The following is a 56,034-nucleotide window of genomic DNA, read 5'->3' as shown; positions in this document are numbered from 1 at the left end:
GGCCGAGGGCGTAGAGGCTGAAGGCTATACGAGAGCCGTCAGACGCGGTCATGAGACCGGACAGGGTGAAGACGTTGTCGATCCAACCGGTCTTGGCGGTGACCTGGCCGGCGGCGGAAGAGTTGGCCCCGCCAAAGCGGGTGCGCAGGGTGCCCGACTGCCCGGCGACCGGCAGCGATCGGGTGATGACCTGGAGTTCGGGGCTTCGCTCGATCACCGTGAATAGCTGCGCGAGGTAGGCCGGCGGGATCTGGTTCAGGTTCGACAGGCCTGACGCGTCGCGCACGACGAGCCGCTCGGTGGGAATGCCATAGGCGCCGAGCGCCTGAACAAACGCCGGCGTGAGGCTCGCCGCGGTGCCGCCGAGACCGTAGTGGCGAGAGATGACGCGGCCAATCGAGTCGGCGAGCGAGTTGTCGCTGTCAAGCACCATCCGCTCCATCAGCTGCGCCATCGGCTGAGACCGCACGGCTGCGAGCTGGCCCCCGCCGCCTGCCGCACCACGCTCAAAGGCGGGAGCACCCCCCGGGTTGCCGGCCCCAGCGAGCGCATGCGCGAACGCCTGTCCCGCTCTGCCCACCGGGTCAGTGCTACGCGGGCTCTCTTGCGCGCGCGGGTTCGACCGGTCGGCATCGACCTGGAGGGCCGTCACCTCGGAGGCGTAGCCGATGGTCTGCAGGCTGCGGTTCCAACTGGAATCCCAGCGGTCCTCGTCGGGGAAATATGCCGTGTCGAGCAGCACCCGCGTGATGGCCGGTTCGTCGGGGTTGGCGGCGGCGTACGCCGCAACGGTCTGCGCGGCGAGGTCGGCGAGCTTCGGCGCACCGGGGTAGAAGCTTTCCTCCCCGGGCGGCAGCGCGCTCAGCGTGACGTCGCCGCCGCCGATGAGGACGACCGTTCCTGGTTCGTCGCCAGCGACGACCCGCGTCGTCAGGCGGTAGTCGGGCCCGAGCGCCGCGAGCGCGGCGGCCGCGGTCAGCACCTTCATGTTGCTTGCCGCGGGCTGCGCCACGTCGCCGTTCCGGTCGAACAGCGTGTCGCCGGTGGCGATGTCGATGACGTGCGCCTGGAACTGGCCGAGCCGGGGGTCGGCCGCTTGGCTCGCGATCGTGCAGGTGCGCAGCGGGCTCGGCGGGACGAGTTCGTCGGGGACGGGGCGCGGGTCGGGTTCGGGCTCCGGGTCGGGTTCGGACTCCGCCTCCGGCTCGACCTCCTGCTCGAGGGCGACGGCTGCGAAGGCCCGCTCCTCACCGACCGCGACGCCCACGACGACGGCACCGGCCGCGAGCAGCGCGAAGACGAGCGACAGCCCGGTGGCCGTCACGGCCACGGTGTGGCGACGCACCCAGACGGCGAAACCGTCACGCTCGGGGCGGGCCGCCCGTCGCGTACGAGGCTGCTCCCGGTCAGTCACCCGGTCATGATACCGAGCCAGTCTGCGCGGCCTCGGCCGGGTAGACGAGCCCAATCTGCGATCTCACCTCGTCAAGCAGACCCATGATGGCGACCGATTCGTCGAACGGCAGCACGGTCGGGGCAGCGCCTGCGACCCGCGACTCCAGCTCGGCGGCCTGAAAGTGCATCCCGCGCGTCGTCACGGGCTGCTCGAAACGCTCGACGACCGACCACGAGCGGTCGTAATGCGTAAAGGATGTGGGCGTGTAGAACACGCGGTCGATCTCGATTGCGCCTTTCGTGCCGATGATCGCCGCCCGGTTGGGGCCGGCTGTGTCGAGCGCGGTGTGCAGCACCGCCTGGCGGCCGTCGGCATAGTCGAAGATCATCGCGGTCTGGCGGTCGACGCCGGTCGCGGTCATTGAGGCGTGCGCACGAATACCCTGCGGCAGGCCGAGTACGTCGACGGCAAAAGAGACGGGGTAGATGCCGAGGTCGAGCAGCGCGCCACCCCCGAGGTCGAGGTTCTGCAGTCGATGCTCGGGGTTCGTCGGCAGCGCCTGCGTGTGGTCGGCGATGACCGTGCGCACCTCGCCGAGCACGCCGCTCGCGAGCAGTTCGCGAATGCGCACCATGTGCGGCAGGAATCGCGTCCACATCGCCTCCATGACGACGACGCCGCGATGGGATGCACGCTCGTGAATGCGCTGCGCTTCGCGCGTATTCAGCGTGACCGGCTTCTCGATCAGCACGTGCTTGCCGGCGTCGATCGCGAGCAGCGCGTTCTCGACGTGCATCGGGTGCGGTGTGGCCACGTATACGACGTCGACGCTGTCGTCGGCGACGAGCGCCTCGTAGCTGGCGTGAGCGTTCGGGATGCCGAATTCCGTCGCGAACGCGCGCGCCGCATCCTCTCGCCGTGATCCGACCGCCGCGATGCGGAAACCCTCGCGGGTGAGGTCGGATGCGAAGGCGTGGGCGATGCCGCCCGTCGCGAGAATGCCCCAGCCGAGGGTGGTGTGCGCCATTGCTGCCTCCATTTCGCGGGGCAAACGACAAAAGACCCGCGCGCCCAGCCTACGGCGCGCGGTCGAATGTCGTCAGTCGACTAGCAGTTCACCCAGCGGGCGGCGGCGCGCGTGAAGCTGTAGGGCTCGTTCGGCACACCACCGTGGCTCATCGCGAACAGGATGCACACCCCCTGCACGCTCGTACCCGGCTTGTACAGGGAGGCACGGTGACCGCCCGAATCCCACCAACGCTGGGCGGCAGCGGCGCCCGTGACACCGGAGCCGCCGGCGAGGTTGCCGTCGCAGCCCGTGTCGGGCACGCCGTCGCTGCGCTGCGCCTGACCCTTGTGCCCCCACGCGCTCATGGGGTCGGGGCTCGGGTCTTCGGCCATCCAGAACAGGCGGTCCTCCATGCAGGAGTCGTAGCGGATGTTCGACGGCGGCACCGGCGGCAGGCAGTTCGCGACGCGGATCGCGTTGAAGCGCTGCGCGAAGTCGTTCAGGTCGTCACTCGTCGTGCCACCCACGCCCTGCGCGGATGTGCGCCCGGGCGCGCCCGGAGTCGACCCACCGATCGGGCCGGGGCACGGCGGTGGGGTCGGAGCGGGCGGCGGAGCAGGTGCGGGCGGAGCGGGCGCCGCCGGAGCGGGAGCGGCCGCACCGCCGCCGGAAGCGGCGTTCGACGCACCGGAGGCGCTGGAGCCGCCAGAGCTGTTGGCGCCGTTCGCACCGTTCGCGCCGGTGGACGCGGTCGAGTCGGAGGCGGGCGATTCAGCCTCGGCCTCGTCAGCAGCAGACTCGTCCGACTCAGCGTCGTCGACTTCGGCAGCGGCTTGGTTGTCGACGACGTCGGAGCGGTCAGCATCGCTTCCGAGTCGGCGCTCTACGAGGTCGCTGATGGACATGCGCGACACGTCGTCGGGATCGACCGAAGCGGTCGAGATGACGGGCATCGGCGCTCCCCCCGAAGCGCCAGCCAGTGCCGGTGAATCGCTCGGCGGAGCGCCGACGAACGGCATCACTACCAAGATGACGGTCGCAAGCGCCGTCCCCGCGAAAAAGGATCGCAACATAGAAGGCTCCCCCCAGAACCTGTGTGTGTCCGATCCCCCCGACCGGACATTCATCACGCTAGAGAGCCTTCTGGGATCTGCCAAGTGCTTCTAGTCGAAAATCGAACAGAACCCCCCTTTATTGGGGGCGTGTCGCGAAATTTTTCACCCCCTCTTGGGGGTATTGCCTATTCGACACGCGCCGGGGGGAGGTTTGGTACACGCGAGATGCAGGTGTGCTGAGAGCCGACTGCGGGCGTGACGCATCGCGTCACGCTGGGCTCAACTCGCTCCTTCTCATGACACGGGGGCCGCGAGCGAGCGAGACAGAACAGAGCCGACTGCGGGACTCGAACCCCGCATCGCGTACCAGCGATGCGACACAGAGCCGACTGGGGGACTCGAACCCCCAACCGCCCGATTACAAGTCGGGTGCGCTACCAATTGCGCCAAGCCGGCCAGGCACCCGAAGGTGCCGTTTTCAGGGTACCGCCGCCCGAGCATCCCGTGGGGCGGCGATGAGGCGATGACTACTCGTCGCCCTCTTCACCCCCGCCGCCGTCGGCGCCCTCCTCGGGCTCGGGGGTCGGGTTGAGGGTGAAGTCTTCGCCGGCGGCCTTCAGCACGAACTGCTGGAACTCGGTCGAATCACCGATGTTCGCCGGCAGGTACTGGTCACCGTTCACGAGTACGGTCGGCGTGCCCTGGACCGATTCCAGATCGGTGCCCTCGAGCGGCAGCGGGCCGGCGAGCGCGCGGTTGGTCGCGGCGGTGACCCACGACGAGAACTCGCCCGAGGTGATGCACTCGGCGACGGCGGACGAACCGGCCCCCGCGCTCGCCGCGAAGTCGATGAGCTGCTCGTCGCTCCACCCGGTGCCGTCGCCCGGCTGACTCGTGAGCAGCAGCTCGTTGTAGTCGAAGAAGCTGTTGGGTGAGCGGTCGGCGACGCAGGCGGCGGCGTTCGCGGCGCGTTGGCTCGCACCCTGGTTGCTGAGAATCGCGATGGGGTGGATCGTGACTGTCGCGGTGCCGGTGTCGATGAGTGCACGCAGCGTCTCCGCGTTGGCCTGCTCGAAGGCTCCACACGCCGGGCAGAGGTAGTCAACCCAGATGTTCACGGCGACGACACCCGGCGCGTTTTCGGGCAGCGGTTGCGGCGTCGCGTCGGGAGCGAGCCCCGGGGTCGTGACCGCCACATAGTCGGAACCGATCGTGATTCCGTCGCTCGCCATGTTGCGCGGCCCGGGAGCCGCGGGCTGGGTCGAGTTGAGGATCAGCACGGCAACAATGCCGATCGCGGCGATGACGCCGAGACCGATGCCGCCCTGCAGCAGCAGCGTGGTGCGCCTCTCCTTTTTGCGCTGCTGCTCACGCAACTGGCGCGCCTTCTCGCGGGCTTCCGCGCGGCGCGCATTCTTCGTCTGGCGCTCGTCGGCGCCGTCAGCCTTCGGCATGGATGCTCGTGCTCCTTATATTCCGCGGCGCACCGCGGCGGGTCGTCGGCGCCCGTAGCGCCCCACCGATGGTACGACCGGACCCGTAGCCCGCGCCAACTGACGAGAGGTGGCATACTGTCCCGAACGGGCGACGGCGCCCGTGGGCTCGTTCGCGCGGGCCCCATCCATTCACTACGGATCGTCCGGCACGTACCTGCCGGTGAAGGAGAAAATCAGTCATGGCAACTGTTAAGTACGACAAGGCCACGCGTCTGTACCCGGGCAGCACGGTTCCCGCGGTCGACGCCCTCGACCTTGACATCGCAGACGGCGAGTTCCTCGTCCTCGTCGGCCCGTCGGGCTGCGGCAAGTCGACGTCGCTGCGTATGCTCGCCGGCCTCGAAGAGGTCAACGCCGGCGACATCTACATCGGCGACCGCAATGTCACCGACGTTCCGCCGAAGGATCGTGACATCGCGATGGTGTTCCAGAACTACGCGCTGTACCCGCACATGTCGGTCGCCGAGAACATGGGCTTCGCCCTGAAGATCGCCGGCGTCAACAAGGACGAGCGCGCGAACCGCGTGCTTGAGGCCGCGAAGCTGCTCGACCTCGAGCCCTACCTCGACCGCAAGCCGAAGGCGCTCTCGGGCGGTCAGCGTCAGCGCGTCGCCATGGGCCGCGCCATCGTGCGTCAGCCCCAGGTGTTCCTCATGGACGAGCCGCTGTCGAACCTCGACGCGAAGCTGCGCGTGCAGACCCGCACCCAGATCGCCTCGCTGCAGCGCCGACTCGGTGTCACCACCGTGTACGTGACGCACGACCAGACGGAGGCGCTCACGATGGGTGACCGCATCTGCGTGCTCAAGGACGGCGTCCTGCAGCAGGTCGGCACCCCGCGAGACCTGTATGAGACGCCCAACAACGTCTTCGTTGCCGGCTTCATCGGCTCGCCCGCGATGAACCTGTTCCCGGCAGAGCTCGCCGACGGCGGTGTGAAGTTCGGAAGCGCCGTCACCCCTGTCGAGCGCTCGGTCATCGACGCCGCCGGCGGCAAGGTCGTGACCGTGGGTGTGCGCCCCGAAGACCTCATCGTGTCGACGAGCGGCAACGGCCTGCCCGTCGAGGTCGACATCGTCGAAGAGCTCGGCGCTGACGGCTACCTCTACGGCCACGCCGATGTCGTCGGCCAGCGGGTTGACATCGTCGCCCGCGTCGACGGACGCGTTCACCCGCACAGCGGCGAGACCGTGTACATCACGCCGGAGCCGAAGCACATCCACGTGTTCAACGCCGAGTCGGGCGAACGCCTGAACGCGGCGGTCGTGGCCTAGCGGCTCACTGCTCCACGGCGGGGGCGTTCGTGTCACGTGCGACACGGACGCCCCCGCTTTTCTTTAGACCAGGATGGACACCGTGAGCGCTTCGTTGAACATCACCTCCGCCGTCGTCGATCCGGCGCTGCTCGACCTGCCGTGGAACCTGCCGCTCGACACATGGCCCGACGACGCGATCGCATCCCTGCCGAAGGGCATCTCGCGCCACCTCGTGCGCTTTGTGCACCTGAGCGGCTACGTCGTGGCCATCAAGGAGACGACAGAGGAGATGGCGCGGCGCGAATACGACATGCTGCGCACGCTGCAGCGTCTCGACGTTCCCTGTGTCGAACCGGTCGCTGTCATCACCGGCCGCGAGTCCGACGACGGCGACCCGCTCCTGCCCGTGCTCGTCACGAGGCACCTGCGCTTCTCGTTGCCGTACCGCGCGCTCTACTCGCAGACGCTGCGCCCCTCGACCGCGACCCGCCTCGTTGACGCCCTCGCAGTTCTGCTCGTGCGGCTGCACCTCGCCGGCTTCTTCTGGGGCGACGTGTCGCTGTCGAACACGCTGTTCCGCCGTGACGCCGGAGCTTTCGCCGCGTACCTCGTCGACGCCGAGACCGGGCAACTCTACGAGGGGGGTCTGTCGAACGGGCAGCGCGAGAACGACCTTGAGATCGGCCGGGTCAACATCGCGGGCGAGCTGCTCGACCTGGAGGCGGGCGGCCGGCTCGACGAAAACATCGACGCGATCGACGTGTCGAACGGCATCGTTGATGCCTACCGCTCGCTGTGGAGCGAACTGACCGGCTGGGAGGCCTTTGACAAGACCGAGCGCTGGCGCATTACCCAGCGCGTCGAGCGGCTCAACGACCTCGGCTTCGACATCGAAGAACTCGCCATCACGACGGCGGGCGACTCCACGCAGGTGCGCATCAAGCCCAAGGTCGTGGATGCGGGACACCATTCGCGCCGGCTGCTTCGCCTCACCGGCATCGACGCCGGCGAAAACCAGGCGCGTCGCCTGTTGAACGACCTCGACTCGTACTCGGCTGCCACATACCCCGGCGCCGATGTCGACGAGGAGCAGGTCGCCCACGAGTGGCTGAGCCGCGTCTTCGAGCCGGTGATCCGTGCGATCCCTCGCGACCTGCGCGGCAAGCTCGAAGAGCCCGAGGTCTTCCACCAGTTGCTTGAGCACCGCTGGTTTCTCTCGCAGAACGAGTCGCGCGCCATCTCGCTCGCCGAAGCGCTCAGCTCGTACATCGACACCGTGCTCCGCCACCGGCGCGACGAGGCGACGGTCATCGCGCCGACGACGGAGTCGATCGGCGTGCCCACGCTCGACACCGCCGCGGTGCCCGTCATCGACGATGCCGACGCGGGGGCGCCCGGAAGCTGGCGCGACAAGGTCTAGCCAGCCCCGGGCATCCCGCGCGGACGCCCGCCGCTGCTAGAGGTTCTTGACGGCGCCGAGCACCTTCGTGAGCGACTCTTTGGCGTCGCCGAACAGCAGCGTCGTCTTCTGGTCGAACAGCAGGTCGTTCTCGATGCCGGCGAACCCCGGACGCATGGAACGCTTCAGGAAGACCACCTGTCGCGCGTCTTGCACGTCGAGAATCGGCATGCCGTAGATGGGTGAGCCGGGCGTCGTCTTCGCAGCCGGGTTCACGACGTCGTTCGCCCCGACGACGAGCGCGACGTCGGCTGTCTTGAACTGCGGGTTCACCTCGTCCATTTCGGCGAGCGCCTCATACGGCACGTTCGCCTCGGCCAAGAGCACGTTCATGTGCCCAGGCATGCGGCCGGCGACGGGGTGAATGCCGAACACGACCTCGATGCCCTTCGCTTCGAGCGTCTGCGCGAGCTCGGCCATCGTGTGCTGAGCCTGGGCGACGGCGAGCCCGTACCCGGGCACCACGACCACCCGATTGGCGTAGCCGAGCAGGATCGCCACGTCGTCGGCGCTCGAGGAGCGCACCGGCCGGTCGCTGGTCGCGGTCGACCCGGCGCTCGAGGCGCCGCGGAACGCCCCGAACAGGATGCCCGTGACGCTTCTGCCCATCGCCTTCGCCATCTCGCGGGTCAGGATCGACCCGGAGGCACCGACCAGGGTGCCGGCGACGAGCAGCAGGGTGTTGTTGAGCACGAGACCGGAAGCCGCGACCGCGAGCCCGGTGCCGGCGTTCAGCAGCGAGATGACGATCGGCACGTCGGCGCCGCCAACGGGGAGCACGAGCAGGACGCCGAGCACCGAGCCGACGCCGAGGCCGGCGACGGCGGCGCTCCACTTCAGCCCGCCGAGCCCGACGCCGGCAAGCCAGGCCTCGGGCAGCACGATGATCGCTGCAGCGGCGAGGCCAACGACGGCGAGCACGACGATGACGGCCGCGTGGCCGATGAACACGATCGGGCGGGTCGGCATCAGCTCTTGCAGTTTGAGGAAGGTGATGACCGAGCCCGAGAACGCGATCGAGCCGACGAGCACCGTGAAGGCGACGGCGAGGTACGCGCCGAACGAGACAGAGTGCTCGAGCTCGAGCAGCGCGACGAGAGCGGCAGCGCCACCACCGACGCCGTTGAACAGGGCGACGAGCTGCGGCATCTGCGTCATCTTGACCATGCGCGAGGCGGGCACGGCGATGATCGTGCCGACCGCGATAACGCCGAGGATCAGGGCGAGGTTGTCCAGCTCGGTCGAGAGGAACACCACGACCATGGCGATGACGGCGCCGAGCGCGCCGATGAGGTTGCCGCGCCGGGCCGTGCGGGGGCTACCGAGGCCCTTCAAGGCCAGGATGAAGCAGACCGCGGCGACCAGGTAGAGGAAGGCCGTCCATTCGGGGGTGAGCACGGCCATCAGGCGTCGCTCCCCTCGCGAGCGGCCGGGGCGGAGCCGCGGCCGCGGAACATTTCGAGCATCCGGTCGGTGACGACGAAGCCGCCGACGAGGTTGATCGTCGCCATGAGTACGGCGATGAGGGCGATGACGAGCGTGAGCGGGTCATCGGCGCTGCCCGCGACGATGACCGCGCCGACGAGGATGATGCCGTGGATCGCGTTCGCGCCCGACATCAAGGGAGTGTGCAGGGTGCTCGACACCTTCGACACGACCTCGAAGCCGATGAATACGGCGAGGACGAAGAAGGTGAGCAGGGTGATGGCCTCCATCATCGGGCTCCGTTCCGCTCGGCGACCGCCTGCGCGGTCGGCTCGTGACGGACCGCGCCGTCGTGGGTGAGGCACGCTCCGGCGACGACCTCGTCGTCGAAGTCGGGCGTGAGTGCGCCGGCGACCGTCATCAGGCCGATCAGCTGGGCGATGTTCTGCGCGAGCAGGCGCGACGCGTCAAACGCCATGGTTGATGCCGGGTCTTTCATGCCGACGAGGGTGATCACGCCGCCGTCGACGGCGACCGCCGTGTCAACGCCGGCGACCGAGCCCTCGACATTCCCGCCCGACTCGGCCGCAAGGTCGACGATGACGCTGCCCGGTGTCATGCCGGTGAGCATGTCGGCCGTGATAAGGCGAGGTGCGGGCCGGCCGGGGATCGCCGCCGTCGTGATGATGATGTCGGCCGCCTGCACGTGCGGGGTGAGCAGCTCGCGCTGGCGGGCCGCGCGGTCGGCGGCGAGTTCCTTCGCGTAGCCGCCCGCGGCATCCGCGTCCTCGTCGAGGTCGAGGTGGATGAACGTGCCGCCCATCGACCGCACCTCATCGGCGGAGGCGCTGCGAACGTCGTACGCGGACACCTTCGCTCCCAGGCGCTTGGCCGTCGCGATGGCCTGCAGGCCGGCGACCCCCGCGCCCAGCACGAGCACGCTCGCGGGGGGAATCGTTCCCGCGGCGGTCATGTAGAGCGGCAGAAAGCGCGGGAAGCGCGTGGCAGCCTCGAGCACGCAGCGGTAGCCGGCGATGAGCGCCTGCGAGGTGAGCGCATCCATCGACTGGGCGCGCGAGATGCGCGGCACGAGCTCAAGCGAGAACGCGGTGACGCCGCGGTCGGCGAGCTCCGCGACGGCGTCCAGCTCGCCGGCGGGCGCCGCGAACCCGACCGTCACCGCGCCGGGCTTCAGCGCGGCAATGGTGGCGGGCTCGAGGGGCCGCACGTGGGCGAGCACGTCGACAGCGGTCAGGTCGACCGCGTCAACGAGGGTCGCGCCGGCGTCGAAATAGGCCGCGTCAGGGTAGCCGGATGCGGCACCCGCGTCGCGCTGGACGACGACCTGGTACCCCTCCCGCACGTAGGTCGCGACCGTCGCGGGGGTGGCGGCGACGCGCCGCTCCCCCTCGATCGGCTCGCGCCGGATGGCAATCTGCATGGGTCACCACTCACCTTTGAGTTGACGAACACGGCACCGGGTCAGTGCGAATCTACCGCGGCAAGAGCAAGCGATCGGGGACCGCCGCTACCACCCAGCGACGGGCCCCGATCGGGTCTGGTGTGACGCCCCCTACGCGAGGATCGTCAGCGGGTTCTCAATGCGTGCCTGGAACGCGGCGAGCCAGCGTGCGGCGAGCGCCCCATCCCACGCGCGGTGATCGGCCGACAGGGTGACCGCCATGACGGTGCCCACCTCGAGCGCACCGTCGACGACGACCGGCGCCTGCCGGGCCGCCCCCACCGCGAGGATTCCCGCCTGCGGCGGGTTGATGATCGCGCTGAACGAGTTCGTGCCGAACATGCCGAGATTCGACACCGAGAAGCTGCCGCCCTGCATCTCGTCGGGCTTCAGGCCGCCCTCGCGAGCGCGGCCAGCGAGGTCGGCGATCGACCGGCCGAGCGCGCTGACGCTGAGCGCCTCGACGCCGCGCACGACCGGCACGACGAGCCCGTCGTCGAGCGAGACGGCGATGCCGATGTCGACGCTGGCGTGGCGCACCATGCCCTCATCGGTCCAGGTGCGGTTCGCCTCGGGTACGTCGAGGAACGCCCCGGCGACCGCCTTCACGACGAGGTCGTTGACGCTGATCTTCGCTGCCGCGCCCTCGTTGAGCCTCTTACGCAGGTCGAGCAGTGCGTCGACCCGGCACTCGGCCTCGAGGTAGAAGTGCGGCACCTGGTTCTTGCTCTCGGTGAGCCGCCGCGCGATGGTCGCACGCATGCGGCTGTGCGGCACCAGCTCGGCACCCTCGGGCAGCGCGGCCGGCGCGGCGCTCGCGGCCGGAGCCGACGAAGCGGGCGCGGATGCGCGGGGCGCGTCGTCCGCGCCCGTCGCGGCGGCAGGCTGGCTGCCCCCGCTGGCGATGAGCGCCTCGAGGTCTTTGCGCACGATGCGACCATCGGGGCCGGAGCCCTGAACACCGTCGAGGCTGATGCCCTTCTCGCGGGCGAGCCGCCGCACGAGGGGGCTGATGAACTGCCGTCCTCCGCTGGCGGCTGACGCCGGGGCGCTCGGCACCTCGGCGGGGGCGCTCGGAGCATCCGGGGTCGCGGGCACGCTCGCGGCCGGTGCCGACGCGGCTGGCGCCGCGGGTGCCTCCTCGACCATCGGGGTCTCCCCCGCCTCACCGACCACCGCGATCGGTGCCCCGACGTCGACCGAGTCGCCCTCGGCGACAACGAGTTCCAGCACGGTGCCCGCCGTCTCGGCCGTGTACTCGACGACGGCCTTCTCGGTCTCGATCTCGGCGAACGGTTGGCCCACCTCGATCGTGTCGCCCGGGGCGACGAGCCATTTCTGCACGGCGGCCTCGGTGACGTTCGCGAGCACCTCCGGCATGCGAATGGTGGTCGACATCAGCGCGCTCCCCCCGCGTGGCGGCGCACGGTCTCGAGGCCGGCGACGACCTCTTCGGTGCGCGCGATGGCGGCCCGCTCAAGCACCTTCGAGATGGACGGCGACGACTCGGCGCCGGTGACGCGCTGCACGGGCTGGTCGAGCCAGTCAAACAGGCGTCGCTGGATCTCGTCGGCAAGCCAGCCGCCGTACGACGTGCCGACCGCACCCTGCTCGACAATGAGCACCGCATTCGTCTTCTTGACGCTCTTTTCGATCGTGTCCCAGTCGAGGGATGCACGGTCGAGCCAGCGCAGGTCGATCAATTCAGCATCGACGCCCGTCTGCTCAATCGCCTCGAGGCTGTGCTTCACCATCGACAGGTAGCTGATGACGGTCACCTCGCTGCCCCCGCGGCGAACGGCGGCCTTGCCGGGCGGGATGATGTAGTCCATGTCTCCGTCGATGACGGTGTCTTTTTCGCCGTACAGGTCGACGTGTTCGATGACGAGAACCGGGTCCTGCAGGGCGAGGGCGGCGTTCATCAGGCCGACGTAGTCTTCGGCGCACGACGGGGCGACGATGCGCCAGCCGGGGCTGGTGGCAAAGATGCCGGCCGGGTCCATGAGGTGCTGCGAGCCGTAGCCCGAGCCCATGGCGACCTTCGTGCGCAACACGAGCGGAACGGGATTCTCGCCCCCGAACATGTGGCGCGCCTTGCCGATCTGGTTGAAGACCTGGTCGGCGGCGACCCACATGAAGTCGGGGTACATGAACTCGACGACCGGGCGGTAGCGCCCGTCGAGGGCGAGCCCTCCCCCGAGGCCAGCGAACGCGTTCTCACTGATGGGTGTGCCAAGCGTGCGGTCGGGGAACGCCGTCGACAGGCCCTTGGTGGCGCCGTTCGTGCCGCCCTTGAGTCGGTGGACGTCTTCGCCGAGCACAATGATGCGCTCATCCTGACCCATGCGGCGCTCCATGACGCCGGCGACGGCGTCGACGAACTTGAGGTCCTTGCGGGGGCGGGTGTCGGCGGTCGGCTCGAGGGCGGTCAGCGCGTCCAGCTCGCTGCCGTCGCCGCGCACTCCGATGTTGACGAACGCGGGGTCAGGCCACAAGTCGGGGCGAATGCGGCGGCGCCCCTCCTTCGCGGGGTCGGCCTCCAGCAGTTCGGCGGTGGCCGCATCCATCGCCGCGATTGCCTGCTGGCGCACCTGCTCGACGCCGTCCTCGTCGATGAGGCCGAGCTTCTGCATCTCGCTCGCGACCGTGAGAAGCGGGTCGCGCTTCTTCCACGCTTCCTCCTCTTCCTTGGTGCGGTAGCCGAAAGCGCTGCCCGGGTACGGCCCGTTCTGGTGGAAGAAGCGATAGACCTCGGCCTCGATGACGACGGGTCCGCTGCCGGCACGCAGGTGAGCGGCGGCCTCCTCCATCGCGAGGTGCACGGCGAGCGGGTCCATGCCGTCGACGCGCCACGACGGAATTCCGAAGCCCTGGCCGCGCACCGACAGTCGGGTGTCGGCGACCGCCTCTTCGATGTGGGTGGCGACCGCGTAGAGGTTGTTCTCGACGAAGAAGGCGACCGGCAGCTTCCAGGCCGCGGCGAGGTTCATCGATTCGAGCACCGAGCCGATCTGCGCGGCGCCGTCGCCGAAGTAGTTGATGGTGAGGTCGTCAGTGCCCGAGCGCTTCTGGGCCCACGCGTTGCCGGTCGCCATCGGCGCGCCGCCGCCGACGATGGCGTTCGTGCCGAGCGCGCCGGCCTCGAACCACTGCAGGTGCATCGAGCCGCCGCGACCCCGGCAGTAGCCCTGGGCGAGCCCGAGAATCTCGGCCAGGGTTTTCTGCAGTACCTCCTGGATGCGCGGGGTGACGAGCGCGGACGGGTTCAGCCCGTCGGGCGCGACGTGCGTCAGCGCCTTGGCGAGAAACTGGTGGTGGCCGCGGTGCGAGCCGTTGACGGCGTCGGAGGATCGCAGTGCCACGATCGAGCCGACCGCGCCGCCCTCTTGACCGATCGACGAGTGGGCGGGGCCGTGCACGAGTCCTTCACCGGCGAGCTCGAGGACCCGCTCTTCGAACGTGCGGATGAGCTGCAGCTGGCCGAGCATGGTGGCCAACAGGCGGGGGTCGGCCTTCTTCCAGTCGGCAGCGGTCGTCGAGATCTCGACCCACTCGACCCCGGTTTCCAAACGACGTCGTTTCGGCATGTCGGCTCCTCGCGTCAAGAATCAGCGCGCATCGTCGCAGCGCGTTCCGTCACGATACGACACGATTGCATCCAATCGCAACACTTTTCCGTGCTTGCACTGGATAATTACGCCGTCAATCCCTAAGATTGCATCCACACGTGCAGCAGCGGTGCTGCAGGAGGGGAATGAAATGGCGCTTCCCGGATTGCGCGGAACCGAGCACATCGGGTTCACGGTCCCCAGCATCACCGAGGCGCACGATTTCTTCGTGAACGTCATCGGCTGCGAGTACGTCTACACGCTCGGCCCGTTCGAGCGCGACGATGACTGGATGCGGGAGCATCTGAACGTGCACCCGCGGTCGGTCATGCGGGAGCTTCGCTTCTACCGCTGCGGCTTCGGCCCCAACTTCGAGATCTTTGAGTGGGAACCGGCCGATAGTCAGCACGCGCAGCCGCGCAACAGCGACATCGGCGGCCACCACCTCGCCTTCTACGTCGACGACATTGACGAGGCGGCCGAGTACCTGCGCGGGCACGGCGTGCGCCTCCTGGGTGAGCCCACCGCCAGCCGCAACGCGAGCGAAGGCCAGCGCTGGCTGTACTTCCTCACCCCCTGGGGGATGCAGCTCGAACTGGTGAGCTTCCCGAATGGGAAGGCCTACGAACGCTCATGCGACATCACGCTGTGGGATCCCAGAAACCCGTCGGCATGACCGCGCTCTCCGCCTCCAGCGGCACCCGCGACGGCAATGCGAGCGTGCGCGTCGCCGACGCACTCCGCGACGCGATCGTGGCGGGTGACTTCCCACCGGGAAGCCGCATTCGTCAGGAAGAAATCGCCGAGCGCTTTGGCGCGAGTCGCGTGCCCGTGCGCGAGGCGCTCAAGATGCTCGAGGCTGACGGGCTCGTGACGCTGCGCGCCAATGCCGGCGCCTGGGTCTCGCGACTCAGCCTCGACGAGTGCGACGAGGTCTACCAAACCCGCGAACGCGTCGAACCACTGCTGTTGCGACTGTCTGCCCCCCATTTGGATGCCGAGGCGCTCGACCGCCTCGAGCGGCTCGCCGAGCAAATGGCGCAGACGACAGAGATTGAAGAATTCTTGCGCCTCGACCGCGACTTCCACTGGAGCTCGTACGCCGGTGCCGACACCCTCGTGCTGGGCGACCTGGTGCGGCGACTGTGGAACACCACGCAGCCGTATCGCCGTGCCTACACCCGGCTCATCGACGCACACAGTCAGCGCATCGTGCACGACGAGCACCACATGATCGTCACCGCCCTGCGCGACGGTGACATCGAGGCCGGCGAGCGCGTCGTCGAGGGGCACATCCGGCGCACCCGGCGACTGCTCGCCCAGCATCCCGAAGTCTTTACCGCCGCCAGCACGACCCCCTAGCCGCACACCAGAAGAGGACCCTATGGCCATCGCGACCATCAACCCCACAACCGGCGTCACCGAGCGTGAATTTGACCCTCACACCGATGCCGAAATCGACGAGCGCATCGCTCACGCACACGCGGCATACCGGTCGATGCGGGCGACGAGCTACGCCGACCGAGCCGATTGGATGCGCGCGGCAGCCGACATTCTCGAGAGCGAACTCGACGAGGCGGCCCGCATGCTCACGACCGAGATGGGCAAGACCATCGCCCAGGCGCGCGCCGAAGTGCTGAAGTCGGCGAAGGCGATGCGGTTCTACGCCGACAACGCTGAGGAGTTCCTCACCGGGCGGGATCTCGCGGACCCGTCTGCCGTCAACGCCTCTGCCGCCTACACCCGCTACGAGCCGCTCGGCGTGGTGCTCGCGATCATGCCGTGGAACTACCCGCTGTGGCAGGTCATCCGATTCGCCGCACCGGCCCTGATGGCCGGTAACGCCGGGCTGCTGAAGCACGCCTCGAACGTGCCCCAGGCCGCCCTGTACCTCGACACCCTGTTTGAGCGCGGCGGCTTTCCCACGGGCGCCTTCCGCTCGCTGCTCATTCCCGCGCGCGCGGTCGAAGCCGTGCTGCGCGACCGACGGGTGGCAGCGGCAACGCTGACCGGCTCGGAGCCCGCCGGTCGCTCGGTCGCCTCCATCGCCGGCAGCGAGGTGAAGCATGTCGTGCTCGAGCTGGGCGGGTCCGACCCGTTCATCGTCATGCCGAGCGCCGACATCGACGGCGCCGTGGCCACCGCCGTCACCTCGCGCACCGTCAACAACGGCCAGGCCTGCATCAACGCGAAGCGGTTCATCGTTCACCGCGATGTCTACGACGAGTTCGTCGGGAAGTTCACGGCTGCCATGGCCGCTCTCCGCGTGGGTGACCCGATGGACGACGCCACCGATGTCGGGCCGCTGGCCACCGCATCCGGGCGCGACGACATCGTGGAGCTGGTCGAGGACGCGCTCACCAAGGGCGCCGTGGCGACCACCGGAGGCGCAGTTCCCGAAGGCGCCGGCTGGTTCTACCCGCCGACCGTGCTGAGCGGCATCACCCCCGAGATGCGCCTGTACGCCGAAGAAGCCTTCGGTCCGGTCGCCTCCGTGTACCGCGTCGACAGCGCCGCCGAGGCCGTGGAGATCGCGAACGACACGACGTTCGGACTGAGCTCCGCAGTCTGGACGCGTGATGAGGACGAGGAGGCCTACCTCGTGCGCAGCATCGACGCGGGCGCCGTGTTCATCAACGGCATGTCGATCTCCTACCCCGAGCTCCCCTTCGGTGGGATCAAGGACTCGGGCGTGGGGCGCGAACTGTCGGTCGAGGGAATCCGGGAGTTCTGCAACCTGAAAAGCGTGTGGAAGGCCTGACGCGAGGGACAACACAGGGGGCGGTGATTCCGAGAATCACCGCCCCCTGTGCGTGATGTACCGCGCGGGAATCGTCCCCTTTAGTAGTGGTTCGCGACGAAGAGATCCTGCGCGGGGAACTTCGTCAGCACCTCAATGCCGTAGTCGGTGACGACGACCTCTTCCTCGATACGGGCCGCCGAAATGCCGTCGGATGCAGGGCAGTAGGTCTCCATGGCGAACACCATTCCCGCCTTGAGTTCGACCGGATCCTTCATCGAGTTCAGCCGCGAAATGATCGGCCTCTCGTGCAGGCCGAGCCCGAGCCCGTGGGCAAACTGCAGACCGAAGGCAGCCAGCTCGTTGTCAAAACCGAAGTCTTGTGCCTTCGGCAAGACAGCCGCGACCTCGTCAGTACCCACCCCGGGACGGAGTGCGTCGAGCGCGTCATCCATCCACTCGCGAGCCTGCTTGTACGCATCCTTCTGACTCTCCGTCGCCCAACCGACACCGAACGTGCGGTAGTAGCAGGTGCGATATCCGTTGAACGAGTGAATGATGTCGAAGAACGCCTGGTCTCCCGGGCGAATGATGCGGTCGGTGAAGTTGTGCGGGTGGGGGTTGCAGCGTTCGCCCGAGATCGCGTTGATCGCCTCCACCTGGTCGCTGCCGTACTCATACAGCTTCTTGTTTGCGAGAGCGACAATTTCGTTCTCGCGCACCCCCGGCTTCAACGCCTCCGCGATGTCCTGATACACACCGTCCACCATCGCGGCGGCCTGATTCAGGAGCATGATTTCGTCCTGATTCTTGATGACCCGAGCATCCAACATCGCCTGCTGGGCGTCGGCCACCCGAATGCCCTGACGCTCTAGTTCGAACAGGAACGGCGGCTCCACGATGTCGAGCCCGAGCGGAGCGTCGGCGAGACCCTCCGCCACCAACAGCGACTTGATCTCCGACACCGCATCCTTCATGAGGTCGGATCCGCCTTCCGGGGCAACCGCACCGCGGAAGCCCAAGAAGCCAGCCCGGTAGTTCTCCTCCGGAACCCAGTCGGAGTAGAGCTTGTGGTGACGCACCGCTGACCCGAAATCCCACAGGATGGGCTCGCGGCCCCGCATGAGCAGGGCGTACCGGATCATCTTGTCGCCGAGGGCGCCGCCAATCCAGGTTTGTGTCGTGTAGCGGATGTTGTAGAAGTCAAACAGGAGAAAGGCCCCACACTCGCTCGCCTCGAGTGCCGCCTTGGCCCGGCCGAGCCGGTACTGGCGGAGCCGCTCAAAGTCGACCCGGTGCTCATAGTCGACCGCGACCTGGCCCGGCGCGCCCAGCGGGCGCACCCCCGCCGGCCGAGGCGACGGCCGCTCGAAGCGCCGATCGCCGCTGTGGTTGTGGACGTGGGCGCTCACGACGCCTCGAGACCGTCGCTCACGTCAGCGTTCTCGCTCTCCAGCTGCAGACCCGAGCCAGCCGCCACGGTGAGGATCAGCGACGCGAAGTCCTGCTCAACGTTTCCCGTGCCCACCTCCTGAGCAACAAGGTTGCGCGTCACGCTCGCGACCGGCATCACCACGCCCATCTCCTTCGCCGCGGCAAGGCCGAGGTCGAAGTCCTTCTGCAGAAGCACGTTGGTGAACGTCGGGGTGAAGTCGAGGTTCACGAGAGCGGGGGTTTTGTACTGCGTGAAGACCGAGCCCATGACCGAGTCGTTGAGGAAGCTCAGGAACGCTTCGCGGGTGACGCCCGCCTTCTCGGCGAGGACGGTGATCTCAGCCATCGACTGAATTACGACCCCGAGGAACACGTTGTGGGCGATCTTCACGATGCGCGCCACTTCGCCCTCACCGACGTAGGTCACGCCGCGGCCGAAGTGCTGCAGAACCTCCGCGACCTCGTCGTAGGTTTCGCGGGGGCCGGAGACGGCAACGGTCAGTTTGCCGGCGGCGATAACCGCCGGGTTGCCGCTGACCGGGGTCGCAAGGAACGCCGTACCGCGGCTGTCTGCGACAGCGCGGATCTTCTCCGAGGCCTCCACGGACACCGTGGAGGAGTCAGCGATGATCCGGGGGGCCACGTCGGCCGTCAGCAGGCCACCCTCGCCCAGCATGACCTGCTCAAGGTCCTTGGGTGCGGACACCATGCTGAAGACGAGGTCGCGATCGGCCAGCTCGGCGGGCGAGTCGACGATCGTCGCGCCCTTTTCGGCGAGCGGCTCGGCCTTCGCACGAGTGCGGTTATAGACAGCAACGTCGTAGCCCGCGTCCAGCAGGCGCGTAGCCAGCTGGAAGCCCATGCGTCCGACGCCGATCCAGCCGATGGTGAGGTTCTGGTGAGCCATGAGAAGAATCCTTAGGGGTTGAGAGTGACAAGAAGGGGATGAGGGTGGATCAGGCTGTCTTCTTCGAGACAGCACCGCCGAAGTAGAGGTCTGCGATCTCCGGGTTGGCCAAGATCTCGCTTGCCGGGCCGTCGAGCAGCACGCGGCCGCTCTCCATGACAATTCCTTGGTCCGCCATGCGCAGGCCGAAGCGAACGTTCTGCTCGACCATGAGCACGGCTTTGCCGTTCTCCCGCATGACGTTTACGGCCTCGTTGATGACGCCGAGCGACTTCGGGTCGAGTCCCAGACTCGGCTCATCGAGGAGTACGAGCGCCGGGTCAAGCATGAGCGAACGCGCAAACTCCACCATGCGTCGCTGGCCACCCGAGAGGTTGCCGCAACTCGTGTTGGTGCGCGACGCCACGAGCGGGAACATCTCGAGCACCTTGTCGTAGCGCTCCTGCACGAGCGACTTCTGGCGTCGAATGACGTACGCCCCCATCAAGATGTTGTCGCGGACTGTCAGGTTCGGAAAGAGACCGTTCGACTGCGGGACTTGAGCGACACCGCGCTCAAGGATCTCCGTCGGGGACAGTCCGCCGATCTCTTCACCGTCCAGCTCGATGCTGCCCTCGCTCGGCTTGAGCAGGCCGCTGATCGCGCGGAGCACGGTCGATTTTCCGGCACCGTTCGGGCCGACGATGCAGCCCAGCTGACCGGGCTGCACCGAGAGCGTCACCCCCTGCAGCACGTTTCCGCCGCCGTAGCCGGCAACAACATCACGCAGAACGATCATCGTCCTTCTCCCTTCGCCGCGGCGCCATCGCCGGACCGGTTCTCGAGCATGTAGTCGTCGCCCAGGTAGGCGTCGAGCACCAGCGGGTCCTTCTGAATTTCCGCCGGGCTGCCCTCGGCGATCACCTGACCGCGCGCGAGCACGCGAACGGGGTTACACAGCCCCAACACGAACGGCATGTTGTGCTCGACGAGCAGGAAGGTCTTGCCCTGGTCGTTGAGTTCGCGGATGAGACCACCCATGCGCTCGATCAGTGTCGGGTTGATGCCACCCGCGGGTTCGTCGAGCATGATCAGCTTTGGGTCAAGAACCAGGATCTGGGCAAGCTCTACCAGCTTCTGCTGCCCGTACGAGAGCGATCCCGCCCGAGCGTCACGATAGGCCTGCATGCCCACGAACTCGAGGAATTCCTCGGCCTTCTCTGCCTCGCTACCGCTCACGGCACCCAACCCGAGCTGTCGGAACTGGAAATCGCGCAGCGGAGCCACGACATTCTCGAGCACCGTCATCTCGCGGAACAGCCGGGTCATCTGGAAGGTGCGGCCGATTCCCCGGTGCGCGCGACCCCAGGGCGCCAGGCCCTCAATCCGCTCACCGTCGAGCACGATCTCGCCGGCGTCCGGCGTCATGAGCCCGGAGATCAGGTTGAACACCGTTGTCTTGCCGGAACCGTTCGGACCGATGAGTGCCGTAATCGATCCCTCAGGAACCCCGAACGTGCATCCGTCAACCGCCTTCAGCGCACCAAAGCTCTTCTCGAGGCCCGTCACCTGCAGCAGCATCGTGTCGCCGACCGGTGCAAGCTTCTCGCGCGGGGGAGGCAAGGGTCGATCAGCGAGAGCCGTAATCGAGCCGGTCAGCCCGACCGTGCCCTTCGTGCGACGCTTCTCGAGCAGCAGCTGCACGGTCGGGATGATGCCCTTCGGCAGCAGCACGACAAGAAGCACCAGAAGCCCACCGAAGACGAGTAAACGGATGTTTCCGCCGCCCAGGTAGTTGTTCGCGAACGCGTCGACCGGAACCAGGATGAATGCGCCGAGGACCGGGCCGAGAAGCGTGCCGCGGCCACCGAGGATGATCGCGAGCACGATGATCACGCTGTTCAGGATGGAGAACATGCCGATCGGGTCAACAAACGACAGGTAGTAGCCGTAGACGGTGCCCGCCATACCGACGAACAGAGCGCTGAGCCCGAAGGCGAGCAGCTTGTAGATCGGCGCGTTGATGCCCACCGAGCCCGCCTTGCCCTCATCCTCACGAATCGCGATGAGGCCGGTACCGAACTTGGTGCGGCGAATCCACCAGGAAACGAGAATCGACAGGGCGAGGAGGCCAACCAGAACGAGGTGGAAGGGCCAGTTTCCCCAGACCGCGTTGCTCCACGTCGGGAGCGGGAACGTGATGCCCGCCGTGCCGTTGGTGACGGGCACCCACTGCGTGGCGACGAACTGGACGAGGAACAGGAACGCGATCGTGATGATCACAAAGGATGCGCCCCTCGACCGGTAGGTCACCAGGCCCAGCAGCATGGCCAGGAGCGCCGCGGTGAGACCCGCCACCGGCATCCAGACGAAAGGAGAGATGTCCGGCATGCTTCGGCCGAGGATCGCGGCGACGTATGCGCCGATTCCGAGGAAGGCGCCCTGGCTGAGCGAGAGGTAACCGGTGTAACCGGTGATGATGTTCAGACCGCTCGCACCGATCGCGAAGATCAGCGCGAGGATCATCGTGTTCTCCATCGACGCATCCCCGATCAGGGGGAATAGCACGACGATGAGGGCGAGAACTGCCAGGACGCCGTTGCGGATCAGGCGGGATCGACGTTCGTCCTGTACGGACTTGGCTGCAGCGTCGCTCATGAGACGAGATCCTCTCGGAGTCGAGCGCCCATGATGCCCTGGGGGCGAACGATGAGCACGATGAAGATGATGAGGAAGGGAACCGCGACCGGCCACGCGGAGCCCACATACGTGGTTGCGAGCATCTCGGTGACGCCGATGATCATGGCTCCGATGACCGCGCCGGGCAGGCTGCCGAAACCGCCGAGCACAATGATCGCGAGCAGTCGCGCAATCCACTGATAGTGGGTGCCCGGGACAATCGGTTGGATCGCGCCGAGCATCGCGCCACCCGCCCCCAGGGTGGCGATGCCGATGGCGAACGTGAGGGCAGCAACAGCAGCGACGCTGACGCCCACGAGCAACGCGCCGCTCTCATTGACAGACGCCGCCCGGATCGCCCGGCCGAGCCAGGTCTTGTTGAGCAGGAAGTACAGGGCGATCAGCACCACGACAGCGATCGCCGCTGCCAGGAGCTGAACCTGGGGGAAGAAGAAGGGACCGACCTCAACCGAGGCGTCGGTGTAGTCGGTGCGAATCGACGCCGACCGGTTGCCCCAAATGATGCCCATCACGCCCTCGAGCACGAGAGCAATACCGAAGGTGACCAGCACCGTCATGCTCACGTGTGACCCTCGCGAGTGACGAACAGCTCCCTGGTACACGACCCAGCCGATGCCGAACATCACAACCATGATGAACGGAATGGCAAGAAGCGGATCGAGGCCGAAAGCTGACCACAGCGAGTACGTCAAGAAGGCGGCAAGTACGGCGAACGCGCCATGGGCGATGTTGATCACACGCATGACTCCGAAGATCAGCGTGAGGCCGGATGCCATGAGCGCGTACACCGCGCCCGCCAAGACACCGAGAATCAGTGTCTGCGTGAGGGCAATCATTTGGGGCTCCTAGTCGTCGTTACGGGCTACTCGAAAGCGGCGCCGCGCCAGCGGAAGATGGTCTCCGAGGTTGCGGCCTCGGCGGGCAACACGATCTGCGCTGAACCGTCCTGCCACTGGCCCACGAGGAAGTCACCCTTCGGGCTGCCGTTCTCGTTCCAGCTGAGCGTTCCGAGAATCGTTTGCACCTCGTTGGCGCGGATCCAGTCCGCAAGAGCACGCTGGTCGTCGATACCGCCGACCGCCTCGGCGGCAGCCTTGAGCACCTCGCCGGCGGCAAACCCGTCTGCCGCGTCCTCCGGCGGGATGCCGCCGAACATCTCCTCGTACTTCGCCAGGAACTCGGCATTGCCAGGAGTCGACGCCACGGAGCTGTAGCTCGTGGAGAAGAAGACGCCCTGCGTGTTGTCTTCGCCAACACCGTCGAAGTACTGCTGGCCATACGTCGGTGACGACGACTGGTACAGGATGTCAGGCTCATAACCCGCACGGTTCATCGAGCGGACGAAGTTGACGCCGTCTTCGAACTGCGCACCCTGAACCACCATCTCAGCACCCGACGCGGCGATCGCCGCCACAATCGAGTCGAAGTTCTTCGTGGTTGCGGGGTAAATGTCCTTGTACACCGTTTCGATGCCGGCCGCGGAGAGGATCGCCTCAGCGCCGTCGACGACCGGGCCCGCGAAGGGGTCGTCGAGCGACGGGTAGGCAGCCGTCTTCGGTCGCTGATCTTCGGGAAGAGCGGCAATCCACTCCGCGAAGACACGCGCCTGGTCGGTCGCGACAGCCTGCTGCGAGAAGAAGATGAACTCGAAGCCGCGGTTGAACATGTCGGGCGACCCGCACGACGGACACACGAAGACCATCTCGTTGCGCTCAGCAACCGCTGATGCGGGAATGTTCAGAAGCGAGCTCTGACTTCCCAGCAACAGGTCAACGTCGTCGACGCTGATCAGGTTGTTGTAGTTCGTGACGACGGTGTTCTGGTTGGTTGCGTCGTCGCGAATAACGATCTCGACGTCACGACCCAGGATGCCGCCGGCCTCGTTGGTCATTTCGACCCAGACCTCGTAGCCCTGCTGAGTGTCGAGGCCGCCCTGGCTGAACTCGCCGGTGAGGGGAAGCGATGCGCCGATAACGATCGGATCGTCAGTGGTGCCACCGGAGTCGGTGGCGCATGCGGAGACGCCGACCAGCAGGGACAGCCCTGCGGTCAACGCAGCTATGCGTGTAGCTCGTGATGCTGCCATGGGTAACTAACCTCCTTGTTAGCTGGAACACCTCGTCTGCGAGGGTGCTCCGATTTTGCAATCGGTTGCAGGGCAAACCTAGAACTGCCCAGGCCGGAATGTCAAGTGACAACGATGACCCGTATCGCCATTACGCGAGCATTACTGCTCGCTCGGTGTGTATCGGTTGCGGGCAACCGCGGAACCGACCGCGAAGGCCGCGGCGGCGAACGCTGAAATCGCAAAGAGCAGAAGAAACTGGCCGCCCGGCACTGCCGCGTTCCCGACAGCGGCACCCAGCGAGCCACCACCAAACAACGCGACCGCGAACAGTGACATCCCCACGGGTCGCGCAGCGGCCGCCGCGTCAGTCATCCAGGTCTGCATTTGGGTGTGGGCGAACGCCCAACCGAGACCCAGGAGCACCGCGGCGATCGACACGGTCCAGAACTCCAACAGGATGGCGACGAGCGCATAGCCGATTGCGGTGGACAGGCCGCCTATCAACAGGATTCGGGCGGGATTCCAGCGACGCAAGATCGGCTTAAGCAGTTGACTGCAGGCGATGACAGCCAGCCCGAAGACACTGGTGGCGACACCCGCAACGATCACGGGTGCGCCGTCCTCCACCAACGCGGTGGGCAAGAACGCCAGCACGCCGACGAGCAGAGCTCCCTCCAGCGCCGTGAGCGCGAGAATACCGAGAACCCACGGTTTGCGAGCCAGAACGCGAAGTGAGGCGAAGAAGGCTGGGGACGGGGCCGCCGGCGGCTCCGGAAGTCGAATGAGCAGCACCGTGAACACGATGCCCAGCACGCCCGCGAGCGCGAAAGCCCACCGCCAGTCGAGCCAGGAACCGAGGACGGATGCAACAACGGTTCCGACGGTCATACCGAGCGACAGGCCAGCCGCGAGGTTCGCGGCAGCTACCGCCCGCGGCTTCAGCGTCAGGGTGTCGCCGAAGTACGTGAGGACGGCGGGCACCGTCGCTCCGAGGGCTGCTCCCGCCACGACCCGGCCGATCACGAGCATTGCTGGGGTCACTGCGAGCGCCGAGATGACAATGCCCACCACGGCGAGTCCGGTCGAAATGGCGAGCACGCGCACGCGCCCCACGCGGATCGAGATGACACTCCAGAGCAACTGCGCGGCCGCATACGCGATGGTGTACCCCACCAACGCATCGCCGATGCTGTCGACGCTGGCTCCGAGGTCTCGTGCGATGACGGGCAACAACGGTGGCAACAGTGCCCGGTCGAAGAACGTGAGGAAGGCCAGTGCGATAAGCAACTGGGTAGACCGGGACGCCATGGACACGCGGACTCGATTCTCACTGGGATCTACAATCGGTTGCAGTAAGCGTAGCCATTCTTGCCTCAGTGAGGGAGCTGACCATGACCACCCGACTCGATGTTGGCGTATTCACGCACCCGGTGCTTTGTGATGTGGCTCGACGGATAGGAGCTTTCGCCGCTGCCGGGTTGGACGTACGCGAACACCCCGTAAGCTCCTCGCCGGATCAATTCCGGCGAGCGTTCTCCGGCGAATTCGACGCCATCCTGACGAATCCCGACAACACCCTGGCCTATCACTTCGATTCGACCAACCCACTCGCGACGACACTGGCCGTGGAGATTGTCGCCGGCATTGATCGGGGGCTGGGGCTGACGCTCTGCGCGCACGACGACAGGGCTATCCATCGGCGCCGTCCCCGTGTCGGAGTGGACGCAGCGACCTCGGGGTTCGCTCTGCTGGCGTACGCACTGCTCGAACAGCTCGGGATCGCGCGAGACGACATCGAGATTGTCACGCTCGGATCGACACCGCGACGGGCCGTGGCGCTCGCGGCCGGAGACTGCGACATCACCATCCTCAACGCGGGCAACGAGCTGGTCGCTCACAGCCGCGGGTGCGTCTTTCTCGCGTCGTCTACCGATGTCGGCCCGTACATCGGAACGGTCTTGGCGCGAGTCGAGCCCTCGGCGCGCGCAGAGGACGAGACACGGCCGCAGGTCGACGCGGTCGAGCGCGACGAAGCAGTCGTCGCTCTGCGCACCGTTCTGCTGGAGACTACCGAGAGAATCGTCTCGGGCGACGTGACCGACCTCGTGGTCGATTCGGCCAGCGAAGTGCTCGGGCTCACCGACGAGGAAGCCCGTCGCCACGCAGAAATCCTGCGGGACGACAACCACGGCCTGATTCGCGGGGGCACGATCGACAGCGGCTCGATGGAGACCATCATCTCCCTCCGCGAACGCTACGCACCCTCGATGGTCACGTCCACGTTGCGTGCCGGGTGGACGGAGCTTCTCGCCTCACCTCCGGACCACCCGCCGACGACCTAGTCGACGGGGGGCCACACCGGCACGACCCCGCGGCCGGAGCGGAAGCGCACGTTCTTGGCGCGCACGAATTCGCGGATCGTCTCGGCCGCGTTTTCGCGACCAAAGCCGCTGCCCTTGACGCCTCCGAACGGCGACCCCAAGAAGGCGCGTCGCATGTAGTTGTTCACGAACACCATGCCCGCGTTCAGGCGACGCGCAAGCTGCCAGGCGGTCGCCTCGTCGCGAGAGCAGATCGCCGCCGTGAGACCGTATTCGGTGCCGTTAGCAACCTCGACCGCGTGATCGTCGTCGCGGACGCGCATCAGCAATGCGATCGGTCCGAAGATCTCCTCCTGGCCAACGGTGTGACCGGGCTCCACGCCCTCCAGCACGGTGGGCGCCACCCAGAAACCCGCCGCCAGATGGGGATCAGAGGGAATCGCCCCCTGCCCCCGAATCGTCGCTCCCTCCGCGAGGGCGGTGTCAAGGTACGCCAACACGCGCTGCTGCTGCCGCTCATCGACCATGGGGCCGATGTCGGTGGTGGGCTCCAGGGGGTCGCCGACTTTCAGTGCCAGCGCTGCCGCGGTGAAAGACTCGGCAAACTCGTCGAAGACGCTCTCGTGAACCAGGATGCGCGCCGTCGACGTGCACGCCTCCCCCTGGTTGTAGAACATTCCCTCGATGGCGACATCGACGGCCTGGGCGAGGTCGGCATCGCTGCGCACGTACAGCGCGTTTTTGCCCCCCAGCTCCATGGTCGCGAAGGTGAGGTTCTGGGCCGCGGACTGCAGCACTTTCCGCCCCGTTGCGGTCGCGCCGGTGAAGGTGATGCGCTCGACGAGGGGGTGACCCGCGAGGGCAGCACCCGCGCTTATCCCCGTCACACCGTTGATCACGCCAGGCGGAAGAACGGTGTTCGCAAGCTCCACCAACCGCATCACCGTCAGGGGTGCCTGCTCTCCGGGCTTGATGACGACGGTGTTGCCGGCCGCCAGCGCCGGGGCCGACTTCTTTGCGAAATGGATCGGTGGCCAGTTGAACGGGAGGATCGCGGCCACCACCCCGTAGGGCTCGTACAGGATCCGCGCCTCGATCGGTCCCTGATCGAGGATCTCGCCGTGGATGCTGTCGGCCAGCCCCGCAAAGTAGTCGAACGACGCGTGGCTGAACGAGATATCGAACCGCCCGGCATCCCGCCGCGGCTTTCCGACTTCGCGTGCCTCGAGTTCGGCCAGCTCGTCGGCATTGCGACGAATGACGGCCGCCACTTCGCGCATGAGCGCGCCGCGTTCGCGCGGCGGCATGACACTCCACACGTTCTCGTACGCCAGTCGCGCCGAGCGAACCGCCGCATCGACGGCGGCCTCATCGGCGGCAGCAACGCGCGCAAGACGGGTCCCGAGGGCCGGCTCGCTCACGTCGAAGAGCTCGAGACTCTCGGTGGGAGTCCAGGCGCCGTCGATGAACGGGCCCCAGGGGTCACGGTGGGTTCCCGGGTTGACGGGGCGAGGGGTTGACGTCATCGTCAGCCTCCTTTTCTGCAATCGGTTGCGTACTTCGGGAGCATATCGCACGGATTGCGCTCCTGCCAGGGGTGGCGTCAGCGCACCGCCGCGGCAGGGCCTGATGAGCCGCGGATGACCAGCGAGACCGGGAGCATGACGGCGATCGGTCGGATGTGACCGGTTTCGATCGTGTCGAGAAGTATGCGGGCCGACTCGGTTCCGATCATCTGCAGCGGCACGTGCACGGTTGTGAGCCCGGGGCTGAACTCCTCAGCGAACGGCATGTCGTTGAAGCCGATGACGGACACATCCGTCGGGCATCCGAGTCCGTGAGCACGCAGCGACCGCAGCGCACCCAGCGCCAAGAGGTCGTTGCTCGCTTGAATCGCGGTGAACGTGCGGCGACGAGACAGCAGGTCGTCGACGGCTCGTTCGCCATCTTCCGCCGTCAACGAGGGGACATCGACGACAACGCCGGTGAGGCCCGCATCAGCACAGGCTGTCGTAAAGCTCTCCTTACGAACCCTCGACGTGGAGTAGTTCGATGGCCCTGCGAGGTGGACCACTTCTCGGTGCCCAAGAGCCCGGAGGTGCTCGATGGCGGCGGTGATGCCGGCAGCGTCGTTTCCCGTCACCAGGGGGTATGGAATCGATCCCGACCCGCGGTTCACCATCACGGCGGGGATGTTGCGTTCAAACATGCTGGGAATGAGCGGGTGGTCCTCAAGCCCGGTCGCGATGATGAATCCGTCGACCTGGCGTTCTGAGAGGGAGTGCACGGCGGACTGCTCCAGGGCATCCCGACTGTCGGTGTTCGCCAACAGGGCGGTGTAGCCGCGCGGCGAAAGGTAGTTTTCAATGCCACGAATGACCGGCGGGAAGATGGGATTCGTCAGATCCGGGATGATCACGCCCACGGTCATCGATTGGCTTGTCCGCAGGCTCCTCGCCATCGCATTGGGCACATAGCCAAGCAACTTGGCAGCCTTTTGCACTCGCCGCAGAGTCTCGATGTTCACCTGGTCGCGCGTTGCCTCGTTGAGCGCGCGAGACACGGTCGCCTTGTGGACCCCCGCCTGTGCAGCGACGTCGGCGATCGTGACTCTCCTATTCACGATGCCAGCCTACGGGCGACAGCAACCGATACGCAGTGGATGGGCGCAAAAGCGTTGGCATATTCACTTTCGTTCAGCGAGAATGAACGCCATGACGACTCATCGTGAACACACCGTCGGATTCTTGGGGCTCGGCAACATGGGCCAGGCGATTGCCGGGCGGCTTGTCGCCGCCGGCTACGACGTCGTTGTCTGGAATCGCAGCCCCGAGGCGGCTGACGAGCTCGTCGCCGCCGGCGCACGACGGGCCTCGGATGCGCGCGACGCGCTCGCGGCACAGGTCTCGTTTTCGATGCTCGCCGACGACGCGGCCGCGGAAGCCGTTTTGTCGGAGACGAACCTGGCGGGCGGAGCCGAGGGGCGCATCCACGTCAACATGGCGTCGATCAGTGCGGCGGCCGCCGACCGCATCCAGGCCGTCGCAGAGAGCGCGGGCGTCGGCTACGTGTCGTGCCCCGTGCTCGGCCGCCCCAACGTCGCCGCCGAGGGCAAGCTGAACCTGCTCGTCGCGGGAGCCCCCGCGCTCTGCGAGGCGGTCGCGCCCTACCTTGAGCACTGTGGCGTGAGGCAGTGGCGCTTCGGCGACACCCCGCGCCAGGCGAACGCCGTCAAGGTCGCCATGAACTTCACGATCCTGCACGCCCTGCAGGCGATGGCCGAGTCGATCACGCTGGTCGAGGCCCACGACGTCAATGCGAGTGACTTCATCGACCTGATGTCGAACAGCCTGTTCGGCGGCGCTGTGTACGCGGGGTACGGCTCAATGATCGCCGAGCGCCGCTACAGCCCGCCCGGGTTCCGCATGCCGCTCGGGCTCAAAGACTTGGGTCTCGCCGAAGACCTCGCGGCCGAGAAGTCAGTCGAGCTGCCGACGGCGCCGACCCTGCGCGACCGCTTCGAGCGCGCCCTCGCCGACCGCGAACTCGCCGACCTCGACTGGTCGGCCGTTGCCGAGGTAACCCGCCGCCGCTAAGGGCGGTCGGTGCGCAGGCCACGCATGACCTGCAGCACGTCCACGGCAGACGCCGGCGCCTTCGTGCTCGTGGCAGCGTCAACACCGTGGTCGTGCTCGTGGTCGAGCTGATCGAGGGACTCAATCGTGATGTCTTTGCGGGCGATCACGAACCAGATGCCGCGCGCCGGAACATCCCCCTCGTTGACGTACATGTGTGGCTTGATCGCGTCGAAGCAGAACGAGTCGCCCGGCTCGATGACGTAGCGGTCGAACTCGATGCGGAGGGTCAGCGTGCCTTCCAGCAGCACGCCGTACTCGGTGGCAGCGTGGCGCATCATCTTGCCCTCGACCGACGACGAGCCCTGCGGCTGGTACGTCACGATGAGGGGGTCGGCGATGGCAGTCTCACCGACCGACAGGCGCTCCCAGGTGACGCCGTTCTCCATTTCGATGACCGGGTTGTCTTCCCGGCGCTGCACGACGCTGTCGCTCGCGCGCGCCGGATCCCGCGGTTGGCCGTCATCCGCCTGGCGGAGGCCCAGCGGAGCCCCCGAGGTTCCCGGATGCCCCATCAGGCTGTCGAGCGAGATACCCAAGAAGTTGACGAGCGAGTACAGCGTCGACACGGACGGCTGCGTCTTGCCCGTCTCCACCTGCGACAGCAGGCTCGCCGAGACACCAACCGCACTCGCCACCGCTCGGAGGCTCAGTTTTCGCGCCTCGCGGACTTTACGAAGTTCTGCTCCCAGGTCGAACTGCACCGTTGCACCTCTCCCGGTTCAGCAACGCCTACCGGCGCCGTCTCGGTGAGCAGTTCGGGTGAACGCTCATTGGGTACCCATGTTAACCGTCACTCCGCACGCGACCGACGCTCTCAGCGTCCCCCACGACCGTCGAAAGTGTTGAGGTGCGACTGGCTGTCGCGCAGGGTCGACAGCTCTCCGCCGACCGAGTAGTACCGCTTGCCCGCGACGAGCAGTTCTTCGGCGGGGAACTTCGTGATGACCTCGCAACCGTCCTTCGTGACGACGACCTCTTCTTCGATGCGTGCCGCACCCCAGCCGTCGGCGGCCGGCCAGTAGGTCTCCAGGGCGAACACCATGCCCTCTTCGAGCACTTCGGGGTGGTCGAAGGAGGTGAGCCGCGAGAAGATCGGCTTCTCCCAGATCGAGAGGCCCACGCCGTGCCCGTACTGCAGGGCAAACGCTGCTTCTTCATTCGGGAAGCCGAACTCCTCGGCCTTCGGCCAGACGGCGACGATGTCCGCCGTCGTGGCACCGGGCTTCACGAGGGCGATCGCGCGGTCCATGTACTCGCGAGCACGGGTGTAGGCATCCTTTTGAGCTTGGCTGGCCGAACCGACGGCGAAGGTGCGGTAGTAGCAGGTGCGGTAGCCGTTGTAGCTGTGCAGGATGTCGAAGAACGCCGGGTCGCCCGGGCGGATCAGACGATCGCTAAAGACGTGCGGGTGCGGCGAGCAGCGCTCACCGGAGATCGCGTTGACGCCCTCAACGTATTCGGAGCCCAGGTCGTAGAGAGTCTTCGCCACAAGCCCAACGGTCTCGTTCTCGCGGACACCAGGGCGCAGGAATTCGTAGAGGTTTTCGTACGCTGCGTCGACCATCGAGGCGGCCTGGGCCAGCAGGCGAATCTCGTCGCCCGTCTTGATGCGGCGAGCCTCCATGAAGACCTGCTGACCGTCGACGACGGTGATGCCGGCGCGCTGGAGTGCGAACAGGATCGGTAGCTCAATGACGTCGACGCCGAGAGGCTCGTTCAGCAGTCCGAACTTCTCGAGTTCGCGCTTGATCTTTGCTGCGACCTCATCGGCGATACCCGCCTCAGGCGGGAACGCTCCGCGGAGAGTTGAGATGCCGGCCCGCGCCCCCGACTCGAGACGGGGGCGGGTGGCGCCGTGGTGCGGAGCGTGCGGGTCGGCGTCGGCCTCGGAGTGCGTGTGGTCGAGCCAGGGGTTGTACAGCGAGTGGTGCTTCGCCGCCGAGCCGAAGTCCCACACGATGGGGTCGGTCTTGCGAGTGATCAGGGCAAATCGGATGAGCTTGTCCATCGCCCAGGTGCCGATGTGCGTCGCTGACATGTAGCGAATGTTCGAGAAGTCGAACGCCAGGAGGGCGCCCACGTCGGACCGGTCGAGCTCCGCCTTCAGCCGCAGCAGTCGATCGGTGCGCAGACGGTCGAAGTCGACGCGCGCCTCCCAGTCGACGGCGTTCATGCCTGTGGTGCCGGTGCTCTTCATCGAGTCCTCCAGATTGGTACGCGACGCGCGGTGACGCGTGTGCGACATGTTTACCACAGATAAACACCGTCCAGCCACGACTGTCAATCTCCGCACAGCATTCCGGGATTGGAACAATTTCGCCCGCAAGACTTCACTCTCAGTGCACGCAGATGTATAGTCACGCTGAATAGCACCACCCGGACGGTCACCGTCGATCTCCGGTACCCACGATTTCAAGGGAGAAATCAGATGAGGCGTTCACCCATCGCACGCCGCGGGCGCTTGTCGTTCGTGGCACTGGCCGCCGCGGCGGCCCTCACCCTCGGTGCCTGCGCCAGCGACGCTGGCGAGACCCCGGCCCCGGGCGGCGACAACACCGCCGCCCCCGCCCCCACGGAAGAGACCCTGCAGGTCGCCTTCATCTCCTTCGCCGTCGCGAACACCTACGACGAGCCGATGCTCGCCGAGATTCAGCGCGTCGCCGCCGAGAACAACATCGAGATCACCGTCTTCGACGGAAACCTCGACCCGAACCTTCAGGTCACGCTGATCCAAGACGTCATCGCGTCTGGCCAGTACGACGGCCTCATCACGCAGCCGGTGTTCGGCCCCGCACTCGTCGACGTCGTGCAGCAGGCGCTCGACGCGGGACTCACAGTCGTCAACGTCGACCAGATCCTGGGTGACGACTTCACGACGGGAGCCACGCAGGTCGACGGCCTTGCCGCGAACGTCGTATTCGTTCCCTCGGAAATCGGAACGAAGTTTGGCGAGCAAGCCGTCGCGGCGTGCGCCTCGGCGAACCTCGACCCGTGCAACGTCGCGTTCCTGCACGACGTCAAGGCATCGGCCATCGGTGTCGCACTCTACGACGGCTTCACCTCCGTCATCGAGGGCACCCCGGTGCAGATCGTCGCCGAGGGCGAGACCTTCTACAACCCGGCTGCCGCTCAAGGAGCCGTTGCGGACATCCTGTCGGCCAACCCCGACATCGACCTCATCGCCACCTCTGACCAGGGTCTGCAGGGCGCGGTGCTGGCGATCGAGGCCGCGGGCCGCTCACTCAGCGACTTCCTGATGATCGGCTACGGCGGATCCGCCTGGGGCAAGGAGCGCGTGTCCGAGGGCGTCGTCTTCTCGAACGTCGTGCAGGCGCCGGCCACCGAGGGCCGCCTCGCGATGGAGGCCATGGTCGACGCGCTGCGCAACGGCGTCAACCGCGGCGACATCGACCCGTTCGCGGACTTCCCGAACAACGGCGTGATGACCCGCGACACCGCCGACCAGTTCACGGGCGAGTGGGCCGGATAATCCATGCCTGACCTGGCAACCGCTGGCACCCCGCAGCTCCTCGTTGAGCTGCGGGGTGTCGGCAAGTCTTTCGGCGGCACCCCGGTGCTGCGCGACATCGACCTGACCCTCGCGCCCGGCAGCGTGCACGCCCTCGTGGGCGAGAACGGTGCCGGCAAGTCGACGCTCTCGAAGATCATCTCAGGCGTCTACACGGCCGACACCGGGCAGCTGCTCGTCGACGGAAATCCCGCGCACTTCTCCTCCCCGCGCGAGGCCCTCGACCGCGGCATCGCGACGATCGCCCAAGAGCTGGCACTCGTGCCCGAGCTCACCGTCGCCGAGAACGTCTTCCTCGGTCATGAGCCGCGCACCGCAGGCTGGATCGACCGCAAGAAGCTGCGCGCCGAGTTCGTGGCCGTCGCGGAGCGCACCGGCTTCGACCTCGACCCCGACGCCGTCGTGGGCGGCATGCGCACGGCCGACCAGCAGAAGGTCGAGATCCTTCGGGCCCTCGCCCGGGGTGCCTCGCTCATCATCATGGACGAGCCCACCGCCGCGCTGTCGAACCACGACGCTGAACTGTTACACGGCGTCGTTCGCCAGCTCGCGAACTCCGGGCACACCGTGCTGCTGATCTCGCACTTCCTCGCCGAAGTACTCGAGCTGGCCGACACCGTCACGATCCTCCGCGACGGACGGCACATCCGAACTTCCAAGGCAGCGGACGAAACGGAATCGAGCCTCATCGAAGGGATGCTCGGCCGCAGTCTCGGCTCCGTCTTCCCCGACAAGCCCACCGTCGACCCCGACGCCCCCGAGGTGCTACGCGTGACCGACCTCGTCGCACCCGGCGTCAACGGCGTGTCCCTCTCGGTGCGTGCCGGCGAGATCGTCGGGCTCGCCGGGCTCGTCGGGGCCGGGCGCAGCGAGATCGCGCACGCGATCTATGGGTCGGTGCCCCGTGCATCCGGCGTGGTCGAAATCGACGGTATTGCCTGCCCCGCCGACATTCCGCGCACGCTGAAGAAGGGCATCTTCCTCATCGGCGAGTCGCGCAAAGAGCAGGGCCTCGTGCTCGGCCGACCCATTCGCGACAACGTCACCCTGTCGAACATGGCGCAGGTGGCGCCCGGCGGCTGGGTGCGCACCGGCGACGAGCGACGAGCGTCGCGCGGCCTGCTCGAGCGCGTGACCGTCGCCGGCGACGACCGGCGAGCCGTCTCGGCACTCTCGGGCGGCAACCAGCAGAAGGTGTTGTTCGGCCGGGCGTTGCAGAAAGCCCGGCGACTACTCATCGCCGACGAGCCGACGCGCGGCGTCGACGTCGGAAGTCGGCGCGCCATCTACGAACTCATCGCCCAACAGGCCGAGCAGGGCATCGGCGTGCTCGTCATCTCCTCCGACGTTGAGGAGGTGCTCGGCCTCGCCCACCGAGTACTCGTCGTGCGGGGCGGACGCGTCGTCGCCGAACTCACCGGCGATGCGATGACCGAGGAAAACATCATCACGGCGGCGTTCGCCGATCCGACCCCCGTTGGGAGCTGACCACCATGAGCATCGACACCCCCGAGAAGACGGCAGCCGCCGCACCCCCGCCCGCCTCACGCGGCGGATCGTTCGGCGACAACGCGGATGCTGTGCAGCGGTTCCTGAAGAACATCCCGTGGCGCTCGGTCGCGATCGTCGTGCCGTTCCTTCTCGTGTTCATCGCACTGTCGATCGGGAGTCCGGCCTTCCTGTCGGCGCAGAACATCGGCAACGTGTTGGACCGGCAGGCCGGAATCCTGATCATTGCCGCGGCCGCCACCCTCGTCCTCATCGCCGGCGGTATCGACCTCTCGGTCGGCGCCACCTACATGTTCACCGCCGTGGTCTGCGGCACGATCATCGTCCGGGTGGGCGGCGAAACGGGAGCGGCGCTGGGAATCGCCGTGGGCATCCTCGCCGGCCTCGCCATCGGGCTCATCAACGGGATCATCAGTACGTATCTGAGGATCAACCCGCTGATCGCCACCCTCGCGATGAGCTTCATCATCCTGGGCGCGACGAAGCTCGTGTCGCAGTTCGGCAAGGAGGGCGTCGGCCAGATCCGTGTCGACGTGCCCGAGTTCCGGTGGCTCGCGCTGCTTCGCCCCCTCGGGGTCAGCCTGCCCACCTGGATCGCCGCCGTCGTGCTCATCGTGCTCGGCGTCGTGCTGTGGCGCACCACCTTCGGGCGGTACGTCTACGCCGCCGGCGGCAACGCCGAGGCGGCCAGACTGGCGGGTATTCGCATCAACGTGGTGCGCATCGCGACCTTCGCGCTGGCCGGCACTGCCGCGGGCCTCGCCGGAGTGATCGACCTCGCACGCACCCCCTCGGTGCCCGAGAACGACGCGATCGCGACGACGCTGACGTTCACGGTGCTCGCCGGCATCGTCGTCGGTGGCACCTCGATCCTCGGCGGCGCGGGCGCCGTCTGGCGCACCGTGCTCGGCATCCTCTTCATCGCGATGCTCTACAACGGGTTCACCCTGCTGCGCATCGACCCGCTGTTCCAGGGCATCGCGCTGGGGGTCATCATCCTCGTGGCTGTCGGCTTCGACGCCTGGTCGAGGACCCGCAGCAGGTAAAGACCCCGGCCCCGCGGGTGGTGCGGGGCCGGACCGAGTTACGGGTTCGGCGCGGGTGGTGCGCCGACCCCGTACGCGTGTGCGCGGGGGGTGCCGGGTGCGCGGCCCCGCCGCCAGGTACGTACGTCAGGGATGCGCGACCCTGCCGCCGAGGCGCGTCGTGCGCGCACCAGCCTGCCGCCGAGGCGCGTCGTGTCGCGTCGCCCCGGTTCACGGATCGCCACGCCGCAGCGCTGACGGTGTGTCCGACGCGTCAGCGGGACTTCGCGACACGCGGGTCGGAGGGCGCAGCACGCGGCACGCCGCGCCACTGCGCCAACCTCGCGGACATCCGGTGGCGTCGAATGCGCGGGATGCGCAGACCAGCTCCAGGGATGCGCGGGATGCGCAGGCCAGCTCCATGGATTCACGGCCCTGCCGCCAAGGCGCGTCGGGCGCGCGCCACGCCAGCCGCCCACGCCGCGCACGGCGCCGGGACACGCGAAACGGCGGGTGGCCCTCAGGACCACCCGCCGTCAGCAGCGGTTCAGCGCGATGCCCTCTACTTCTCCTCGTCGAGGTACATGTAGGGGTTCGCGATGGGCTCGTCCTCGGGCAGAGCGGGGTTCATCCACTCGGCCCAGGCCTCTTCGCCCAGCTCGCCGCGCACGTGCTCGACCGAGGCGGCGACGCGGTCGGCGACCGGCTTGAGCGGCAGTCCGATGCGCTCACCGTCGAACTTGACGACCTTGCCGTCAACGACCACGGTGTGCACGTCGGCGGTTCCCGCCTGGTACACGACGTGGGCGTACGGGTTGAGGATCGGCGTCATCGCGGGCGACTCGTCGTTCTTCAGCAGCACGAGGTCGGCTTTCTTGCCCACGGTGATCGAGCCGAGCTTGTCGGCCATGCCGAGGGTGTGCGCGCCGCCCATGGTGGCCTGCCAGACGGCGTCTTCCGCTTTCATGCGGTTGACGTTGACCGTCTCGCCGGCATTGTGCGCCTCGAGGTGGTCACGCGAGCGGAACGACGAGAGCGTTGCGCGCATGGCCGAGAAGAAGTCGGCGCTCCACCAGACGCTGGTGTCCATCGACAGCGACGCGGTGATGCCGTACTTCTTGGCGACCCACGCCGAGGGGTAACCCTGCCCGGCGCTCTGCTCGCTCTCGGTGGCGACCGAGATCGTTCCGCCCGTGGCGGCAATCTTGTGATAGCTGTCTGGGCCGAGCGACGACGCGTGTACGTACGTGATCTGGTCCGTCATGAACCCGTGGTCGTACATGTACTCGATGTTCGGGTCGCCGTTGACGCCCCACACACCGGCGTGCGTGGTGACGCGCAGACCGAGGTCGCGCGCAGCCTCGAAGGCTCCCTTCTCGTGGAAGTCGGGGCCCGAGTTGACGTCGAAGGCCACCTGCAGGCCCATCATGTCGGAGGTCTTGAAGTTCTTGACCCAGTTCTGGAAGCCGGGGTCGTTCATCCACTCCCACGGCGCACCGAGATAGTTGCCGTAAGCGAGCACGAAGCGCCCGGGGATGCTCTGCAGCGCCTCGACGGCGGCGTCGGCGTAGTCGGGGGTCCGCAGCGCGTGCGACCAGTCGACCGTGGTGGTGACACCCTGGTCGACCGACTCCAGCGCGCTGAGCTGGTTGCCGGCCGCGATGTCTTCGGCGCGGAACACGTGACCCCAGGTCAGGTAGTAGAAGACGAAGTACTGGCTGAGCGCCCAGTCGCCACCGTAACCGCGCAGCGCGGTCTGCCACATGTGGCGGTGGGTGTCGATCATGCCGGGCATGAGAATTCCGCCCGTGGCGTCGATCTCGAGCGTGCCAGCCGGCACCTCGAGGTTGTGCCCGACGCCGGCAATCGTGTCGTCCGTGATGAGCACGTCGGCGTTTTCGAGAACGCCTGCCGAATCGACCGTGATCACCGTGGCGCCTCGGAAGACGACGGGACGGCCCGGCGCGAAGTCGTCGGCGCGGGGTGCGACGGCATCGGTCATGAGTTCCTCCTCGTTGAGCAATTCAATAAAGGTGTACGACTGTGTACAGCCAGAGTGAAATACTAACGCCGTCGCGACCGATATATCCAGTCGTATCGACTTTTCTCCGCCGAGAGGATGCCCAGAATGCGGCGGCGCGCGCTCCGGTCGCCGCCTTAACGGCCGCATCCCTCGCCGTGGTGGCTCACAGACGAGGGATGCTGGGCTCGCGTCCCAGCCGAACGGTTGCCGGGACCGCGAACGGCTAGGTGAGGCGCCAGCCGCGGTCGACGTACAGGCTGGTGCCTGAGACGCCGCGGTTGTTCAACAGGAACATGGTCGCGTCGACGATGTCGGCCGTGGTGGCGAGCTTGCCGCCGGGCGTGCGCGACTCGTAGGCCTCGATGACGCCGGCGGGCTTGTCGGCCCAGAAGGGGGTGTCGCCGATGATGCCGGGGTGCAGGGCGTTGACGCGCATCGGGGCGAGCTCGAGAGCCATCGAGTGCACGAGACCTTCGACGCCGCCGTTGATCGTCGCGACGGTCGTCGAGCCGGGGTACGGCGCGTCTTTCGCGCGCCCGCCGAAGAGAACGATGCCGGTGTCGACGGTCGGCTCGAGCCGGTCGAGCAGCGTGTGCACGACCTCGGTGTAGCCGACGAGCTTCAGGGTGACGAGGCGCCGGGCGCGGGCGATGTTGTACTCGCGCACGCTGTTGGCGTCGCGTTCGATCGCCGCGAGGACGAGACTGTGGATCTGCCCGCAACCCTTCAGGGCCTCGGCGATCGTCTCGGGCTCGGAAATGTCGAGGGCGAGGCCCGACGCGTTCGGGCCGATCGAGGCGGCGATCTCGGTCGTGCGGTCGGCGTCACGGCCGGTCAGCACGACGTTGTCGCCGCGAGCCACAACGGTCTTGGCGATCTCGAGGCCGATGCCGGAGGTGCCTCCGATGACGGCGATGGTGCGAGTCATTGCTCCTCCTTGAGCTTGTCAGCGAGGTACTCCCAGTCGCGAGAGAACCGGTAGGCGTGCCGGGCGGGCATCTGCGGCGCCTGCGTCTCGAGCCAGCGCACTTCGGCACCGACGGCCTCGAACGAGTGCACGCAGCCGACCCCGGCCCAGGCGATGTCGCCGGGCACGAGGCGGTAGTGGTCGCCGTCGAAGGTGGCGTCGACCTCCCCGTCGAGGATGAGGTACACCTCCTCGAGCGGGTGATCGTGGGGGCCGGCCTTGCCGGTCGGCTCGTACTGCACCATGAACATCGAGCCGCTCGTCGCCCCCAGGTCGGAGTCGACCATCATCTTGAGGCTGATGCCGCTGTAGACGAGCAGGGCGGTGCGCATACTGGCCGAGACGGCGAGCAGCTCTTGCGACTGCTTGCCGGGGTTCATGTGTTCTTCCTGGATATTGCCGAACGACCGGGTGCGCGGGTCACGCGCGTCGACCGCGATGGGCTCGACGACGGGCAGGTCCGCGACGCGGTAGGTGTCGAAGCCGTACTTCTCGCGGGCGGGCGGCGTGAACAGGTCGGCCCACACGGCGTCCGTGTCGCCCACGGCGCGCCAGGCGTGCGGCACGCCGATCGGCACGACCCCGTAGTCGCCGGCGACGAGGTGAACGGTGGCTTCGGGGGTCGCGATGATGACTTCGCCCTCGAGCACGTGGAACTGCTCCTCGAAGGAGTGCACGTGGGTGGGGATCTCACCGCCGGGGGCGAGCTTCGAGACGCCGAAGTCGCTGTGCACGGCGCCGTCGGCGTAGCCGACCCCGAGCCAACGTGTGTAGCCGGTCGAGCCGGGGGCGATGGGGCCGGGATCGCGGTAGTCCGCGTCAGCGGCCCGACGAACGACGTAGCGTGCGCTCATGGAGCTTCCTCACTCGATGGGCGACGCAGGACCGCCGCCATTGTTCAGCCATGCTGAACACAGTGAACAGCCAGAGCGGCCACTTGTCAAGCCGTGACGCGCCGCCTCGCCACCTCGTAGAGCGTCACGCTCGCCGCGATGCCCGCGTTCAGCGACTCGGTCGCCTCCGAAATCGGGATCGAGACGATCGCATCGCACGTCTCTGCGACCAGTCGCGACAGTCCCTTGCCCTCGCTGCCGACCACGATCACGAGCGGCTGATCGGCGAGCTCAAGCCCCGGAAGCGACACATCGCCGTCGCCGTCGAGGCCCAGCACGAACACGCCCTGCTGCTTCAGCGCCTTGAGCGTCTGCGTCAGGTTCGCCGCCATCGCCACGGGAGTGCGGGCCGCGGCGCCGGCCGACGTCTTCCACGCCGACGCGGTCACGCCGACGCTACGGCGCTGCGGCACGATCACGCCGTGCCCGCCGAATGCCGCCGTCGAGCGGATGATCGCACCGAGGTTGCGCGGGTCAGTGATGCCGTCGAGCGCGATGATCAGCGCGGGCTCGTCGCGGTCGGCGGCGCGCTCAAGCAGGTCGTCGGGGTGCGCGTACTCGTACGGCGGCACGCTCAGCGCGATGCCCTGATGCACTGAGTCGCCGGTCATGCGGTCGATCTCGGGTCGAGTTACCTCGAGAATCGGCACGCCACGCTTGGTGGCGAGCGAGAGCGCCTCCTTGACCCGGTCATCCATGTCGATGCGCACCGCGATCGTGAGCGCGGTCGCCGGGATGCGCGCCCGCAGCGCCTCGAGGACGGAGTTGCGCCCCGACACCACCTCGGTGTCGCCGCTCTTCTTCGCCGAGCGGGGACCGCCGCTCGTGCTGGTCGCGGCGTTCGGCTTGCGGCCGCCCGTGCGCGACTTCGCCGCCTCGAGCCGCTCCTTGGCGGCCTTGCGCTTGCCGGCCGGGTGCCAGCTGCGATCTTCGGCCTTCGGGGTGGGGCCGCGACCCTCGAGCTTCTGGCGGCCCTGACCGCCAGACCCGACGGTGGGGCCCTTCTTGCTCTTGCGGGCGCTGGGGTGTCCGTGCTTAGCCATCGAGTCTCCACTCGGTTGAGGTCGCCGTGTCGTCGAGCTGGATGCCGGCGGCGGAAAGTTCATCGCGAATGCGGTCGGATTCGGCGAAGTCGCGTCTCTCACGGGCAGCGCGGCGCTCCGCGATGCGTGCCGTCACGAGGGTGTCGAGCGCGCGCTCCGCGGCGCCGCCCGCACGAGACCCGGGATGCTCACCCGCCTCCTCGAATCCCAGCACCGTGACCATCGCGCGGGTCGCGTCGCGGTGGCCGCGCGCGGTGTCGAGTTCGCCCGCGTCGAGGGCCGTGTTACCGGCGCGGACGGTGTCGTGCAGAACGGCGAGCGCCTGAGGGACGCCGAGGTCGTCGTCGAGGGCGGCGGCGAAGCGCCCCGGCACGCGGTCGGCGAGAGGGGCGGCGGCCGCGGCGTCGGTGACCGTGTCGCCGAGCGCGGCATCGGCACGCGAGAGAAATGAGGTGATGCGCTCGCGGGCGGCCTTCGCCTCGTCGAGCGAGGTCGGCGTGTAGTCGATGGTCGAGCGGTAGTGCGCGGAACCCAGCCAGTACCGCACGTCGGCGGGGTCGTGCTCGGCGAGCAGTTCGGCGGCGAACACCGAGTTGCCGAGCGACTTCGACATCTTCTGCCCGCCGACGCTCACGAGCCCGTTGTGCACCCAGTGCTGGGCGAACGCATGACCCGCCGCGCTCGACTGGGCGAGCTCGTTCTCGTGGTGGGGGAAGCGCAGGTCGAGCCCGCCGCCGTGAATGTCGAACTCCTCGCCCAGGTACCGGGCGGCCATCGCCGAGCACTCGATGTGCCAGCCGGGGCGACCCCGGCCCCACGGTGACTCCCAGTGGGCGCTGTCGGGCTCGTCGGGCTTCGCGCCCTTCCACAGGGCGAAGTCGCGCGGGTCGCGCTTGGCGCGCGCCGGGGCGTCGGCCGCGTCCTCCATGTCGTCCGGCGACTGTCGGGTCAACGCCCCGTAGGTGGGCCAGCTGCGCACGTCGAAGTACACGTCGCCCGAGCCGTCGTGAGCGGGGTACGCGTGCCCACGCGCGATGAGCGCCTCGATGAGGGCGTGCATCCGGTCGATGGATGCGGTGGCGCGTGGCTCGTACGTCGGCGCGAGAATTCCGAGCGCTCGGTACGCGGCGGTGAACTCGAGTTCGACCCGGTAGGCCAGAGCCCACCAGCTCTCGGCGTCGTTCGCGTTCGCGTTCGCGAGGATCTTGTCGTCAATGTCGGTCACATTGCGGATGAACGTGACGGTGAGCCCGCGGGCCACGAACCAGCGGCGCCAGAGGTCGTAGACGAGGGCGCTGCGCAGGTGCCCGAGGTGCGGGGCGGACTGCACGGTGGGTCCGCAGACGTACATGCCGACGCGGCCGGGCTCGCGCGGCGTGAAGTCGACGACGGCCTGCTGGAGGCTGTCGTAGAGGCGGATACTCACCGCGCCAGCCTACCGGCGGGGCTCTGCGGCCGAAGAGTCAGCTGCGGCGCACGAGACGAGCGCCGTCGCGATCGCGGTGACCCCTTCGGCGCGGCCGGTGAAGCCGAGGCCATCGCTCGTTGTTGCGGCAACGCTGACCGGGGCACCGAGGATGGCGCTCAGGTGCTGCTCGACCTCGACGCGGCGCGGCGCGAAGCGGGGGCGGGCGGCGACCAGTTGCACGGCGACGTTCTCGACCCGGTAGCCGGCATCGGCCAGCAACTCGAGGGTCGCGGTGAGGAAGACCTCGCCGCGCGCGTCGGCGAAGCGCGGGTCGTCGACGCCGAACCGCGAGCCGATGTCGCCGAGCCCTGCGGCCGACAGGAGAGCGTCGCAGATGGCGTGGCTGACGGTGTCGCCGTCGCTGTGGCCGGCGAGGCCCGGCTCGTTCGGCCAGAACAGGCCGCCGAGCCAGCACTCCGCTGTCTCGTCGTACGCGTGCACGTCGACGCCGACGCCGGTGCGCAGGGCAGGGCCGGCGGTTGCTGACGCGTCGCGGCCACCACCATCGGGCGCGGACACAAGCGCCCGCTCGTCTGCGATGAGTTCTGCGCGCCGCAGATCCCACGGCGTCGTGATCTTCAGCGCCGCCTCGTCGCCGGCAACCGTCACCACCGGATGCCCGGCGGCGGCGAACACCGAGGTGTCGTCGGTGTGCCCCGCCTCGGCCGCGGCGATCGCCTCACGGTAGGCCGCGAACGGGAAGCCCTGCGGCGTTTGCAGCACGGCAAGACGCGACCGGTCGGCGACGCCGGTGATCGCGTCACCCCCGTCGGTCGTGGCGACCGTGTCGACCATTGGCAGCGCGGGAATCACCCCGGCCGACGTGTCGCGCACCGTGGCCGCCACGCGCGCGAACACCGCGGTGGGGGTCAGGGCGCGCGCGGCGTCGTGAATCAGCACGGTGTCGATCGGCTCGCCCGACTCGGCGAGCGCGGCGATGCCGGCCGCGACCGAGTCTTGCCGCTCGGTACCGCCGCGCACGACGGAGCCGTAGCCCGGTGCGAGAACGCGGTCGACGATGTCGCGGGCCGCATCCAGCCGGATGCTCGGGGCCACGACCACGACGCGCGCCTCCTCATCGAGGCGCGCGATTGCGGTCAACGCGTGTTCGAGCAGCGTCACGCCGCGCAACGAGACGAACGCTTTGGGCTCGGAAGCCCCGAGCCGGGTGCCGCTACCCGCGGCAACGACGACGATGCCGAGCCGCACGGGTGCGTTCAGGAGGCGAGAACCTCGTCGAGCACGCTCGACGCCTTCTCTTCGTCGGTCTTCTCGGCGAGCGCGAGCTCGGAGATCAGAATCTGACGAGCCTTCGCCAGCATGCGCTTTTCTCCGGCGCTCAGGCCGCGATCTTGATCGCGGCGCCAGAGGTCGCGCACGACCTCCGAGACCTTGATGACGTCGCCCGAGGCGAGCTTCTCAAGGTTGGCCTTGTAGCGACGCGACCAGTTGGTCGGCTCTTCGGTGAACGGGGCGCGCAGCACCTCGAACACCTTGTCGAGGCCCTCTTGACCGATCACGTCGCGAACGCCGACGAGGTCGACATTGTCCGCGGGAACCTCGATGGTGAGGTCGCCCTGCGTGACGTTGAGCTTGAGATAGATCTTCTCTTCGCCCTTGATGACTCGGGTCTTGACTTCGGTGATGGTCGCCGCACCGTGGTGCGGGTAAACGACCGTTTCTCCGACAACGAATTGCATGGGTGGTGGTCCTTCCGCAGAACTCCTATTCTACCACAGGAATTTTTCAGCAAGCCGCCCCGTCGGCCGGGGGTCCGCCGGGGCCGCGCGCGCCCGCGAAGCGTCGCCACGCCCGCTAGACTGGTGGAGGTCGCGCCCACGCAGGCGGGCTACGCCCGGCCAGCGACCGCCGAATAGACGACGGGCACTGGAGGCATTTCGTGAAAACTCGCATGGCGGCAACCATCGCGCTCGCCGCCGCGGTCATGGTCGGTGTGAGCGGTTGCACCTTTTCGGCGAACATCGCCACGCAGAAGGACTACGACCCCTCTGACGGTGTCGGCACGACTATCGAACAGGTCTCCGTGCGCAACGTGATGCTGATCGGCGAGTCGAACGACGAACTTAACCTCGTCATGACGGTTGCGAACAACTCCGACGAGCAGCAGACGCTTTCGGTGCAGTGGGAGGCCGGCGGCACCCGCGAGACCGAGACGGTCACCCTCGAGCCGCTCGGACTGACGCGCGTCGGCGGCCCCGACGACGAGCAGTCAATCATCGTGACCGGCACCGGTGCGACGATGGGCGGTCTGCACCCGATCTTCTTCACCTATGGCGACGCCGAGGGCAGCGAGATCCTCGTTCCGGTGCTCGACGGCTCGCTGCCTGAGTACGAGCTCTTCGTTCCCTCCGCGATCGAGCGCTAAGCCTCGAAGCGGTAGCCGAGGCCGCGGACGGTCACGAGCATCCGCGGGTTTGACGGGTCGGGTTCGATCTTCGAGCGGATCCGCTTGACGTGCACGTCGAGCGTCTTCGTGTCGCCGAAATAGTCGGCACCCCACACCCTGTCAATCAACTGCCCGCGCGTGAGCACGCGCCCGGCGTTGCGCAGCAGCAACTCGAGCAGCTCGAATTCCTTCAGCGGCATGGCCACCTCGCGGCCGTCGACCATGACCCGGTGCCGGTCGACGTCCATGCGCACGCTGCCCGCCTCCAGCACGCTGTCGTCGAGGTCGTCCTCGTCGACGCGGCGACGCAGAACGGCACGGATGCGCGCCAGCAGTTCGCGCGTCGAATACGGCTTCGTGACGTAGTCGTCGGCCCCCAGCTCAAGCCCCACGACGATGTCGACCTCGCTGTCCTTCGCCGTCAGCATGATGATCGGCACGCTGGAGCGCTGACGAAGCTCGCGGCACACCTCGGTGCCGGGAATGCCGGGCAGCATGAGGTCGAGCAGCACGAGGTCGGCACCGGCGCGGTCGAACTCGATGAGCGCCTCGACCCCATCGGCGGCGACCTCCGTTTCGTAGCCCTCGCGAGTCAGCAGGTACGACAGAGGCTCGGAGAGCGACGCTTCGTCTTCGACGATGAGGATGCGGGTCATGAACGCACTTTCTGCTTCGGGGTGGATGCTCGCGCCGAGCCGACGGCGCGCGGAAGGCGGATGGTGAAGGTCGAGCCGTACCCGGCCTGCGACCAGACGCGCACGTCGCCGCCGTGATTCTGCACGACGTGCTTGACGATGCTGAGGCCGAGGCCGGTGCCGCCCGTCGCGCGGGAGCGGGCCTGATCGATGCGGAAGAAGCGCTCGAACACGCGGTCGAGTTCTTCCTCGGGGATTCCGACGCCCTGGTCGGTGACGGCGATCTCGACGATGTCGTCGGTCATCGACACCCCGATTCCGACCCGGGAGGGCTTCGCGGAGTATTGGATCGCGTTCGCGACCAGATTGTGGACCGCGGTCACGAGCATCCCCTCGTCACCCATGACGCGCGCCTTCTTCGCGCCGCCGCTGACAATCTGGATGCCCGCTGCCTCCGCCGCGACCCGGTTCTTGTCGATCGCGGCCGAAATGACGGCGTCGACGTCGACCTCGGTGGGGTCGGCCAGCGCGTCGGCGGCCTGCAGGCGCGACAGCTCGATGATCTCCTGCGTCATCGCCGCGAGCCTCGCCGACTCGGTCTTCATGCGGTCGGCGAAGCGGCGCACCTGGTCGGGGTCGTCGGAGGCGTGCTCGAGGGCTTCGGCGAGGAGCCCCACCGCCCCGATCGGGGTCTTCAGTTCGTGGCTGATGTTCGCCACGAAGTCGCGGCGCACCGCCTCGAGTCGGTGCGCCTCGGTGCGGTCGTCGGCGATGAGCAGCATGTAGCGGGTGCCGAGTGGCGCGACACGCACGCTCAGCCGCAACTGCGCGTCGCCGAGCGGTCCACGGGTGAGCTCGAGGTCCTCCGTGACCGGCTCGCCGTAGCGGCGAACGCGGTCGACGAGCTCGGTCAGGCGCGCGTGGACGAGGGTGCGATGCCAGACGAGGCCGAGGGCGTGAGCGCCCGGAGACGTCTTGATGACGGTGTTCGACGCATCCAGCACGACCGCCGCCGACTCGAGCGCGTCGATGACCTGGTCGACGCCATCGGGAACGGTGGCCGTCGCGACCTGCGCGGCACGATGCCCACGCCTCGCCGCCGCGATGATGATCGCAACGGCACCGCCCCCGAGGAACGCTCCGACGAGGAGCGCGAGGGGAACCAGCAGTGCCGACTCCATGGTGATCAGCGTACTGACCGTCGTAGCGACACCCGCGCCCGAGCCCGGCTGGACGCCGCCACTGGGAGTAGAGTTCATCGCTCAGACACCTGACGTTTACCGGAGCAAGACACGGTAGGCACGTCTGAAGAGGGCCCGACGAGACGAGGACGAACCCCCATGCGCGAAGTTTTCCAGCAAGAGTTGGCCGAGGTGCAGGAACGCCTCGTCGAGATCGCCACGCTGGTCGCCGAGTCGATCGACAACGCCACCCGCGCGTTCAACGAGGTCAACGTCGCACTCGCCGAGCAGGTCATCGAAGACGACGACCGCATCGACGCGGCCGCCGCCGAACTCGACGAACTCGCCATCAACATCCTCGCCCGCCAGCAGCCGGTCGCCCGCGACCTGCGCATCGTCGTCAGCGCCCTGCGCATCAGCGCGTCGCTTGAGCGCATGGGCGACATGGCCGAGCACATCGCCCAGCTGTCGCGCTACCGCTTCCCCGACAAAGTCGTGCCGAAGAGCCTGCGCCCCACCTTCGTCGAGATGGGCGCCGTTGACGTGTCGATCGCCCGCAAGCTCGTCGAGCTGCTGCGCACGGAGGACACGGCGATCGCCGAAGAGATTCGCAACGACGACGACAAGGTCGACGCCCTGCACCTCAGCGTGTTCGACAAGGTTCTCGGCGAGACCTGGAAGGGCGAGGCCATCGACACGGTCGACGCAACCCTCGCCTCGCGCTACCACGAGCGCTTCGCCGACCACGCCGTGTCGATCGCCAAGAAGGTGCAGTACCTCGCGACCGGCGACTGGGTTCCGGCCGACGACTAGGGCTGATCAGGCGCGCATCACCTCGCGCCTGATCAGGTGTTGCCGAGGTACTGCATCCCGGGAAGCCGGGCGGCGCGACGATCGAACGTCACGGTTCCGTCGGCTCCCGCGTCGATGGCCAGGTGTGCGATGAGCGCGTCGGCCAGGTCGCACCCGGCCTCGTCGGCATCCCGGAGCGCGCGAATGACCACCCCGTCGTGCTGCACAACCACGTCACGGCTGCGGCACAGGGCGCGCACGATCGCGTGCACGCGGTCCCGCGACAGCCCGTACCCGCGCGTCAGTACCCACACGGTTTCGACGAGCGTGATGATGCTGATCGCGGCCGGATCGGCTGCGCTGCGCTCGGCAAAAAACGCGGATGCTCGCGGAGACTGCTGGGGGTCATCACCGGTCAGGTGCCGCACCAGCACGTTCGTGTCGACACCGATCACGAGGAGGCGGCACCCTCGGCGACGGCGTCAGCCATGTCGTCCAGGCTGAGCGTTGCGCCCGTCGCGGCGACCCCAGCCAGCTCGCTGATGCGAGAAGTACGGGGCACGAGTTCGCACGACCCGTCGGCATGCAGAACGAAGGCGACCGAGACACCCGCCGTGAGGCCGAGCGCCTCGCGAACGTCGCGGGGCACCGTGAGCTGACCCTTCGAGGTCATGGTGGCGGCGGTCACGGTCGGTGCGATCATGTAAGGAGAATAGGTGATCTCCTTACATTCGGGCTGGGCTTCGCGCTAGATCAGCGGGAACTGCTCGGCCACGCGCGCCGTTGTCGCCCTCGCGCCGCCCTCGAGTTCGAGCACGGCGACACTGCGCAGCTCGAGCCGCTCACCGCGGTCGACCCGGTCGTAACCCTCCGGCACGGGCACGTGCGGCTGATATCCGCCACCCGCAAGCGCCGGGTCGGCGACCCGCACGCCCAGCTCGCGCAAGCCCAGCACCAGGGTGCGGTGCGCGACCGTCAGCGAGCCGTCGTCGTCGAGCAGCGTGGCGGGGCGAGCATCCTGACCGAGCTCGTCATCGTCGCCGCCCACGGCCACGAAGGGGCCGTGGCTGGCGTACGCGAGCTCCACCGCGGCGGTCACCTGGCCGAGGTCGGCCTCGGTGGCGGCGCGGTCGAGTAGCACGACGTGCGGGGGCAGGTCGTCGAGCGGCAGCTCGTCGCCGAGGGCGACCTCGTCGAGGAACGCGACGACCGCGAAGTGAAGCACGGCAGGGTGTGTTCGCGTCGTTCGGCCGCTACTTCTTGCCCTGGCTGGCGACGGCGGCGGCTCCCGCGGCGGCGGCCTCGGGGTCGAGGTACTCGGCCGGCTTCACGGGCATGAAATCGTCGCCCAGCTCGTAGACGAGCGGGATGCCCGTCGGGATGTTGAGGCCCGCGATGTCGTCGTCGCTGATGCCGTCGAGGTGCTTCACGAGCGCGCGCAGCGAGTTGCCGTGAGCGGTGATGAGCACCGTGTTGCCCGCGGCCAGGTCTTTCGTGATGTCGCTCTGCCAATAGGGCAGCATGCGGTCGATGACGAGCTTGAGGCTCTCGGTGCGGGGCATGTCGCCGTCGATGCCGACGTAGCGCGGGTCGTGCACCTGGCTGTACTCGGCGTCGTCGTCGAGCGGCGGCGGGGGCGTGTCGAAGCTGCGGCGCCACGTCATGAAGAGCTCTTCGCCGTGCTGCTCGAGCGTCTCGGCCTTGTTGAGGCCCTGCAGGGCGCCGTAGTGGCGCTCGTTGAGGCGCCAGCTGCGCTTCACCGGCAGCCAGTCGAGGTCGGCGACCTCGAGGGCGATGTTCGCCGTGTGGATGGCACGCTTCAGCAGGCTCGTGTAGAGCACGCGGGGTTCGAGACCCGAGTCCTTGATCAGCTGACCGGCGCGGCGGCCCTCTTCGCGGCCCTGCTCGGTCAGTTCGACGTCGACCCACCCGGTGAAGATGTTCTTCTCGTTCCAGACGGAGTGGCCATGGCGGAGCAGGATCAGCGTGTGCGTCATGGGGTCAAGCCTAGCGAGGGCCGGGCGCTGGGCGCTGGGCGCTGGGCGCGAGAATGGTGCGCATGGTTGAGGGCCGGGTGACGCGCGGCACGACCGGCGTGAACCGCCTGCGCCGAATGGACCGCTTCATTGCCGCGCATCCCGCGTGGAGGGCGGCGGCCGCGCCGCTCGCCGTCGACCTCGGCTACGGGGCCTCGTGGTGGACGGCCCGCGAACTGCTCGCGCGGCTCGCGCGCGTTCGGCCGGATGCTCGGGTCACCGGCATCGAGATCGACCCGGCTCGGGTGCGCCACGCGCACGAGCAGGCTGAGGCCGCGCGGGCGGCCGGCGAGTCGGGGCTCGACGGGCTGCGGTTCGCTGTCGGGGGATTCGAGGTGCCCCTCCCGGGCGGGGAGCGCCCCGCGGTGATTCGGGCGGCGAACGTGCTGCGGCAGTACGACGAGGGTGAGGTGGCTCGCGCGTGGGAGTCGATGCTCGCGCGGCTGTCGCCCGGTGGTCTGCTGGTGGAGGGCACCTCGAACGAGGTGGGGCGCGTGGCGAGCTGGGTGTCGCTGCGCCCCGAGGTGGGGCCGGAGACGTTCACGATCGCCCTGCACCTCGACGCGCTGCGCACCGGCGATGTGACCGGACGCGGCGGGGTGGCGACCGCCGAGGTGCTGCCGAGTGTCGTCGCGGAGCGCTTGCCGAAGGTGCTGATTCACCGCAACGTCTCGGGCGAGGGCGTGCACGAGCTGCTGCGCGCGCTCGACGACCAGTGGATGCGGGCCGCGCCGCTCGGGGCGTTCTCGGCCCGTCAGCGCTGGATCGCCGCGGCGCAGGGGCTGCGCGACGCGGGCTGGCCGGTGCGCGACGGGGTCGCCCGCTGGAGACTCGGTGAGCTCACCGTCGGCTGGAGCGTCGTCGCCCCGCGCTGAGCGCTGCCGCGCGACGCGCAGTGCAGCGCGATGCGGCGCAGAGAGGCCCGCGGACGATGCGGCTGTTTGGGCGCAAAGCGCCGGAACAAACCGGCGCATCGCGCCCACACTGGCGCAGCGAGGGGCAGGCGACTGGCGTGCGCGCGCCTACAGCGGCGGGAGCGACTGTCGCGCCTCGGCGCGGGTGAGGCCGCAGACGATCAGGGTGTCGAAGACCAGCGAGCGCAGCAGCACCACGACCACCTGGTCGGGTACCCGCACGGCTCCCGGAACCGTGTCGGGCGAGAGCTCCCCGCTCATGGCGAGACCCAGCACCCGGGCGCGGTCGCGCTCGCTGGCATCGTCCACGGACCGCCCCAGGGCTTCGACGATCACCGCCGCCTCGTCGAGCAGGTGGGCGAGTCCCGGCCGCTCGAGTCCGTCGCGCACGAGGATCTCGACCCGGCGCGCGATCGACCGCACGTGCCGCGTCACCAGGTCGGCCGAGCCGAGCAACTCGGCCTCCGCCGCGAGCCGCGCGCGCCCGCGGCGCAACCACGGCGAGTAGGCGGCGACGGCGCGCGCCGACTCGAGGGACGTCGTCCACTCGTCGATCAGTGGCTGCGTGCGACGACTGCGCGACAGGGCGAGCTCGGCGGCGGCCGTGTCGCCACGCCGGAGCGCCTCGGCGACGCCCTTCAGCGACTCGACGAGCAGCGAGAACAGCGCGCGCGACTCGCCGCGGGTGCGCAGCACGTCAAGGCGCGGGATGAGCGCGGTAACGAGCAGCGCGACGACTCCCCCGACGAGCCCGTCGACGGCGCGCTCGAACACTCCCCCCTCGGGGTCGGGCAGCACGGCGACCAGCATCGACTGCACCGCCGCCGCCACGGCGAAGCCGGTCGACGCCGACACGAGCCGGGCCACGATCAACGCCACCGCCAAAATGAGCGCCAGCTGCCACACCCCGCGCCCAACGGCGAGCACGATGAGCGCCGCGACGACGATTCCCACCAGGATGCCCACGACCGTTTCGAGCACCCGTCGCGGGCGCGCGTCGCGCGCGAACCCGAGGGCGCTGATCGTCACCGTGACGGCAACGATCGGCAGCTCGTGGTCGAGCACGTAGCGGGCAAACGCGTAGGCCATGACCACGCCCGCGACGATCTGGGCAATCGCGGGCAGCGACCGGGCGAGCCTGCGCAGAGCGCGTCGAGCATCCAGCCGGAGACTGATGCGGCGTTCGAGCCGGCGAAGCGGATCGGCGCCGCGCACGACGGGCCCTGCCCTACCGGCGCTGGGCGCCGAGGCGCGGCAGGCGGGGAACGGCGGCGGCCTGGCCGGCCTCCGGCGGAACGATCACCTCTTGCGCAGCGGCCACGTCGACCCCGTCGACGGGCACGACGAGCGGTGCGGCGACGTCGAGCGAGCGCTTCACGACGGCCAGCGCGATCGGCCCGAGTTCGTGGTGGCGGGCCACCGAGGTGATGCGCCCGACGTCCGCGCGGTCGGCGTCGGCCGCGTGCACGGGCGACCCGGGGGCCGGCAGCAGCGCATCGGACCCGTCCAGGTGCAGCATGACGATGCGCCGCGGCGGGCGGCCCAGGTTGTGCACCTTCGCGACCGTCTCTTGGCCGCGATAGCAGCCCTTCGCGAGGTGCACGGCAGAGCGCAGCCAGTCGACCTCGTGCGGGATCGACTTCTCGTCGACCTCGGCCGCGAAGCGCGGGCGCCAGGCCGCGACCCGCAAGGCCTCCCAGGCGAGCGACCCGGCGAACCGCACGCCCCCGGCGCGGGCGAGCCCCGCCAGCTCGGCGAGGAACGCCCGCTCGACAATCAGCTCGCGTGCCGGGTAGTCGCAACCGGGGTGCTCGGCCTCGGGCGCGTACTGCCAACCGCCGGACTGCACGGCGCTCCACGGGTCGCTCCAGACGAGCGGCGCGCCGTTCGGCGACGCGGCCGGGATGCTCGGCTCGGCCCCCGCAGGACTCATCGCGCCGATCACGGCCCACTCGCCGCTCGCGTCGGCGACCTCAACCTGCATCATGAAGCGCATGCGGTCGAGCCACGCGGCGAGCGCCTCGGCCTCATCGCCCTCGACGATCAACCAGGTCGTCACGCCGTCGTCGATGACGTGCATGGCGTGCTCGATGCGGCCGTTTGGGTCGAGCAGCAGCGTCTCGGCCGAGCCGCCGGGCGTGAGGCCGGCGAGCGCCTGCGAGGTGAGCGAGTCGAGCCAGCGCAGCCGGTCGGGGCCGGTGACCGTCACGACCCCGCGGTCGCTCAGGTCGACGACGGCGCGACCGGCGACGAGGGCGCGTTGCTCGGCGACGGGGTCGCCGTAGTGCTCGGCGGTCGGCGCACCGACAGCGCCGGGAAGCGCGGCGAGGGGCGATGCGGCAGAGTCGGCAGACGGCACGGCGCTCACTCCGCCCGACTCAGGGTGCCCGAGGCGTGGGTGCGCAGGTCGTTGCCGAGGGCGGCGATGTCCCAGGCCCACAGCAACTTGCCCTCCACGAGGCCGTACATGCGGGTGGCCGCCGAGTACTCCTTCGACGAGGCCGACCGCATGACGGCGTCGGTCTGCAGGTCGATGCGCGGCCCCTTCACGCGGCCGAGGTACAGCTCGCTGATGCCGCTCGGGTGAATGAGCGCCACCTCGATCTCGAAGTCGTCGCGGCTCGTGCGCAGTTGCTCGACCGACTCTGCGGTCGGGAAGGGGCGGTCGCCCACGCCGGGCAACATGCCGGGCCCAGGATCACCGGCCTGCGAGGGGCGGTGCAGGCGCCAGTAGCCCGCTTCCGCGTTGAGCGGGGTCTGCTCGCCGTCGAGCAGCCACGTCGACGACGAGTAGTTCACGTAGTGCAGCCCGTCGTGGCTGAAGCTGACGCGCTGGCCAAACTCGTGTTCGCGCACGGTCTCGCCGTCGACGTAGTGCACGACGCCGGAGCCCTCCCACACGCCGAGCAGCCACGACAGCGGCGCCAGCTCGGCGGGGACGTTCGCGTCGAGGGTGTACACGGCCCTGCCGCCGCGCGTCAGCGCTGGCCGCGGTACAGGTTGACGAGCACGACGACCGAGACGAACCCGATGGCGAGCGACGCCAAGCCCAACAGGCCGAGGAAGAAAATCTCTAGCGCGAGCAGCATGCGCTCATTGTAGACCGGCGAGGATGAGCATCAGCCCCGAGGCGAGGGCGGCGACAATCACGATTCCGACAACACTCGCGAGCAACCGTCGCACCACCCCGTCGGTGCGCTGGAATGCCACCTGCACGATGAAAGCGAGCAGCACCGCCGATGCGGCGACGACGCCGGTAGCCCCGATCCAGTGCTCGCTCGGAAGCGCGACGATCGCCACGACGAGCGCCGTGCTGGTGGCCCCCCAGACGGGTATCGCGGTCGCAAGCGTGCGGGACATGTCCTCCATGCTAGGCGGCCCGCATAGACTGGGCAGTGACACCACGGAGGACGCATGGCGGATCTGCTCATCCTGACCTCGCGGGTGGACGCTGATGTTCTTCCGTCGCTGGGGCTGCTGAGCCATCGCGTGCGCCGTGTGCCCGCCCAGCCCGCGGCCCTCGTGGGGGCCCCGAACGCCGACGCGATTCTGGTCGATGCGCGCACCGACCTGGCGGCGGCGAAAACACTGTGCAAGATCTTGCAGACGACCGGCGCCGGCTGCCCCGTGCTGGTCGTACTCACCGAGGGCGGCCTGACCGCGGTGAACGCCGAGTGGGGGGTCGACGACGTGCTACTCGAGTCGGCGGGCCCCGCTGAGATCGACGCGCGGCTGCGCCTCGCGGTCGGGCGCCAGTCGCAGGGCGACGGCGAGTCGCAGTTGATCAAGGCGTCGGGCGTCGTGATCGACGAGGCGAGCTACTCGGCGAAAGTCAACGGACGCACGCTCGATCTCACCTTCAAGGAGTTCGAACTGCTGCGCTTCCTCGCCACGCACCCGAGCCGCGTCTTCACCCGCGAACAGCTGCTGAGCGAGGTGTGGGGGTACGACTACTTTGGCGGAACCCGCACGGTGGACGTGCACGTGCGGCGCCTGCGCGCGAAACTCGGCGACATGGATGCTCTCATCGGCACCGTGCGGAATGTCGGCTACCGCTTCACGCTCCACGAGGACGGCGCTCTGCCGAGCGCTCAAAACGTCGACGCCTAAGATCTATTTTCCGCCGCCTCGCGGTGACAGAATGCGGCAACGAGCGTCATGAGCGCGCGCCGGGTGCAGGGCACCTTTTACGTGCTGACCTTCGGCAACACGATCGCGGCGTCGTTCATCTGGGGTATCAACACGCTGTTCCTGTTGGACGCGGGCCTCAGCAACCTGGAGGCCTTCGCGGCGAATGCCTTCTTCACCCTGGGCATGGTGATCTTCGAGATTCCCACGGGGGTTGTCGCCGACACGTGGGGTCGACGCGCGTCGTACCTGCTTGGCACGATCACCCTCGCCGTCACGACCGCGCTCTACTGGTTCATGTGGCTCTGGCAATCGCCGTTCTGGACGTGGGCGCTCGTCTCGGTGCTGCTGGGGCTCGGCTTCACCTTCTTCACCGGCGCCGTCGACGCGTGGCTCGTCGACGCCCTGCAGGCCACCGGATACCGCGGGGGGCTCGAGACGGTATTCGGCAGAGCCCAGGTGGTCGCGGGCGTCTCGATGCTCAGCGGGTCGGTGCTCGGCGGCGTGATCGCGCAACTGACGAACCTCGGCGTGCCGTTCCTCGTGCGGGTGGGCGTCCTCCTCGCCATGGTCGTCGTCGCAGGCTCCCTGATGCGCGACCTCGGATTCACGCCCGTGCGGGGCGCCGGGCCGGTGACGGCCGTGAAGACAGTGATGCGTGCATCCATCGATCACGGTTTTCGGCGCCCCGCGATCCGGTGGGTAATGATCGCGACGCCGTTCACGGCGGGAGTCGGCATCTACGCCTTCTACGCCCTGCAGCCCTACCTACTCGAGGTGGCGGGCGACAGCACGGCCTACGCGCTCGCGGGGATCGCCGCCGCGATCTTCGCCGGGTCGTCGATCGTCGGGGGCGCGCTCGCGCCGGTGGTGCGACGGGCCGTGCGGCGTCGCACCACCGTGCTGATCGCCTCGGTCGCCGTGTCGTCGGCCGTTCTCGTCGCCTTCTTCTTCGTCAACCAGTTGTGGCTTGCCATCGTGCTGCTCGCCGGTTCCCTCGCCAGTCGATCAGCGCCTGCCGGGTCGCGGTGCGCTCCTCGGTCACGATCACGGGGAACACCACCGGGGGCAGCGGCCGCAGCCGCTCCGCGGCGAGCATCGCCTTCGCGGTCGTCTTCCCCGTCTCGGTCTGGCGCGGTCGGTTGTCTTGTCCCCGGGCGAACGCCTCGAAGCTGGCTTGCGCCTCCTCGGCGGTCAGTTCGTCCGGGACGGTCCGCCACCAGCGCTGCGCGGCGGTGTGGTTGTTCTTCTCGACCACCCCCTTCCGGTTCCCTGAGCGCGGCCGGCACGCAATGACCGTGACGGCGTGGTGCTTGGCGAACGCGGCGAACATCGGCGTCAGATCGCTGGTGCCCTGCTTCAGGACCGTGCTCATCCGGTCGAACCGCCAGTCGCGGGTGAGCCCGCCGAGCAGTCCCAGCAGGGTCGTCATCGCAGCCAGCAGATGCGGCAGGTCCATCGACGGGGACAGCACGCCCCGCCAGATGCCGGAGTGGGCCAGCGAGCCGACCAGCGCGTATGCCTTCCTGTG

At 68.1% G+C, this 56,034-nt stretch carries 54 protein-coding genes and 1 tRNA gene (1 of these 55 only partly in view); 16 read left to right on the top strand and 39 right to left on the bottom strand.

Translation table 11 applies throughout. From position 1 onward, the window contains the following. The 3 genes from dacB to EV140_RS12545 all read right to left on the bottom strand — a co-directional run. Positions 1-1,414: the 5' portion of a D-alanyl-D-alanine carboxypeptidase/D-alanyl-D-alanine endopeptidase gene (gene dacB / locus EV140_RS12555; RefSeq protein WP_130284457.1), read on the bottom strand. The gene continues 83 nt to the left of window position 1, outside the view; only the first 1,414 of its 1,497 coding nucleotides appear in the window; its start codon is at positions 1,412-1,414; its stop codon lies off the left edge, out of view. A 4-nt stretch (positions 1,415-1,418) separates the two neighbouring features. Beyond that, the gene (locus EV140_RS12550) at positions 1,419-2,423 is read right to left on the bottom strand and encodes a Gfo/Idh/MocA family protein (protein ID WP_241971445.1); all 1,005 of its coding nucleotides are present in this window, start codon (positions 2,421-2,423) and stop codon (positions 1,419-1,421) included. Between the two features lie 80 nt (positions 2,424-2,503). Then, positions 2,504-3,310: a hypothetical protein gene (locus EV140_RS12545; RefSeq protein ID WP_130284453.1), complete on the bottom strand. Its 807-nt coding sequence runs from the start codon at positions 3,308-3,310 to the stop codon at positions 2,504-2,506. Here EV140_RS12545 and EV140_RS12540 point away from each other — a divergent pair. Further along, positions 3,303-3,572 (top strand): hypothetical protein, encoded by a 270-nt coding sequence (locus EV140_RS12540; protein ID WP_130284451.1) that lies wholly within the window; start codon positions 3,303-3,305, stop codon positions 3,570-3,572. The genes EV140_RS12545 and EV140_RS12540 overlap by 8 nt on opposite strands. Before the next feature lie 271 nt (positions 3,573-3,843). On the opposite strand, the gene EV140_RS12535 is transcribed toward EV140_RS12540, so the two are convergent. Together EV140_RS12535 and EV140_RS12530 are read right to left on the bottom strand one after the other, a co-directional pair. After that, positions 3,844-3,916: transfer RNA gene (locus EV140_RS12535), tRNA-Thr, on the bottom strand. Between the two features lie 71 nt (positions 3,917-3,987). After that, positions 3,988-4,914 (bottom strand): DsbA family protein, encoded by a 927-nt coding sequence (locus EV140_RS12530; RefSeq protein ID WP_130284449.1) that lies wholly within the window; start codon positions 4,912-4,914, stop codon positions 3,988-3,990. 221 nt (positions 4,915-5,135) lie between these two features. Between EV140_RS12530 and EV140_RS12525 the strand changes: the two genes are divergently transcribed. Together EV140_RS12525 and EV140_RS12520 are read left to right on the top strand one after the other, a co-directional pair. Then, a complete protein-coding gene (locus tag EV140_RS12525) occupies positions 5,136-6,230 on the top strand; it encodes an ABC transporter ATP-binding protein (RefSeq protein WP_130284447.1) in 1,095 nt (364 codons plus the stop codon). An 82-nt stretch (positions 6,231-6,312) separates the two neighbouring features. Continuing rightward, on the top strand, positions 6,313-7,632 hold the full coding sequence (locus EV140_RS12520; RefSeq protein WP_130284445.1) for a DUF4032 domain-containing protein: 1,320 nt from the start codon (positions 6,313-6,315) through the stop codon (positions 7,630-7,632). A gap of 36 nt (positions 7,633-7,668) precedes the next feature. Here EV140_RS12520 and EV140_RS12515 read toward each other — a convergent pair whose 3' ends face one another. From EV140_RS12515 to EV140_RS12495, 5 genes are all read right to left on the bottom strand, one after another. Beyond that, positions 7,669-9,075 carry an NAD(P)(+) transhydrogenase (Re/Si-specific) subunit beta gene (locus tag EV140_RS12515; protein ID WP_130284443.1) on the bottom strand — a complete coding sequence of 469 codons (1,407 nt, stop codon included), beginning with the start codon at positions 9,073-9,075 and terminating at the stop codon, positions 7,669-7,671. Then, positions 9,075-9,386: an NAD(P) transhydrogenase subunit alpha part 2 gene (locus tag EV140_RS12510; RefSeq protein ID WP_130284441.1), complete on the bottom strand. Its 312-nt coding sequence runs from the start codon at positions 9,384-9,386 to the stop codon at positions 9,075-9,077. The genes EV140_RS12515 and EV140_RS12510 overlap by 1 nt, the downstream gene beginning before the upstream one ends. Continuing rightward, positions 9,386-10,537, bottom strand: a complete 1,152-nt coding sequence (locus EV140_RS12505) for a Re/Si-specific NAD(P)(+) transhydrogenase subunit alpha (RefSeq protein ID WP_130284439.1) — start codon at positions 10,535-10,537, stop codon at positions 9,386-9,388. Before EV140_RS12505 ends, EV140_RS12510 begins: the two co-directional genes overlap by 1 nt. A gap of 132 nt (positions 10,538-10,669) precedes the next feature. Continuing rightward, positions 10,670-11,956 carry a dihydrolipoamide acetyltransferase family protein gene (locus EV140_RS12500; RefSeq protein WP_130284437.1) on the bottom strand — a complete coding sequence of 429 codons (1,287 nt, stop codon included), beginning with the start codon at positions 11,954-11,956 and terminating at the stop codon, positions 10,670-10,672. After that, on the bottom strand, positions 11,956-14,145 hold the full coding sequence (locus EV140_RS12495) for an alpha-ketoacid dehydrogenase subunit alpha/beta (RefSeq protein ID WP_130284435.1): 2,190 nt from the start codon (positions 14,143-14,145) through the stop codon (positions 11,956-11,958). The genes EV140_RS12500 and EV140_RS12495 overlap by 1 nt, the downstream gene beginning before the upstream one ends. A gap of 172 nt (positions 14,146-14,317) precedes the next feature. On the opposite strand from EV140_RS12495, the gene EV140_RS12490 reads away from it, so the two are divergent. Genes EV140_RS12490 through EV140_RS12480 form a run of 3 tightly spaced genes read left to right on the top strand, consistent with a single transcriptional unit; the run spans position 14,318 to position 16,927 of the window. Next, positions 14,318-14,842: a VOC family protein gene (locus EV140_RS12490; protein ID WP_130284433.1), complete on the top strand. Its 525-nt coding sequence runs from the start codon at positions 14,318-14,320 to the stop codon at positions 14,840-14,842. Further along, positions 14,839-15,528, top strand: coding sequence for a GntR family transcriptional regulator (locus tag EV140_RS12485; RefSeq protein ID WP_130284431.1), 690 nt, complete (start codon positions 14,839-14,841; stop codon positions 15,526-15,528). Before EV140_RS12490 ends, EV140_RS12485 begins: the two co-directional genes overlap by 4 nt. A 22-nt stretch (positions 15,529-15,550) precedes the next feature. Further along, on the top strand, positions 15,551-16,927 hold the full coding sequence (locus tag EV140_RS12480; RefSeq protein WP_130284429.1) for an NADP-dependent succinic semialdehyde dehydrogenase: 1,377 nt from the start codon (positions 15,551-15,553) through the stop codon (positions 16,925-16,927). Between the two features lie 80 nt (positions 16,928-17,007). Here the strand turns inward: EV140_RS12480 and EV140_RS12475 are convergent, their stop codons facing one another. From EV140_RS12475 to EV140_RS12440, 8 genes are all read right to left on the bottom strand, one after another. After that, complete coding sequence (locus EV140_RS12475; RefSeq protein WP_241969085.1) at positions 17,008-18,318, bottom strand: M24 family metallopeptidase; 1,311 nt, start codon at positions 18,316-18,318, stop codon at positions 17,008-17,010. Then, positions 18,315-19,247, bottom strand: coding sequence for an NAD(P)-dependent oxidoreductase (locus EV140_RS12470; protein ID WP_130284427.1), 933 nt, complete (start codon positions 19,245-19,247; stop codon positions 18,315-18,317). Before EV140_RS12470 ends, EV140_RS12475 begins: the two co-directional genes overlap by 4 nt. Before the next feature lie 49 nt (positions 19,248-19,296). After that, a complete protein-coding gene (locus EV140_RS12465; RefSeq protein ID WP_130284425.1) occupies positions 19,297-20,025 on the bottom strand; it encodes an ABC transporter ATP-binding protein in 729 nt (242 codons plus the stop codon). Further along, positions 20,022-21,884 (bottom strand): branched-chain amino acid ABC transporter ATP-binding protein/permease, encoded by a 1,863-nt coding sequence (locus EV140_RS12460; RefSeq protein ID WP_130284423.1) that lies wholly within the window; start codon positions 21,882-21,884, stop codon positions 20,022-20,024. The genes EV140_RS12465 and EV140_RS12460 overlap by 4 nt, the downstream gene beginning before the upstream one ends. Next, positions 21,881-22,762, bottom strand: coding sequence for a branched-chain amino acid ABC transporter permease (locus tag EV140_RS12455; RefSeq protein ID WP_130284421.1), 882 nt, complete (start codon positions 22,760-22,762; stop codon positions 21,881-21,883). The genes EV140_RS12460 and EV140_RS12455 overlap by 4 nt, the downstream gene beginning before the upstream one ends. A 26-nt stretch (positions 22,763-22,788) precedes the next feature. Next, positions 22,789-24,012 (bottom strand): amino acid ABC transporter substrate-binding protein, encoded by a 1,224-nt coding sequence (locus tag EV140_RS12450; RefSeq protein ID WP_130284419.1) that lies wholly within the window; start codon positions 24,010-24,012, stop codon positions 22,789-22,791. A gap of 141 nt (positions 24,013-24,153) precedes the next feature. Further along, positions 24,154-25,302, bottom strand: coding sequence for an MFS transporter (locus tag EV140_RS12445; RefSeq protein ID WP_130284417.1), 1,149 nt, complete (start codon positions 25,300-25,302; stop codon positions 24,154-24,156). 65 nt (positions 25,303-25,367) lie between these two features. Then, positions 25,368-25,691 (bottom strand): hypothetical protein, encoded by a 324-nt coding sequence (locus EV140_RS12440; RefSeq protein WP_198674447.1) that lies wholly within the window; start codon positions 25,689-25,691, stop codon positions 25,368-25,370. Positions 25,692-25,712: 21 nt separating this feature from the next. Between EV140_RS12440 and EV140_RS12435 the strand changes: the two genes are divergently transcribed. After that, entirely contained in the window at positions 25,713-26,336 is a 624-nt protein-coding gene (locus EV140_RS12435) for a substrate-binding domain-containing protein (protein WP_130284413.1), read from the top strand. On the opposite strand, the gene EV140_RS12430 is transcribed toward EV140_RS12435, so the two are convergent. Continuing rightward, positions 26,333-27,841 (bottom strand): aldehyde dehydrogenase family protein, encoded by a 1,509-nt coding sequence (locus tag EV140_RS12430; protein ID WP_130284411.1) that lies wholly within the window; start codon positions 27,839-27,841, stop codon positions 26,333-26,335. The genes EV140_RS12435 and EV140_RS12430 overlap by 4 nt on opposite strands. 77 nt (positions 27,842-27,918) lie before the next feature. Continuing rightward, the gene (locus EV140_RS12425; protein ID WP_198674446.1) at positions 27,919-28,938 is read right to left on the bottom strand and encodes a LacI family DNA-binding transcriptional regulator; all 1,020 of its coding nucleotides are present in this window, start codon (positions 28,936-28,938) and stop codon (positions 27,919-27,921) included. Here EV140_RS12425 and EV140_RS12420 point away from each other — a divergent pair. After that, complete coding sequence (locus EV140_RS12420) at positions 28,835-29,911, top strand: NAD(P)-dependent oxidoreductase (RefSeq protein ID WP_338418554.1); 1,077 nt, start codon at positions 28,835-28,837, stop codon at positions 29,909-29,911. The two genes, EV140_RS12425 and EV140_RS12420, sit on opposite strands and share 104 nt — an antisense overlap. Here the strand turns inward: EV140_RS12420 and EV140_RS12415 are convergent. Together EV140_RS12415 and EV140_RS12410 are read right to left on the bottom strand one after the other, a co-directional pair. Continuing rightward, on the bottom strand, positions 29,908-30,654 hold the full coding sequence (locus EV140_RS12415; protein WP_130284404.1) for a helix-turn-helix domain-containing protein: 747 nt from the start codon (positions 30,652-30,654) through the stop codon (positions 29,908-29,910). The two genes, EV140_RS12420 and EV140_RS12415, sit on opposite strands and share 4 nt — an antisense overlap. A gap of 113 nt (positions 30,655-30,767) precedes the next feature. Next, positions 30,768-32,150 carry a M24 family metallopeptidase gene (locus EV140_RS12410; RefSeq protein WP_130284402.1) on the bottom strand — a complete coding sequence of 461 codons (1,383 nt, stop codon included), beginning with the start codon at positions 32,148-32,150 and terminating at the stop codon, positions 30,768-30,770. A 231-nt stretch (positions 32,151-32,381) separates the two neighbouring features. On the opposite strand from EV140_RS12410, the gene EV140_RS12405 reads away from it, so the two are divergent. Genes EV140_RS12405 through EV140_RS12395 form a run of 3 tightly spaced genes read left to right on the top strand, consistent with a single transcriptional unit; the run spans position 32,382 to position 36,037 of the window. After that, positions 32,382-33,443 (top strand): sugar ABC transporter substrate-binding protein, encoded by a 1,062-nt coding sequence (locus tag EV140_RS12405; protein ID WP_130284400.1) that lies wholly within the window; start codon positions 32,382-32,384, stop codon positions 33,441-33,443. 3 nt (positions 33,444-33,446) lie between these two features. Beyond that, positions 33,447-34,970 (top strand): sugar ABC transporter ATP-binding protein, encoded by a 1,524-nt coding sequence (locus tag EV140_RS12400; protein ID WP_130284398.1) that lies wholly within the window; start codon positions 33,447-33,449, stop codon positions 34,968-34,970. Positions 34,971-34,975: 5 nt separating this feature from the next. After that, on the top strand, positions 34,976-36,037 hold the full coding sequence (locus EV140_RS12395; protein WP_130284396.1) for an ABC transporter permease: 1,062 nt from the start codon (positions 34,976-34,978) through the stop codon (positions 36,035-36,037). Positions 36,038-36,578: 541 nt separating this feature from the next. On the opposite strand, the gene EV140_RS12390 is transcribed toward EV140_RS12395, so the two are convergent. From EV140_RS12390 to EV140_RS12360, 7 genes are all read right to left on the bottom strand, one after another. After that, positions 36,579-38,018, bottom strand: a complete 1,440-nt coding sequence (locus tag EV140_RS12390) for an amidohydrolase family protein (RefSeq protein ID WP_130284394.1) — start codon at positions 38,016-38,018, stop codon at positions 36,579-36,581. 244 nt (positions 38,019-38,262) lie between these two features. Then, on the bottom strand, positions 38,263-38,967 hold the full coding sequence (locus tag EV140_RS12385) for an SDR family oxidoreductase (RefSeq protein WP_130284392.1): 705 nt from the start codon (positions 38,965-38,967) through the stop codon (positions 38,263-38,265). Beyond that, the gene (locus EV140_RS12380) at positions 38,964-39,860 is read right to left on the bottom strand and encodes a cupin domain-containing protein (RefSeq protein WP_130284390.1); all 897 of its coding nucleotides are present in this window, start codon (positions 39,858-39,860) and stop codon (positions 38,964-38,966) included. Before EV140_RS12380 ends, EV140_RS12385 begins: the two co-directional genes overlap by 4 nt. A gap of 86 nt (positions 39,861-39,946) precedes the next feature. Next, the gene (gene rlmB, locus EV140_RS12375; protein ID WP_130284388.1) at positions 39,947-40,942 is read right to left on the bottom strand and encodes a 23S rRNA (guanosine(2251)-2'-O)-methyltransferase RlmB; all 996 of its coding nucleotides are present in this window, start codon (positions 40,940-40,942) and stop codon (positions 39,947-39,949) included. Then, positions 40,935-42,368, bottom strand: a complete 1,434-nt coding sequence (cysS, locus tag EV140_RS12370) for a cysteine--tRNA ligase (RefSeq protein ID WP_130284386.1) — start codon at positions 42,366-42,368, stop codon at positions 40,935-40,937. The genes rlmB and cysS overlap by 8 nt, the downstream gene beginning before the upstream one ends. A gap of 9 nt (positions 42,369-42,377) precedes the next feature. Further along, positions 42,378-43,619 carry a 2-C-methyl-D-erythritol 2,4-cyclodiphosphate synthase gene (gene ispF / locus EV140_RS12365; RefSeq protein WP_130284384.1) on the bottom strand — a complete coding sequence of 414 codons (1,242 nt, stop codon included), beginning with the start codon at positions 43,617-43,619 and terminating at the stop codon, positions 42,378-42,380. 8 nt (positions 43,620-43,627) lie between these two features. Further along, on the bottom strand, positions 43,628-44,110 hold the full coding sequence (locus tag EV140_RS12360) for a CarD family transcriptional regulator (RefSeq protein WP_130284382.1): 483 nt from the start codon (positions 44,108-44,110) through the stop codon (positions 43,628-43,630). A 212-nt stretch (positions 44,111-44,322) separates the two neighbouring features. On the opposite strand from EV140_RS12360, the gene EV140_RS12355 reads away from it, so the two are divergent. Then, the gene (locus EV140_RS12355; RefSeq protein WP_130284380.1) at positions 44,323-44,796 is read left to right on the top strand and encodes a hypothetical protein; all 474 of its coding nucleotides are present in this window, start codon (positions 44,323-44,325) and stop codon (positions 44,794-44,796) included. Here EV140_RS12355 and EV140_RS12350 read toward each other — a convergent pair. Together EV140_RS12350 and EV140_RS12345 are read right to left on the bottom strand one after the other, a co-directional pair. Beyond that, a complete protein-coding gene (locus tag EV140_RS12350; protein ID WP_130284378.1) occupies positions 44,793-45,473 on the bottom strand; it encodes a response regulator transcription factor in 681 nt (226 codons plus the stop codon). The two genes, EV140_RS12355 and EV140_RS12350, sit on opposite strands and share 4 nt — an antisense overlap. Next, positions 45,470-46,633: a sensor histidine kinase gene (locus EV140_RS12345; RefSeq protein ID WP_130284376.1), complete on the bottom strand. Its 1,164-nt coding sequence runs from the start codon at positions 46,631-46,633 to the stop codon at positions 45,470-45,472. Before EV140_RS12345 ends, EV140_RS12350 begins: the two co-directional genes overlap by 4 nt. A gap of 159 nt (positions 46,634-46,792) precedes the next feature. On the opposite strand from EV140_RS12345, the gene phoU reads away from it, so the two are divergent. After that, the gene (gene phoU / locus EV140_RS12340; RefSeq protein ID WP_096422961.1) at positions 46,793-47,446 is read left to right on the top strand and encodes a phosphate signaling complex protein PhoU; all 654 of its coding nucleotides are present in this window, start codon (positions 46,793-46,795) and stop codon (positions 47,444-47,446) included. Positions 47,447-47,478: 32 nt separating this feature from the next. On the opposite strand, the gene EV140_RS12335 is transcribed toward phoU, so the two are convergent. Genes EV140_RS12335 through EV140_RS12320 form a run of 4 tightly spaced genes read right to left on the bottom strand, consistent with a single transcriptional unit; the run spans position 47,479 to position 49,422 of the window. Continuing rightward, entirely contained in the window at positions 47,479-47,880 is a 402-nt protein-coding gene (locus EV140_RS12335) for a PIN domain-containing protein (RefSeq protein ID WP_130284374.1), read from the bottom strand. Continuing rightward, positions 47,877-48,128 carry an AbrB/MazE/SpoVT family DNA-binding domain-containing protein gene (locus tag EV140_RS12330; protein WP_241971442.1) on the bottom strand — a complete coding sequence of 84 codons (252 nt, stop codon included), beginning with the start codon at positions 48,126-48,128 and terminating at the stop codon, positions 47,877-47,879. The genes EV140_RS12335 and EV140_RS12330 overlap by 4 nt, the downstream gene beginning before the upstream one ends. A 45-nt stretch (positions 48,129-48,173) precedes the next feature. Next, complete coding sequence (locus EV140_RS12325) at positions 48,174-48,650, bottom strand: hypothetical protein (protein WP_130284372.1); 477 nt, start codon at positions 48,648-48,650, stop codon at positions 48,174-48,176. A gap of 28 nt (positions 48,651-48,678) precedes the next feature. Then, on the bottom strand, positions 48,679-49,422 hold the full coding sequence (locus EV140_RS12320) for a phosphoglyceromutase (RefSeq protein WP_130284370.1): 744 nt from the start codon (positions 49,420-49,422) through the stop codon (positions 48,679-48,681). A gap of 53 nt (positions 49,423-49,475) precedes the next feature. Between EV140_RS12320 and EV140_RS12315 the strand changes: the two genes are divergently transcribed. Further along, a complete protein-coding gene (locus tag EV140_RS12315; protein WP_130284368.1) occupies positions 49,476-50,336 on the top strand; it encodes a class I SAM-dependent methyltransferase in 861 nt (286 codons plus the stop codon). 147 nt (positions 50,337-50,483) lie between these two features. Here the strand turns inward: EV140_RS12315 and EV140_RS12310 are convergent, their stop codons facing one another. The 4 genes from EV140_RS12310 to EV140_RS12295 all read right to left on the bottom strand — a co-directional run bounded on the left by EV140_RS12310 (position 50,484) and on the right by EV140_RS12295 (position 53,735). Further along, on the bottom strand, positions 50,484-51,590 hold the full coding sequence (locus EV140_RS12310) for an FUSC family protein (protein WP_130284366.1): 1,107 nt from the start codon (positions 51,588-51,590) through the stop codon (positions 50,484-50,486). A 13-nt stretch (positions 51,591-51,603) separates the two neighbouring features. Further along, on the bottom strand, positions 51,604-52,743 hold the full coding sequence (gene ygfZ, locus EV140_RS12305; protein ID WP_130284364.1) for a CAF17-like 4Fe-4S cluster assembly/insertion protein YgfZ: 1,140 nt from the start codon (positions 52,741-52,743) through the stop codon (positions 51,604-51,606). Next, positions 52,740-53,336 carry a heme-binding beta-barrel domain-containing protein gene (locus EV140_RS12300; protein ID WP_130284362.1) on the bottom strand — a complete coding sequence of 199 codons (597 nt, stop codon included), beginning with the start codon at positions 53,334-53,336 and terminating at the stop codon, positions 52,740-52,742. Before EV140_RS12300 ends, ygfZ begins: the two co-directional genes overlap by 4 nt. A gap of 132 nt (positions 53,337-53,468) precedes the next feature. Then, positions 53,469-53,735: a hypothetical protein gene (locus tag EV140_RS12295; RefSeq protein ID WP_130284360.1), complete on the bottom strand. Its 267-nt coding sequence runs from the start codon at positions 53,733-53,735 to the stop codon at positions 53,469-53,471. A 54-nt stretch (positions 53,736-53,789) separates the two neighbouring features. Between EV140_RS12295 and EV140_RS12290 the strand changes: the two genes are divergently transcribed. Then, positions 53,790-54,485, top strand: a complete 696-nt coding sequence (locus EV140_RS12290; RefSeq protein WP_130284358.1) for a response regulator transcription factor — start codon at positions 53,790-53,792, stop codon at positions 54,483-54,485. 48 nt (positions 54,486-54,533) lie between these two features. Next, entirely contained in the window at positions 54,534-55,799 is a 1,266-nt protein-coding gene (locus EV140_RS12285) for an MFS transporter (protein WP_241971441.1), read from the top strand. Positions 55,800-56,034 lie beyond the last annotated feature (235 nt).

The sequence above is a fragment of the Microcella alkaliphila genome, from assembly GCF_004216855.1.
Classification (GTDB): Bacteria; Actinomycetota; Actinomycetes; order Actinomycetales; family Microbacteriaceae; genus Microcella; species Microcella alkaliphila.
Note: the sequence above shows the minus strand (reverse complement) of the source record. Positions and strands in the feature narration are given on the sequence as shown.

Excerpts from the sequence above, each read along its gene's own strand:
- EV140_RS12550 (WP_241971445.1), bottom strand. The coding sequence starts at position 2,423 with ATGGCGCACACCACCCTCGGCTGGGGCATTCTCGCGACGGGCGGCATC.
- EV140_RS12540 (WP_130284451.1), top strand. The coding sequence starts at position 3,303 with ATGGACATGCGCGACACGTCGTCGGGATCGACCGAAGCGGTCGAGATG.
- EV140_RS12545 (WP_130284453.1), bottom strand. The coding sequence starts at position 3,310 with ATGTCCATCAGCGACCTCGTAGAGCGCCGACTCGGAAGCGATGCTGAC.
- EV140_RS12530 (WP_130284449.1), bottom strand. The coding sequence starts at position 4,914 with ATGCCGAAGGCTGACGGCGCCGACGAGCGCCAGACGAAGAATGCGCGC.
- EV140_RS12525 (WP_130284447.1), top strand. The coding sequence starts at position 5,136 with ATGGCAACTGTTAAGTACGACAAGGCCACGCGTCTGTACCCGGGCAGC.
- EV140_RS12515 (WP_130284443.1), bottom strand. The coding sequence starts at position 9,075 with ATGGCCGTGCTCACCCCCGAATGGACGGCCTTCCTCTACCTGGTCGCC.
- EV140_RS12510 (WP_130284441.1), bottom strand. The coding sequence starts at position 9,386 with ATGGAGGCCATCACCCTGCTCACCTTCTTCGTCCTCGCCGTATTCATC.
- EV140_RS12505 (WP_130284439.1), bottom strand. The coding sequence starts at position 10,537 with ATGCAGATTGCCATCCGGCGCGAGCCGATCGAGGGGGAGCGGCGCGTC.
- EV140_RS12500 (WP_130284437.1), bottom strand. The coding sequence starts at position 11,956 with ATGTCGACCACCATTCGCATGCCGGAGGTGCTCGCGAACGTCACCGAG.
- EV140_RS12495 (WP_130284435.1), bottom strand. The coding sequence starts at position 14,145 with ATGCCGAAACGACGTCGTTTGGAAACCGGGGTCGAGTGGGTCGAGATC.
- EV140_RS12490 (WP_130284433.1), top strand. The coding sequence starts at position 14,318 with ATGGCGCTTCCCGGATTGCGCGGAACCGAGCACATCGGGTTCACGGTC.
- EV140_RS12485 (WP_130284431.1), top strand. The coding sequence starts at position 14,839 with ATGACCGCGCTCTCCGCCTCCAGCGGCACCCGCGACGGCAATGCGAGC.
- EV140_RS12480 (WP_130284429.1), top strand. The coding sequence starts at position 15,551 with ATGGCCATCGCGACCATCAACCCCACAACCGGCGTCACCGAGCGTGAA.
- EV140_RS12470 (WP_130284427.1), bottom strand. The coding sequence starts at position 19,247 with ATGGCTCACCAGAACCTCACCATCGGCTGGATCGGCGTCGGACGCATG.
- EV140_RS12465 (WP_130284425.1), bottom strand. The coding sequence starts at position 20,025 with ATGATCGTTCTGCGTGATGTTGTTGCCGGCTACGGCGGCGGAAACGTG.
- EV140_RS12460 (WP_130284423.1), bottom strand. The coding sequence starts at position 21,884 with ATGAGCGACGCTGCAGCCAAGTCCGTACAGGACGAACGTCGATCCCGC.
- EV140_RS12455 (WP_130284421.1), bottom strand. The coding sequence starts at position 22,762 with ATGATTGCCCTCACGCAGACACTGATTCTCGGTGTCTTGGCGGGCGCG.
- EV140_RS12450 (WP_130284419.1), bottom strand. The coding sequence starts at position 24,012 with ATGGCAGCATCACGAGCTACACGCATAGCTGCGTTGACCGCAGGGCTG.
- EV140_RS12445 (WP_130284417.1), bottom strand. The coding sequence starts at position 25,302 with ATGGCGTCCCGGTCTACCCAGTTGCTTATCGCACTGGCCTTCCTCACG.
- EV140_RS12440 (WP_198674447.1), bottom strand. The coding sequence starts at position 25,691 with ATGGATAGCCCTGTCGTCGTGCGCGCAGAGCGTCAGCCCCAGCCCCCG.
- EV140_RS12430 (WP_130284411.1), bottom strand. The coding sequence starts at position 27,841 with ATGACGTCAACCCCTCGCCCCGTCAACCCGGGAACCCACCGTGACCCC.
- EV140_RS12420 (WP_338418554.1), top strand. The coding sequence starts at position 28,835 with ATGTTCACCTGGTCGCGCGTTGCCTCGTTGAGCGCGCGAGACACGGTC.
- EV140_RS12410 (WP_130284402.1), bottom strand. The coding sequence starts at position 32,150 with ATGAAGAGCACCGGCACCACAGGCATGAACGCCGTCGACTGGGAGGCG.
- EV140_RS12405 (WP_130284400.1), top strand. The coding sequence starts at position 32,382 with ATGAGGCGTTCACCCATCGCACGCCGCGGGCGCTTGTCGTTCGTGGCA.
- EV140_RS12400 (WP_130284398.1), top strand. The coding sequence starts at position 33,447 with ATGCCTGACCTGGCAACCGCTGGCACCCCGCAGCTCCTCGTTGAGCTG.
- EV140_RS12395 (WP_130284396.1), top strand. The coding sequence starts at position 34,976 with ATGAGCATCGACACCCCCGAGAAGACGGCAGCCGCCGCACCCCCGCCC.
- EV140_RS12390 (WP_130284394.1), bottom strand. The coding sequence starts at position 38,018 with ATGACCGATGCCGTCGCACCCCGCGCCGACGACTTCGCGCCGGGCCGT.
- EV140_RS12385 (WP_130284392.1), bottom strand. The coding sequence starts at position 38,967 with ATGACTCGCACCATCGCCGTCATCGGAGGCACCTCCGGCATCGGCCTC.
- EV140_RS12380 (WP_130284390.1), bottom strand. The coding sequence starts at position 39,860 with ATGAGCGCACGCTACGTCGTTCGTCGGGCCGCTGACGCGGACTACCGC.
- rlmB (WP_130284388.1), bottom strand. The coding sequence starts at position 40,942 with ATGGCTAAGCACGGACACCCCAGCGCCCGCAAGAGCAAGAAGGGCCCC.
- EV140_RS12360 (WP_130284382.1), bottom strand. The coding sequence starts at position 44,110 with ATGCAATTCGTTGTCGGAGAAACGGTCGTTTACCCGCACCACGGTGCG.
- EV140_RS12355 (WP_130284380.1), top strand. The coding sequence starts at position 44,323 with ATGGCGGCAACCATCGCGCTCGCCGCCGCGGTCATGGTCGGTGTGAGC.
- EV140_RS12350 (WP_130284378.1), bottom strand. The coding sequence starts at position 45,473 with ATGACCCGCATCCTCATCGTCGAAGACGAAGCGTCGCTCTCCGAGCCT.
- EV140_RS12345 (WP_130284376.1), bottom strand. The coding sequence starts at position 46,633 with ATGGAGTCGGCACTGCTGGTTCCCCTCGCGCTCCTCGTCGGAGCGTTC.
- phoU (WP_096422961.1), top strand. The coding sequence starts at position 46,793 with ATGCGCGAAGTTTTCCAGCAAGAGTTGGCCGAGGTGCAGGAACGCCTC.
- EV140_RS12330 (WP_241971442.1), bottom strand. The coding sequence starts at position 48,128 with ATGATCGCACCGACCGTGACCGCCGCCACCATGACCTCGAAGGGTCAG.
- EV140_RS12320 (WP_130284370.1), bottom strand. The coding sequence starts at position 49,422 with ATGACGCACACGCTGATCCTGCTCCGCCATGGCCACTCCGTCTGGAAC.
- EV140_RS12315 (WP_130284368.1), top strand. The coding sequence starts at position 49,476 with ATGGTGCGCATGGTTGAGGGCCGGGTGACGCGCGGCACGACCGGCGTG.
- EV140_RS12295 (WP_130284360.1), bottom strand. The coding sequence starts at position 53,735 with ATGTCCCGCACGCTTGCGACCGCGATACCCGTCTGGGGGGCCACCAGC.
- EV140_RS12290 (WP_130284358.1), top strand. The coding sequence starts at position 53,790 with ATGGCGGATCTGCTCATCCTGACCTCGCGGGTGGACGCTGATGTTCTT.
- EV140_RS12285 (WP_241971441.1), top strand. The coding sequence starts at position 54,534 with ATGAGCGCGCGCCGGGTGCAGGGCACCTTTTACGTGCTGACCTTCGGC.